The sequence below is a fragment of the Telluria sp. RT2P19 genome, assembly GCF_059685725.1.
Genome location: NZ_JCASIL010000007.1, coordinates 165,044 through 218,915, shown reverse-complemented (window position 1 = coordinate 218,915; position 53,872 = coordinate 165,044). Strand labels below are relative to the sequence as shown.

The window sequence follows — 53,872 nt, the reverse complement described above, 5'->3', positions numbered from 1 at the left end:
CCCACGTCCACAGCACGCCGGGCGTGCTGGCGATCGCCTTCGGCGTCGGCGTCTGGCTGTACCGGCGCCGGCAGCGCTACTGGATCATCGCCCTGGTTTCGAGCGTGCCGGGGGGAATGCTGCTCAACGTCGCGCTCAAACATGCCTTCGAGCGCGCACGGCCCCATTTCGAGGAGCCGATCCTGACGCTCACCACCTACAGCTTCCCGAGCGGGCACACGATGGCGGCCACCGTGCTGTATGGCCTGCTGGCCTGCCATGTCGCGCGCTACGCCGGGTCCTGGCCCGGCCGTGTGCTGCCCTTCGTGCTGGCGGGCGCGATGATCGGCCTGATCGCGTTTTCGCGCATGTACCTGGGCGCCCACTACCTCACCGACATCCTGGCCGCGCTGGCCGAGGGCTGCGGCTGGCTGGCGATCTGCATCGGCGGCGCGGCGACCCTCAACCGGCGTCATGCCCGCGCCGCGCGCGAACGCGGCAAGCGGGGCGGGGCGCCGCCGCAAGAAATATAAACCACACCCAAGGAGACCCGATGCGCACCCTCGTTCACCTGTCCGACCTGCATTTCGGCCGCGTCGACCAGGCGCTGCTCGACCCCTTGCGCGAACTGGTCGAGCGCATCGCGGCCGACGTGGTCGTGATCTCGGGCGACCTGACCCAGCGCGCCAAGGTCGAGGAATTCGAGCAGGCGCGCGCCTTCCTCGACACGCTGCCGGGGCCGCAGATCATCGTGCCGGGCAACCACGATATCTCGCTCTATAACGTGCTGCGCCGTTTCGTGCGGCCGCTGGCGCGCTACAAGCGCTACATCACCGACAATCTGGAGCCGGTATTCATCGACGACGAGATCGCCGTGGTGGGCCTCAACACGGCGCGCTCGCTGACGATCAAGGACGGCCGCGTCAGCCACGAACAGGTGGCGGCGCTGCGCGAGCGCCTGGCGGGCCTGGGGCCGCAGGTCACACGCATCGTCGTCACCCACCATCCCTTCGATCTGCCCGAGCATTACGAAAAGCGCGACCTGGTGGTGCGCGCGCCGCTGGCGATGGAAGTGTTCGCCGAGACCGGCGTCGATATCCTGATGGCCGGCCATATGCACGCCAGCCACGCCGGCAGCACGGCGGCGCGCTACCAGATCGCCGAGTACGCGGCGCTGGTGATCCAGGCCGGCACCGCGACCTCCACGCGCGGGCGCGGCGAGGTCAATTCATTCAATGTGGTGCGGGTCGAGCAGCAGCGGGTCGAGATCGACCGCTACGGTTGGGATGTGGTGGGGGGCAGGTTTGAACTGGTCACGACCGAAAAGTTCGTGCAGGCGGGAAGTATCTGGTCGCCGCATAGCGACGGCATGCTGGCGGCGGGGCTGTAACCCGTTGAATGGACGGCATAGCCGCCCACCCGACGGGAACCGCAGGCGTCAGATCCAGTATTCCGTCAAGCGCGACATCATCTCGCGCAAGCGATCGCTCCATGGCCGCCGCTTCCATTCGGCGAGCTTGATCTCCTTCGAGTGCCGCAAATCTTCCCTGAAGGCCGCCTCCATGTCGCGCCCGAACTGCGGGTCGAGCACCACCACATTGACTTCGTAGTTGTGGATGAAGCTCCTGCGGTCGATATTGGCCGAACCGATCGACGACCACATGCCGTCGATCACGGTGGTCTTGGCGTGCAGCACCGCCACCTGCAGCTGGAAGATGCGCACGCCGCCTTCGAGCAGCTCGTGATAGAACGATTCGCCCGCATACTTGATGAAGTCGTGGTCGGATACGCCCGGCAGCACCAGCTGTACATCGACGCCGCGCTTCGACGCGGCGACCAGGCTGTCGACGATCTGCTGGTCGGGCACGAAGTAGGCGGCCGTCATGTGGATCGACTTCTTCGCTTCGCCGATCGCCAGCACCAGCGATTTGTAGATTTCCGAATCGCGGTCGGGCGAGGTGGCCAGCACCCGCACCACTTTTTCGCCCACGGGCGCGAGTTTCGGGAAGTACTCGATTTCGGGCAACTCGCCCGCGTCCTGGTGAACCCAGTTGTCGATGAAGGCCCATTGCAGCGCACCGACGGCCGGTCCCTCGATCTTGATGTGGGTGTCGCGCCAGCCGACGTCTTCCTCCTTGACCTTGCCGGGCCGCTTGTTGGAGCGGAACAGCGAGCTGTTGGCATAGGTGCTGCTGATATTGATGCCGCCGGTGAAGGCCACCTTGCCGTCGACGATCATGATCTTGCGGTGGTCGCGGTTGTTCAGCGCCCATTTGCCGGGCCGCTTGGTCGGGTTTACCGGATTGAACACCAGCACGTTGATCCCGGCGTGCTGCAAGCGCTCGAAGAATTCCTTGGGCGTGGCCAGGGTGCCGACGCCATCGACGATGATGTTGACGGTCACGCCCTCGGCGCGCTTTTGCATCAGGATCTCGGCGAACTGCGTGCCGATCTCGTCATGGTCGAAGATATAGGTCTCGAGGTTGATCGAGGTCTTGGCGTTCTTCGCCGCCTCCATCATGGCGCGCATGGTGGCCGGGCCGTCGAACAGGAGCGACACCTGGTTGCCGGCGATGAGCGGCACGCCGGTCGCTTGTTCTTCGAGCACCGCCAGCTGCTTGAGGTCGGGCGAGGCGCGCGCCCAGCGCCGCTTGAGCAGCGCAGCCGCCTGGCCATCCTTCATTTCGCCGCGCTGGGTGGCGACGGTCGGCACGGCCTTCTCGGGCGCTCCGGCGATGGTGCTGCGGTCGGGAAGGGCCTTGCACGAGGCCACCACGCAGACGAAACCGATGAGGCCGAACCAGGCGGCGAAGCGCTTCTTGTTCATTTTGTTCCCCTCGAGGACAGGGTATCGGGCGGCGGCAGCTGGCGGTGCCGCGGACCCAGGAAGAATTCGACCGGCGAATAGGCGAAGCGCCGGCCCAGCGCCTGCACCAGCAGGATCCAGCGCTTGAAGACGATCTTGCGTGCGCGCAGCGCGACCCACAGCGCCAGCCCGAAGCTCACCAGGAGGTTGATGGTGCCGATCAGGAGCACGCCGGAGGCAGCGTTGGCGATCTGGGCCCAGGTCATGCCGTAGTCCAGCGCCACCAGCGCGGTGGCGAAGTTCGCGGCCGAGAAGGTGATGTGGCGGATGTCGATCGGCAGGCCGAGCAGGAAGCCGACCGTGCCGGTGGTCCCGAGCAGGATGCCGAAGAAGAAGTTACCCATCAGGCCGCCGAGATTGTCCTCGATATAGCCGCCCAGGCGCGCCAGGCGCTCGGCGCCGAGCAGGCGGCGCAGGCCGCGGATCTGCTGCACGCGCTGGCCCATGCGGGTGTACAGCGCCTTGTTGTCGTAATAGCCCGAGATCAGGCCGGCCACGAACAGCCAGACGCCGGCCACGGCGGCGTAGAACAGGGCCGGGCTGTGCAATGGGTCGATATCGTTGAGGATGTGCAGCGCCTTGATCGGGTCGACCAGGTGGCGTCCGGTGTACCAGCGCACGCCTTCGGCGATGGCCCAGGCCACCGGGAACGCCAGCAGCACGTTGCCGAGCACGGCCACCATCTGGGTGCGGAACACCTTGTTGACCAGTTCGGCCAGCCTGTCGACGTCGATCCCGCGCCCGCTGGCGGAGCGGTGCAGCGAGGCGGCGATGCGCTGGGCCGTCATGGCCGGCTGCTTGGTCGCGACGGTGAAGTGCAGCATGTGGATCAGCACGAAGCCGAGCGAATAGTTCATGCTGAACAGGAAGGCCTCGACCAGTGGCGGCGTCCGCAGATAACCCAGCAGGATCTTGAACAGCGCCATGAAGCCGACGATGACGCCGGCGCCCGAGGACGACCACAGCATCTTGCGCAAGTCCTTGCGGTCTTCGGCGATATAGTGCTCGCCGGTGCGGCTGGCGTTCTCGGTGACGTTGCGCGCCAGCAGATGGACGTTGTCGCGCACCAGGCCGCTGACCTGGTATTTGGTGTTGTGGGCCTCGATCAGTTCTTCGGCCAGAGAAATCGCGGCGCGCTGGCGTGGCGTGAGCAGCGGCGCGTCGAGCGGCGCCAGCTGGCCCGGCTTGTCGGGCTGCGGCACGACGGGCGGCAGGGTTTCGCCGTCGATCACCAGCTCGTCCATCACCTCCAGCGCGGGCGCCGGCGTGGAACCTTTTTCGTCGGTGACGTCGACCAAAAACAGCAGTTTTTGCAGGCGGTCGATACTTTGCTGGATTGCCACCAGCAGGTAGGTCAGGGCGACGCTGGTGCCGGTTGACAGCGCCAGGCGCCGGATCTTGAGCACCACGTCCTCGCATTGGTCGAGCATCACCAGCAGGTGGCGCGCGTCGTCCGGGCGTTCGCGCTCGCCGGCGAGGTAGTGCGCGTATTCGTCGAGGTAGCGGTTGGCCTCGATGTTCTGCATCAGGAACGGCGAATCGAAGTTCTCGATCTGGCTGTAGCTGTGCACCAGGCGCGGCTCGAGGCCGAGCGCGCAGATGCGGCAGGACAGGGTGCGGATCGCGTCCAGCAGGCCCTTGAGCGTGACCACGCGCGCGCGGCCGGGCGCGCTGTCGTCTGGCGACGGAGCGTTGGCGATCACGTCGAACAACTGCATCCAGTCGGCGTCGGGCACCGCGCGGATCCACTCGTAGTCGTCTTCGCGGTACAGCACCTGGTCGAGCGCGTCCGACAGGTACAGGTCGTCGAGCGCCGGCGGCAGGAAGCGGTAGGTGACGCGGCTCTTGAGTTCCGTGACGAAGCCGTCGTTCGACAGGATGCCGATATCGCTGTAGAGACTGGTGTGCCGCCGCTTCTCGAGCAGGGTCGTGATGTAGCGGCGCAGCGCCCAGGCCTGGGATGGATTGCCCTTCAGGAGCTGGGTCAGCGTACGTACCGACTGGGCCGGATCGTCGACCGTCTGCCACACCCAGCGCTGGCGCGGGCGCAAATGGCAGACCAACTCGACCAGAAGGTCGATGTTGTCGCTGTACGGATCGATCCGTTCGAGAGTAGCAAGCATGAAAACAATTTTTACTGGAAAGCCGTAGTGTACGCGAGGCGGGCAGTAAATATGGTGTGGCAACGAACAGTAAGCCGCCGGTCGCGGCCGCCAGGGCAACTGGACGGGAAGGGGCGGTCGCCGCTACACTGGTCCGGTTTATGTTCGAGAAGGCAACCATGTACCTCACCTTTTACAACGGCCAGTGGGCCGAAGGAAACACCCCGCTGTACGGCGCGATGGACCACAGCCTGTGGCTCGGTTCGTCCGTCTTCGACGGCGCGCGCGCGATCCGCGGCAAGCTGCCCGACCTGCGTCCGCACCTCGAGCGCGTCATCGCATCGGCCGAAAAACTGGGCCTGCGCTGCCCCTTGAGCGTGGACGAGATGGAAGCGCTGGTGCGCGAAGGGGTGGCCAGGTTCCCGGCCGACGCCGAGCTGTATATCCGCCCGCTGGTATTTGGTTCGGAGGGTTTCCTGATCCCGGTGGCCGAGAAAAGCCAGTTCGCGCTGACGCTGTTCGATGCGCCGCTGCCGCCGTTCACGGGTTTTTCGAGCTGCCTGTCGACCATGCGCCGCCCGCAGCCGAACATGGCGCCGACCGACGCCAAGGCCTCGGCGCTGTACGCCAACTCGACCCGTGCCATGCGCGAGGCGAAGGAGCGCGGCTTCGACCAGGCGATCATGCTTGACGCCGAAGGCCATGTGGCGGAGTTCGCGGCGTCGAACCTGTTCCTGGTGACCGAGGACGGCAAGGTGGTGACGCCGGCGCTGAATGGCACCTTCCTGGCCGGGATTACCCGTGCGCGCGTGATGGCGCTGCTGGGCGAGGCCGGCGTGCAGGTGGAGGAACGTACCGTCAGGGCGACCGAGCTCAATACCGCGCGCGAGATCTTCAGTACCGGTAACTACGGCAAGGTCACGCCGTGCACGCGCTACGAAGACCGCACGCTCGACGCCGGCCCGATAGCGCGCCAGGCACGTGAGCTGTATCTGGCGTTCACCGAGGCTGGTTGATCACCCGCCATCGTCGTCCCCTTGGGGGCGGGTAGCCAGGTTTGCCAGCGCGGCGGCGACGTCGAACGTGGTGGCTGCGCACCAGTCCTGGGTTCACGCCGGCCCGGTAGCGACGTCGTCGGGTCAACAAAAAAGGCCGGCATCGCCGGCCTTCGTCATGTCACATCGAGATCAGCCGCGTGCTGGTTCTGCGACGTAGATCTCGACGCGGCGGTTGCGCGCCTTGCCCGCATTGTCGTTGTTCGACGCGATCGGTTCGCGCGAGCCGCGGCCTTCGATGGTGATGCGGTTCGGGTTCACGCCGCGTCCGGCCAGGTAGTCGCGGGTGCGCGAGGCGCGGTCGACCGACAGCGGCTGGTTGATCGAATCGCTGCCGGTGCTGTCGGTGTGGCCGATGATGACCACGTTGGTGTTCGGGTTCTCTTGCAGGGTCTGCGCGAAGCGCTGCAGGATCGGCTGGAAGTTGCCCTTGATGTCAGAGCGGCCCGTGTCGAACGAGATGTCGCTCGGGATTTCCAGCTTCAGGCGGTTATCCTGGGTCTGCGTCACTTGCACGCCGGTGCCCTGGGTAGCCTGTTCCATCTGCTGCTTCTGCGCTTCCATGCGCTTGGACCAGATATTGCCGATCACGGCGCCCGCTGCCGCGCCGATGGCTGCGCCACCGGCGACGCGGCCACCGCCGCCGCCGCTGGTCGTGCCGCCGATCAGGCCGCCCAGGCCGGCGCCGATGCCGGCGCCGGTCGCGGTGCCGCGCTGGGTAGCGGACATGTCGGCGCAACCGGAAGCGGTCATGGCGACGATGGCGATGGCGGCGGTCGTTTTGATGAAGTTTTTATGCATGGTGGAACTCCTTAAAGTAAAAATCCGTTTCGTCGTCACACCCGGTACAGGCGCGACCGCGAAACGGATTGGGTGGTGCGACAAGTATGACTTGTCATTTTACCGCGCATCTTGGTGAGCGCAGCTTACTGCTATATACCGCGTCCGCTGATCAGGCGAACCAGGATCATGATGACGGCGACGACGAGCAGGATATGGATGAAGCCGCCGATGGTGTACGAGGTCACCAGGCCGAGCAGCCACAGGATTACGAGAACGACAGCGATGGTATATAACATAATGGTTTCTCCTCTACTGTTTGCGCCGGTTGCGCTGTGAATCCAGTATGTACTTGCTTACTGTTGACTACCGTTCGATGGCGTACATTAAGCACACCTTTTTTGCTTATGCAGGCCAGGGATCCATCCCATCATGCCGACCAGGCCGGTGAAACCGATCAGGCAGGTCAGCAGGCCGCCCGCGATCAGGAACACGATGTCCTGCGGCTGCAGGTGAGCGTTCCCGTCGGGCGCCGGACCGGCCGACAGCAAGCCGAACAGAGTCAGTACGATTCCCCAGACAATGATACCGATCCAAGCCATGCTGTTCATGCGCTTCTCCCACGGTTGATGGTGTGCCGCCATTCGTTTCAGCGTGAATCGATTGTCGGGTCAGCTCATCCATAATTCCGTGCGTTGGCGCACATTGCGTTCAGGAAAAACTTTGGCCGGGACGCTTGCGCGTTCCCGGCCATCCTGCAGTCATGCGTGCTGCGTAATCAGGCGACCGAACGCAGGCGTCCCTTGACGATGCGCACACGGTCGCCGCTGCGCCATTGCGGCTGGCTGTTCTGGCGGAAAGTGCGCAGCGTGCCGTCGTCCAGGCGCACGCGGATCTCGTAGCTGGTGGTGGCCTTCATATTGCCTTCGACCTGGTTGCCGACCACGGCACCGCCGATGGCGCCGGCCGCGGTGGCCAGGGTGCGCCCGGTGCCGCCGCCGACCTGGTTGCCCAGCAGGCCACCGATGACGGCGCCGCCGGCCGCGCCCAGCCCGCTGCCTTCGGCGCGCTGGGTGATGGTGCGGACCGATTCGACATTGCCACAGTTCGAGCACCAATCGCGCTCGTTGGCGGCGAGCTGGGTGGGCTTGGTTTCCTTCGCCGGGGCGGCGACCGGCGCCACTTGCTGCACCGGGGCCGCGGCTGGTAAGGCGGCGGGTGCCGGCGCATAAGCTTGTTGCGCGGCTGGCGCCAGCGGCGCGCCAGGGTAGGCCGTGCCAGGCGCCACGGCATGGCCGGGCGCCGTTGGCGGCACGTCCTGCGGCAGGGTCGAGGCCAGGGCCAGGCGGTCGGCCTCGGTCAGCTGGCGGTTGGCGGTGCCCCCGACCGACGAGGGCAGCCAGCCCATGATGGCGGCGGTGCCGACCATGCAGAACAGCACAACGGCGGCGGCCGCCAGCAGCAGCAAGGGATGCGTGCGGTTCTTGGCGGGATTGATTGGTGGCGTATTCATCGTGATTCCTTTCGTATGGCGGTGACGCCCTAGGTTCAACAATTGTCCCTAGGAACAACCTAAGGTTCCGTGCGTCACCGTACATACTCGCTCAAGGGCGCCGGTTACGCTGGCTGAAATTGTTTGCAAATGTATCTGCAACACGGCGACTCCGGCTTGCGCCATGTGCTGTCTCATGAGGAAAAGAATGAACTCTGCGGTCCCCCCGCCCGTCGCCGAGCACAACAGCAACCAGCTATTGGCCGCGCTACCACCGCAAGACCTGGCGCGGGTCCTGCCGTTGTTGGAGATGGTCAAGGTAGAGGCTGGACAAGTGCTTAGCGAGGCCGGTGACCCAATCGAGCACATTTATTTTCCACATGACTGCCTGGTGTCGCTGCTGGGCGTGGTCGACGGACGCATGACGCTCGAGGTCGGCCAGGTCGGACGCGAAGGCATGCTGGGCGCGACTACCGCGCTCGGTCACGACACCACCCAGGTGCGGGCCGTGGTTCAGCGCGCCGGCAGCGCCAGCCGCATGGAAGGAGCGCGTTTTCGTACCGAGGTCGAGCGCAATCCGGCGCTGCAGCGCTTACTGTACCGCTACACCGATGCGCTGCTGGCACAGGCGATCCAGATCGCCGTCTGCAGCCGCTTCCATGTGCTCGAGGCAAGACTGGCGCGCTCGCTGCTGGTCACGCGCGACCGGCTGCAATCGGACCGGTTTCATCTGACCCATGAATTCCTTGCACATGCACTGGGAGTGCGGCGCGTCGGTGTCACCAAGGCAGCTAGTGCACTGCAGCAACAAGGATTGATTAACTACAGCCGCGGCAATATCGAGATCCTCGACCCGGAGCGGTTGGTGGCGGCGTCGTGTACCTGCTACCAGATTGTCAGGGAGGCCGGATCGCTGGCGGTGGCGCAGGCGAGCTGAGTCACTCCAGCGCTGGTCGAGTGCGTCGGCGCCGCGGCAGTCAGTCCTGCCGGCTTCTTCTGGCGCATTCGACAACAACAAGAGATAAAACAACAACGCCCGGACGAGCCGGGCGCTGTTGTTGGCGGACTACCTGGATCAGTTGGTGGTCTTGACCTGGTTGCCGATCACGCCGCCGACGGCTGCGCCGCCCACGGTGCCGATCGCGCTGCCGCCGGTCACGGCGCCGCCCAGCACGGCGCCGGCGCCGGCGCCGATCGCGGTGTTACGGTCCTGCTTCGACATGTTCGAGCAGCCGGTCATGCCGAGCGCTGCGGTTGCCAGGGTTGCGGTCACTACCAGGGTTTTGATGGTTTTCATGATGATCTCCTTTGATGGGGGTTACTTCAGGCGCAGGTCATTCCTGACCGATTTGACGCCCTTGACGGTTCGCGCGACCGAGGCCGCCGCGGCTACGCTGTCCGCCGAGCTTACGAAGCCGCTAAGCCGGACAATTCCTTGATACGTGTTGACATCGAGATCCGAGACCGTCAGTTCCGGATCGAGCCGGAGCGCGCTGCGCACACTGGCGCTGATGGCGTCGTCGTCGACGGCTTCGACGGCGCCGAAACCAGGGATGCCGGACGTACAGCCTGCCAGTGGTCCACCGGCCAGCAAGGCCAGCAGGACCGGGATGCGTGCGTAATGCTTGATGCTCGATCGGTTCATTCAGGTGATTCTTTTCTCGGTGACTTGGCCTCAAGCGTAGAGACCGTTGCTAATTTGATCTGTTCGGCAACACACAATCGGCATGCAGTGTTGTTACAGGTTGTTTCAGCCAAGCACTTGGCTGAACAATGTGCGTCAACGTACCGAGGCCAGTCGATAACAGGTTTATAACGTTCTCTACAACACTTCCCCAGGAGAATATGAGATGAATAAACATCAAACGATGACCGGGTTTGCCCGCCTTGGCTGCGTCACCGCCGTGCTGGCACTGACCGCTTGCGCAAGCCCTGACCAGGCCCCGGCCACGGCCGACGTGGCGGTCTCGCGCCATGCGGTTGAAAACGCCGTGTCGGCGGGCGCCGCTGAACTGGCGCCGGCCGAGATCACCGCCGCGCGCGACAAGATGGTCCGCGCCAACCAGGCCCTGGCCGCGCGCGACTACAAGCTGGCGCGCGAACTGGCGGTGCAGGCCCAGGCCGACGCCAAGCTGGCACAGAGCAAGGCTGTCTCGGCCAAGGCCACCGCCGCCTCGACCCAGCTGAACGAAGACCTGCGCGTGCTGCGTGAGGAAGTCGATCGCGCCAACACCCAGTGATATTGCACCAGCGACGCCCGCACTGAACGCATGAGTCCGCGCCGTCGAACGGCGCTCCAACAAGAAGAGGAAAAAGAACATGAAAAACCGTAAATCAGCCGTCTCGATACTGGCCGCCGCCGTGCTGGCCGCCGCCTGCGCCAGCGCACCGGTAACCACCCCGACCCTGGACCAGGCGCGCGCCGACTTTGTCAGCGCCAATAACAATCCACAGGTCTCGACCTATGCCCCGATGGAATTCAAGCAGGCCAGCGAAGCGCTCGACCAGGCCAACCAGGCCGCGGCGCGCCGCGAAAGCCTGAATGATGTCGATCGTCTGGCCTACGTCGCCAAGCAGCGCATCGCCACCGCCCAGGAAGTCGCCAAGGCCAAGGCCGCCGAGGCCGACATCGCCGACGCCTCGCGCCAGCGCGACCAGGTTCGCCTTGAGGCGCGTACGGCGGAAGCCGACCGCGCCAAGCGCGACGCCGAAGCCGCCCAGGCCGCGGCCCAGCAAGCCCAGGCGCAGGCGCAGGCCGCCCAGCAGCAGAACGCCGTGCTGGCCGAGCGCGCCGCCCAGCTGGAAGGCCTGCTGAACGATATCCAGGCCGTCAAGACCGAGCGCGGTTATGTGGTGACGATCGGCGACGTGCTGTTCGCCACCGACCAGGCAACCCTGAATCCGAACGGAACCTCGACCTTGCGCAAACTGGCCGACGTGATGACGCAGAACCCTAACCGCACCGTGCTGGTCGAAGGGTTTACCGACAGTACCGGCAGCGCGAGCTATAACCAGGACCTGTCGCAGCGTCGCGCCAATGCGGTGGCCACGGCGCTGACCCAAATGGGTGTCGCGCGCGACCGCATCGCGATGAAAGCCTATGGCCAGGCCTTCCCGGTGGCGTCGAACGACAACGCCTCGGGCCGCCAGCAGAACCGCCGCGTCGAAATCGTCCTGTCGAATGAAGGTGCGGCAATTCCCCCGCGCGCAGCAATGCGTTGAACCAGATAGCAAACGAAATAAGGAACCACCATGGAACAGACCAACAACCTGGCGCACGGCTTCGACATCTCGGCGATCCGCCGCGCGGCGGCCAACCTCGATGACGGCGCCGTCACCGAGGGTTACCAGGCCGACCGCGAAGCGGTCATCGCGATGCTCAACGATGCCCTGGCCACCGAGCTGCTGTGCGTGATGCGCTACAAGCGGCACTACTACACGGTGGCCGGTCCCAACACCGGCCACATCAAGGCCGAGTTCCTCGAGCATGCCCAGCAAGAGCAAGACCATGCCGACCGCATCGCCGAACGCATCGTACAGCTCAACGGCTCGCCCAACTTCAATCCGGCCACCTTCACCGCGCGCAGCCATGCCGAGTACGACGAATCCGACGACGTGCAGGCGATGGTGCGGGCCGACCTGATCGCCGAGCGGGTCGCGATCGAGTCCTACCGGCAAATGATCGCGGCGATCGGCGACAAGGATCCGACCACGCGCGCGCTGCTGGTCGATATCATGGCCGTCGAAGAAGAGCACGCCGACGACTTGCGCGACCTGATGGCCTGAGCCAGGTTGTTCGTCAGACTGACCGATTCACCAAAGTGACAGGAGTAGAACATGCTAGAACCTTCCCGCAACACCAACGGCAGCATGCACCCGATCAGCGGCAGCACCTACGCCACCCAGTCCGATCTGACGGCGCTGGTGCGCGACGCGCAATCGATGCTGACGGCGGCCGCCTCGCTCACCGGCGAGAAGGCCGAGGAGCTACGCGCACGCGGCATGGAGCTGCTCGACAAGGCCCTGGGCGGCGCTAGCCTGCTGCCGACCCAGGCCGTCGTCAAGGGCAAGGAACTGGCCCATACGGCCGATGTGTATGTCAAGGATCACCCTTGGCGCACGATGGCGATCGCGGGCGGCGTCGGGGTGCTGATCGGCCTGCTGCTAAGCCGTAAACATTGACGCCGGGGGCCAACGTGGATAAGAAAGAAGCGATCATACAGAACCCGGGTGTCATCAACGGCATTTCGAGCCTGTTCAAGAGCCTGTTCGGGCTGGCGGTCTCACGGGTCGAACTCGCGGCGCTCGAGCTGACCGAAGTACGCAACCACATCATCGAGCTGCTGGCCCTGTTCGCCGCAGCGGTACTGGCGGTCTGGTTCGCCATCGCCTTCGGCGCCATGACGGTGGTCGCGCTGGCGTGGGATTCGATGGGCTGGACCATCCTGCTGATCATGTTCGCGGTATTTGCGCTGATCACGGCCGTGCTGGTGACCAAGGGACTTTCCCTGCTCAAGCAGAACAAGCTGGCCTTCCCGGCGACGATGAAAGAACTCAAGAACGACCGCGAGATGTTGTTGTAAACGGCTGCTACTGGTGATCGCTGTCAGCGGCTGCCGCAGGGGCTGCCGTGGGTGGCGATGACGAGCGGAATGCACGCACGCCGCCATACGCGGTGCCAACAAGGGAGAAAGTATGCAGAATCGAAACGGAACGACTGGCCTGGCCGGTCATCAGCACAGCCTCGATCCGGCGGTGCGCAAGGCAGAATTACTGCGTGAAGGCGAATTCTTCCGCGCAGGCGTGGCGCACGCCAAGGCCAATATTCAGCACAGCATCAAGCCTGAAGTCATGCTGCACTCGGCGATGGATCACGCCACCTGGGCCTTGCGCGCCCGAGCCGATGCGATGCTCAAGCCGACCGGTACCAATGTGTCGGTGCTGCTGCCGTATGCGCTGGGGGTCGTCAATTTCGTGCGTCAGCGCCGCCTGGGCAAGCAAGCAGCGGGCGCCGCCCTGGTGCTCGGCGCACTTGGCTGGTACGCAAATCGCAAACGGGCGCAGCAAATACCAGATTAAGGGTAAGCTGTGTTTCATCGGTCGCCGCAACAGGTTTGCGGCGCCGAACAGGCAGGAGCGAGCGATCGCCGACATCAACAACGATAGGCGAATCGCGCAGTACGGAACGTAGTACAGCACGCAGTACAGCACGCAGTACGGAACGCAGTACAGAATATGGTGGGGCTTGAGCGGCGTCGCAATCGGGGATTGGACGCCGTCTTTTTTTGTCTGCCATTATTGTCCGCCGTGATGCGCGGCTGCCGCCCGGGCTGGCATATCCTCGGGCAGCTGTTTGGGTATATAACGCCTGGCGTGGCAAGCGGTTGACACGCGGTTGCGCGATTGTTCAAGAAGGTGTGGCGGGCACGGCAGGAACGTGCTCATGCGGTATGCTGGCGTCCAACCCGAACCGCGAGGCGCCGCATGCATCCGTCCAATATCGTCCTGCTCGAATTCCATCCCGAACGCGATGACCTCAGCCCCGACAAGGAGCTGCGCAACGGTCTCTCGGTCGCCTTGCGCATGGGCGACATCCTGTGGCTGGCCAATGACGAGTCGCTCAGCATCGAGCGTCTGACCCTCGAAGCCGAGGACAGCCGCGGCAAGACCAGTTTCGCCCGCGCGCACCGCCAGTACGCGCTGCACGATTTCCTGCAGTTGCCCTTGCCGCCGTACGAGGCGGAAGGCAAGCGCATCAACGAGGCCGATATCGAGGGCCTGGCCAGCGACGGCGACTACCTGTGGCTGACCGGCTCGCACAGCCTGCGCCGCAAGCAGCCCGACGAGGGCGACGGCGTGCGCCGCTCGCACAAACGCCTGGCCAGCGTCAGTGCGGACGGCAACCGCTACCTGCTGGCGCGTATTCCACTGCTCCAGCAGGACGGCAGGCCCACCCTCGTGAAGCAAGCAGGTCAGAAGGGCAAGCGGCGCAGCGCGGCGCTGCTGCGCGGTGACGAGCACGGCAACGAGCTGACCGCATTGCTCAGGAACGATGAGCATTTCGGTCCGTTCCTGGCAATCCCCGGCAAGGATAATGGTTTCGATATCGAAGGGATCGCCCTGGCCGGCAAGAACGTGCTGCTGGGCCTGCGCGGGCCGGCGCTGCGCGGCTGGGCCGCGATCGTCGAGGTGGCTCCCGTCGACGATGCCGAAGAAGGCTGGTTGCGGCTGGCGCCGCTCGACGGGGAAGGCACGATGTATCGCAAGCACTTTCTCGACCTGAACGGATTGGGCATCCGCGACCTGTGCGTGCAGGGCAAGGATGTGCTGATCCTGGCGGGGCCGACGATGGATCTGGATGGGCCCGTCATGCTATACCGCTGGCCCGGCGGCGCGCGGCCCGGCAAGGCGTCGGCGGTGACCCGCGACATGCTCGAGCAGGTGCTGGCGCTGCCGTTCGGGCAGGGCGTCGACCATCCGGAAGGGATTTCGCTGTTTTCGAGCCAGGACGGCAAGGAAGAAGGGCTGCTGGTGGTACACGATTCGGCCTCGCCCAGCCGCCAGATCGGCGACAGCACCCTGGTGGCGGACGTGTATCCGTTGCCGCCGCGGCGCAGCAAGAAGTAATCCAGGAGAGGCGTCAAAGCACTGCGACCTGCAGCAGCTGGCGGTTCAACGCCGGGCCCTACCTCACGAAGGCCGGGGCCAGGTTTTGCGAGCGCAGTCCAACCGCCGCCAACCTGGCCCCGTCTTCGGGCGGGCGACCTGCTCAGGAACTGATTTCTTGCGCTGCGGCTGGCGGGTGGCCGGATGCTCACTGCCGCGGCATTGGCTTGCCCAACTGCGCAGTCTCGCGCTGCCAGGTCGCGCGCGCCTCGTTCATGCACGATGTGCGCTCGGCCGCCGGCACCTTGCGGCAGGCGTTCTGCGCTTCCTGCAGCGCGGCGCCGAGTTCCTTGCGCAAGGTCTGCTGCTCCGGATCGTTGCGGTACCAGCGCGCCGGGTCTCCCTTGGCGATTTCGTGGGCTTGCTGGCGGGCGGCGATCGGGTTGACGGTCGCGTCAGTCCCGGCCACGGCCACGGCGGACTCCTGGGCCGCCACCGAGAATGTGGCGCCAACCAGCGCGCAGGCGCAAGCGCCGCGCAGAATACGGATCAATATTGCCATGCTTGCCTCCAGCTGTTCGAGGGCCGGCGGGGCGGCCGGGAATGCATGAGGGCGGGCAGAGCGAGCTCGTCCCCACCCACCATCTTGCCTGGGGATCAGTAGCGATAGACGCGGCCGTCGACGATGCGCACGCGGTTGCCCACGCGCAGGTCATAGGCGCTGTCCTGGGTCACGGCGCGGTATTCGCCGTTATCCATGCGCATATTGATCTGGTACATCTCCGGACCTGCGGCATTGCGATTCTTCTCGACGTTGTTGCCAACGACCGCGCCGGCCAGGCCACCGGCCACGGTGGCGGCGGTGCGGCCGCTGCCGCTGCCGATCTGGCTGCCGGCCAGTGCGCCGACCACGCCGCCCAGCACACCGCCAGCGCCGCTGGTGCGGTTTTCGCCCTGGACCACCTGGATTGATTCGATCACGCCATATCCCGCCGAGGCGGTGCTGCTGCCCGAGCCATAACCATTGTTATAACCATACGGCTGGGAGCTGTTGCTGGCGCAGCCAGTGAGCAGTGCACCGGTGGCGAGCAGGGCAACGACAAATTTACGGTTTGCATTCATGTTGTTCTCCTGACAAAAGTATGAATCCAGAATAGTCAGGTGCCAGAGCAGGGTCTGTGCGTTGCCGCACCCACCTTGCCGCGAGGGTAGAACCCGTCACTGTTGCCGCACTGCATCCTTCGCGATGCAGGTGTTTCGTTTCCGGTACAGGGATGCGTCGCGTATTTCGCAAGATAAGGATGAGTACCAACACTCTGTTAGTTGTGTTCGGCATCGAACAGAAGGCGCGTGCGTGGCATGTAAAGATGTGTCCAGTGTTGACAAATGGAGAACAAAAAAAATGAAGACTTCGCATGCGCTCGTCCTGATCGGTGTAGCCCTCGGCTTTACCGGCCACGCTGCCGCCATGCAGCCGGCGCTCGACGCGAAGACCATTCATCAACAGGCGATGGATGCCGCCGAAATCACCTATGACGCCGCCAAGCTGCGGTGCGACGCGCTGGCCGGCATCCCGCACGAGATCTGCGTCGCCGATGCGCGCGCTGCCCGGGTGCGGGTCGAAGAAGAGGCGGGCGCCGCCTACAAGAACACGCTGGCGGCCTATACCCAGGCGCGCATGCGCATCGCCTCGGCCTATTACGAGCGTGACAAGACGCGCTGCGGCGCGGCGGTCGGCAACGACCGCGAAGTCTGCCTGCGCCAGGCCAAGGCCACCCTGGTGGCCACCCAGGCCGATGCGCGCGCCGACCGCAAGGCGATCGAGGCGCGCCTTGATGCGCAGGACGCCAAGATCGATGCCGAATTCAGGGTCGCACTGCAGAAGTGCGATGCCTACGCCGGAGACGTCAAGGAAGGGTGTGTCAGCACCGCCCGGACGGCCTATGGCAAATAAAGAACCCGCGGGCCGGATTGCCGGCACCGCCCAACCCGCCCGCAAGGGTATTGCTGCACCATGATTATCAACAAGGAGCCATCATGAAAATCGCTAAAAACCTCATCTCCGCCGCCTTCGTCGCCACCGTCGCCATCACCGCCGTCGGCTGCTCCTCGACCAACCAGCAAGCCAGCACCGGCGAGTACATCGACGACGCCGTGATCACCACCAAGGTCAAGGCCGCCCTGGTCAACGATCCGAACGTGAAGGCACGCGAAGTCAACGTCGAGACCTTCAAGGGCGACGTCCAGCTGTCGGGCTTCGTGGCCGATGCGCGCGACGCGCAGCGCGCCGTCGAGATCGCCCGTGGCGTCAAGGGCGTGACTTCGGTCAAGAATGACATCCGTGTGAAATAATAGGCAGTACAACCGGGGCGGCCCGGTATCTCGTTCAGGCACACCATGCAGCTAGCACACACCGATCCGGCCACGCCGGCAGCATCCAACCCATTGCCTGAATCTACCGCCGCCCCCGGCGGCGACGCCCGCGCCGATCCACGCGCGGGCGACGACATCACCTTGCAGATCGGTGGCATGCGCGTGCCGCTGCATGTCAATGCGCGCGGGCTCTCGCTCGGCATCCTTGCCACGATCGCCTTCGTGTTCGCGCTGCAGTGGGCGCAAAAATTCTTCGTCCCGTTGCTGCTGGGCATCCTGATTGCCTATACCCTCAATCCCGTCGTGCGCTGGCTAGAACGCTGGCACATCCGCCGCATCATCGGCGCGACCCTGGTCACGGCCGTGATCGTCGGTGCGATGGCGGGCACGCTGTACCGGCTGCAGGGAGAGTTCTTCAATATCCTTGACGAGTTGCCGACCTTGACCCACAAGGTCACGCGCATCCTCACCAATACCAGCGGGCAGCGCTCGACCCTGCAGCAGATGCAGGCGGCGGCGGCCGAGATCGAGCGCGCGGCCAGCAATGTCGGCGCCGACGCCAAGCGCCTGGCGCAGCAGCGGCGCCAGAACCCGCCGACGGCCGCGGCGAGTTCGCCGATCCGCGTGATGGACTGGGTGCTGGCCGGCTCGATGAGCCTGGCCGCCTTCATGTCGCAAGCGACCATGGTCGTGTTTCTGGTGTTCTTCCTGCTGTTGGCGGGGGATACCTTCAAGCGCAAGCTGGTCAAGCTCACCGGGCCTTCGCTCACGCGCAAGAAAGTCACGGTCCACATCCTCGACGATATCAATACCTCGATCCAGAGCTATATGTTCATGCTGCTGGTGACCAATATCCTGCTGGCCTTGCTGATGTGGGGCGCGCTGCGCCTGATCGGCCTCGAGAACGCCGGCGCCTGGGCCGCCTTCGCCGGTGTGGCCCACCTGATGCCGTATTTCGGTCCGCTCGTGATCACGGTCGCGACCGGCATGGCGGCCTTCCTGCAGTTCGAGACCCTGAGCATGGTGATGCTGGTGGCGGGCGCCTCGCTGGTGATCGCGACCCTCGTTGGCATGGTCGTCGCTACCTGGATGACTGGAAAGATCGCGCGCATGAACCCGGCCGCGGTCTTTGTCAGCCTGTTGTTCTGGGGCTGGTTGTGGGGCGTGTGGGGCTTGCTGCTCGGGGTGCCGGTAGTGATGGTCCTGAAGGTGGTGGCCGAGCGGGTCGAGGGGATGGAAGTGGTGTCCGAGCTGTTGGGCGAATAATCTCCTTACCTTTACCGGAAGCAGGGTGGAAAGGAGCCTTCCACCCTGCATGCCTTACGCGGCGCTGGTCTTCGGCTCAACCCCGGTAATTTCTTTCGGCTTGTTGTGCAAGCTTCCCATCTGCAGCGCATACTGGCGCGCGAATTCGGCGCCCAGGAAAAAGATCTGTGCCGAGTAATATACCCACAGCAGCAGCGCGATCAGGGAGCCGGCGGCGCCGAAGCTGTCGGTGGTGCCGCTATTGCCGATATACAGGCCGATCCCGAACTTGCCGAGCGTGAACATCGCGGCCGTGCCGAGCGCGCCGATGGTGACGTCCTTCCACGACAGCCGCACGCGCGGCAGCAGCTTGTAGATCACGCCGAACAGAGTGGCGATGACCAGGAAGCCAATGCCCGAGGCGACCCAGCCCATGACGATGGCGGCGTCCTGCCACACACCGGTGATGAACTTCTCGGCCACCGTGGTGGCGGCGCTCACGACCAGCGACACCATCAGCAGGAAACCCAGCACCAGCACCATGCCGAACGACAGCAAACGGGTACGGATCGTGTTCCAGATGCCGGCATCGGCCGGCGCCGGCAAGCCCCAGATCTCGTCCAGGCTATCCTTGAGTTCGGAAAACACGGTAGTGGCGCCGACGATCAGCAGCACGGTGGCGACGATCGTGGCGAAGCGGCCCGTTTCCTTGTTCTGGGCGCCGGCCAGGATGGCCTGGATCGTGTCCGCGCCTTGCGCACCCAGCAATCCACGCAGCTCGGCCAGCAACTGGCCTTGTGCCGCTTCTTCGCCATAGAAGAAACCGGCGACGGCAATCACCAGCACCAGGATCGGCGCCAGCGAAAACAGCGTATAGAAGGCCAGTGCGGCGCCCTTGCTGGAGGCACGGTGGTCCAGCCATTCCATCACGGCGCAGCGCAAGACCTTCAAAATCTGGTTCGTATAAGGGAACCATTTCTTAACTGCCATATACCATCCTCCAAATGAAAAGGGGGCCGAAGCCCCCTGAATAAGCGTTGCCACGACTAATCCACTGTCCCGGCCACCGTACGGGACGGCGGCCGGGAAGACGTGTGCGTCGGGGCGATGTCGCCTAAGGTATTACTGCTGGACTGGCACTTCGACCGTGATCTGGTCGACTTCGACGCGACGGTTAGGTTCCAGGCAGGCGATCAGCTGAGCGCGGTTCTTCTGGTTGCACTCGACCAGAGGATTGGCTTCGCCCTTGCCGACGGCGCGCAGGCGGTTGCCGTCGATGCCCTTGCCGACCAGGTATTCACGCACGGCGTTGGCGCGGCGTTCCGACAGTTTCTGGTTGTACGATTCCGAACCCAGGCGGTCGGTGTAGCCGGTGATTTCGACGTTGGTGACCGAGGTGTCGGCTTGCAGGGCAGTGGCGATCTCGTCCAGCTTCGGCGCCGGGGTGATCACTTCAGCCTTGTCGAAGGCGAACAGCTTGGTGGCTTCCAGGGTCACTTTCTGGAAGCGTGGTGCTGGCGGTGGTGGCGGTTCGACTGGCGCCGGTGCTGGAGGCGGCGCCTCGACCACTGGTGCCGGAGCCGGTGCCGGCGGTGCTGGCGGCGGGTTGAACGCGTAGTTCAGGCCGACGGTCAGCATCTTGTTGTTGCTGCGCTTGAAGCCGAATTCTTCGTCATCACGCAGGAAGCCGCGCACGGTGCGCAGGTCGGCTTGCAGCGACCATTGCGGGGTCAGGCTAGCCTGGAAACCGATACCGACGGTTGCATACGGCGAGTTTTTCTCGACGTTGCGGATTGGGTTGTTAACCTTGTCACGCTCGGCGCCCAGGCCGAACAGGACGAACGGACGGAAGCGATCGCGGCTCAGCATCAGCAGGGCGTCGACGCCCAGCAGGGTCTGGCGGTATTCGTTGCGACCCTGCTCGAAGCGGGTCTGGCTGGCACCGATCTGGATATCCCAGTTCTGGTGCACCGCCTTACCGAATTTCAGGCCACCACCGGTGTCGCGGTCGTCCACGCCGAAGTCGGCATCCGGCTTCACGTGGTTAACGCTTGGCTGGATGTACCACGACGGGTTGAGCTCTTGGGCGAGGGTGGCGCCGGATGCGCACAGCAGTGCAGCAGCCAGGGCGATCTTCTTGGTATTGTTCACAGGTAACTCCCGTAGGTTAAAGTTGATGACAACGCATACGTCAGCAGCGATGTTGGATAAAGAATAACAGTGCAAGTTCCGTAAGCTCGGTGCGGTAGCGCACCCAACGCAGAATGGCGATGTAATTTTACAACAGTGGTAAATATTCCACATTTCCAAGATGAAACGAACTGTAACCACCTTGTCATTTGGTGCATGGGTGCGGACGTGACGGTCGTCACGCGATTTTCATAGAAAATTGATATTGGCGCCGGTGACGTGACATCCCGCCATGCGCATATCCAGCGCGGCGCCACGTCGTGATGGCGCTTCGCAATAAAGCGATCCATCATTTCGTAGGGCATTCGACAATTAGTGCCTGCAGGAATCTTGTCGAATGTTGGATGGCGCACAGACCATGATGTCTGATGCAGGCAATCTTGAGCCCAGTTAAGCGGAACCGAGATGTTGTCAGGGTGTCATACGACACACAGCGACCCGGACCACACAGTCTCACTCTCTATAATGGAGCTCATCGATATGCATGCAACGACTCAGCACAACGCGGTATCTGGCGAAACCGGCGCAGTGCACACTTCCGGCAATTCGGCGTTGATCGAGCGCGTCCCGCCACAACCGACCGAACGCGCGCCGATTTCCCTGGCCCCGATCGAGCGTGTGCGTTCGACCTCGGCTACCCAGCGTCGCATCGAAAACATGCAAAAGCTGATCAACGAGCTGTCGAGCCACGAAATGCTGGCCGACGAAATTGCCTGGTTCCTCAAATTCTCGCCATCGGGCGCCCGCAAGTACATCCGCGACCTGCGCGAAGCCGGCGTGATCGAACTGGCGCGCTATATCGAAGGCACCGCGACCTACCTGGGCAAGGCTGTGTACCAGATTTCGCCAGATCCCGATCGCGTCAAGGCGTTCCTGGCCGCGATCTGCCAGCCGAAGCGCGAGGGCGCCGCCCCGCGCAAGGAGCGTCCGGGCCTGCGCGAACAGAATATGGCCGGCAGCGGTCGCCACTTCCATATCCTGGCCGATGACACCCATTATGCGATCCGCGTGAACCGTAGTCCGGTCGCCCGTGACCCGCTGGTGGCTGCCCTGTTCGGCCCGGCTCCCGGCCAGAACGCCGCCGTCGCCAAGGAACGCGCCTGAGTGTGCGCCCGGGGCTGGCGCGGTAGAGACCCGCAATAGCCCTGGTTCGACGATCGCTGTCGTCATTTCGCCGCGCTTCATGCGCGGTTTTTGTTTTTTGTGCGGCTGGCACGCGGCGCGCTTGTTGCGAATACGCCGTCACGGTTCTTTGTGTTGACCGACAATTTGCAGCTCCTGTGTTGAAAACCGGTCAATAATCCTCACTTGTCTGCCATGTCGCCGCTCAGCCGGCGTTAAACCAGATAGGAGTGACGATGTTACCGAGTGCCGAATCGCTGGAAGGCAAAGCAGTCCCGAACGTGATCTTCAAGGCCAGGCCCGATGACCAGTGGCGTGATCTGAGCTCGGACGAGCTGTTCAAGGGCCGCACGGTGGTCGTGTTTTCCCTGCCGGGTGCCTTCACGCCCACCTGTTCCTCGACCCATCTGCCGCGCTATAACGAGCTGGCGCCGGTGCTGCGTTCGCACGGCGTGGACGACATCCTGTGCATCTCGGTCAATGATGCCTTCGTCATGAACCAGTGGAAGGCGGGCCAGGACGCCGGCTATATCACTGTCATTCCAGACGGTAATGGCGACTTCGCCGAAGGCATGGGCATGCTGGTCGACAAGCGCGAGCTCGGTTTCGGCCGCCGTTCCTGGCGCTATTCGATGCTGGTGCGCGATGGCGTGATCGAGAAAATCTTCATCGAACCGGAGCGCGAGGGCGACCCGTTCGAGGTATCCGATGCCGATACCATGCTGGCCTACCTGGCGCCGGACGCCGAAGTGCCGGAACCTGTCGTGATGTTTTCGCGTCCTGGCTGCCCGCATTGCGCGCGCGCCAAGCAGGCACTGCGTGACAACGATATCCATTACACCGACATCTCTGAAGATCAAAAGATCAACACCATCGTCCTGCGCGGCGTGACGGGCCGCATGACCTGGCCGCAAGTCTTCGTTGGCGGCGAGCTGATCGGTGGCGCCGACGAGGTGCAAGCCTGGCTGGCCGCCAGGGCTTGAGCATGGAAGGGATCATGATCGGTGCGCTGGGCCTGGCCGGACTGGCGGTATGGCTATGGCCAAAGTGGCGCCTGCGTCGTGCGCTGGCCCAGCCATTGCCGGCCGCGCAGGCCGCCATCCTGGCGCGCAATGTGGTCCAGTATGCCGGAATGGACGAGAACCAGCGCCGCTGCCTGCAGCGGATGGTCCAGCAATTCCTGCACGAGAAGAAATTTGTCGGGTGTGCCGGTCTGGACGTGACCGACGAGATGCGGGTGACGATCGCGGGCCAGGCCTGCCTGCTACTGCTGGGGCGGGTAGGCGACAGCGGCAAACCCGCTATCTATCCCACACTCGATCTGATCCTGGTCTATCCCGGCGCCTTCCTGGTACCGCGCAAGCAGGTTGACCTTTCCGGCGTGGTGACCGAGGAACGCCAGGATCTGTTGGGCGAATCCTGGGGCGACGGCCGCGTGATCCTGTCCTGGGACCACGTGCGGCGCGCTGGTCACGCCGAGTCGGCCGGACACAATGTGGTGCTGCACGAGTTCGCCCACCAGCTCGACAGCGAGTCGGGCAATACGAATGGCGCGCCTTACCTGGGCAGCAGCGAGCGCTATCGCAGCTGGTCCGAAGTGCTGTCGCGCGACTATGCGAATCTGCGCCAGGAGGCGATGTGGGGCATGCAGGGCGTGCTGGATCACTACGGCGCGACCAATCCTGCCGAATTCTTCGCGGTGGCGACGGAAAGTTTCTTCGAGCAGCCGCATCAGCTTGCGGCGCGTCATCCAGCTCTGTACGGCGAATTCCTCAAGTATTACCGGATTGATCCACGTCAATGGCAGATCGCTCCACCAGCGCCGGTCATCGAACCGTCGAGCTATGGCGTGGTCTATGGGCAGTGGCGGTAGACAGCGTGCGATTGCGTACAGATGGGCCGGCGCGACAGGCGCATGCTTGAGCTACCCATCCAGGAGGAATCGCCTATGTCCACCATTATTGCAGGACGTTTCCAGCTTCAGGAAGATGTCGACCGAGCGCGCGGCGCCTTGATCGACGCCGGCTTCGCTGCCGACCGTATCAGCGGCTTTTACTTGTCCCAGCCGGGCCAGCACGACATGACGCCCATAGGCGGCGACCACATTCAGTCGCCCGGCGCCAAGGAGGCGCCCGAGGGCGTGGTGAAAGGCGTGGCCACGGGTGGCGCCGTCGGGGCTGCCGTGGGCGCCGCGACCTCGCCGGTAACCGGGCCGCTGGGACCCATTGTCGGCGGGCTGGTGGGCGGCCATGTCGGCTCGCTGTTCAGCTTCAGCAAGATGAAAGAGCGGGGCGAGCCCGAAGAGGGAGGCGAGAACGCCGTCCCGCCGCGTACTGCCGGCATGCTGGTGGCGGTCGCTTTCGACGATCCCGAACAGCAAGCGCGCGCGGTCGACCTGCTGCGCCAGCTCGGCGCCCACCATATCGAGCGCGCCCAGGGCAATATCGTGGACGGCGACTGGGCCGATTTCGACCCCGGCAGCCGGCCGGACGTCATTGCCTGACGACCTCGGGCGCCGCCCGCGGCGCTCACGTCTGCACGCGAACTGCCTAATTCACACTTGATCCTAATCAACAGCCCTCTGTTGTCTTTTCCCTACACTCGACGTTCCATCGCGCCACTGGCTTGGGCCATGGCGCTAACGAGAACAGGAGCGAGACAATGGCAGGACAAGACAAGCGGGTGGCACTGGTGACGGGTGCGATGGGTGGGCTGGGCACTGCGCTGTGCCGCCGCCTGCACGCAGAGGGATTTCTGGTGGCGGCGACGCATTCGCCGCAGAATGCGCGGCGCGACGCCTGGCTGGCCGGCCAGCAGGCCGAGGGCATCGAAGTACGCGCTTACGAGCTCGACGTCTCCAATGGCAGTGCCTGCGACAACGCCGTGCGCCAGGTGCTGGCCGACCTGGGACGCATCGACGTCCTGGTCAATAACGCCGGCATCGCGCGCGACCGCAGCATGCGCAAGATGAGCCAGGACGACTGGCATGGCGTGATGGGTACCAACCTCGACAGCGTTTTCAACATGACCCGGCCAGTGCTCGAATCGATGGTGGCGCGGCGCTGGGGGCGCATCATCAATATCTCATCGGTCAATGGCCAGCAAGGCGCCTTCGGTCAGGCCAACTACGCCGCCGCGAAGGCCGGCATGCACGGCTTTACCAAATCGCTGGCGCTCGAAGTCGCACGCCATGGCGTCACCGTCAACACGGTGTCGCCCGGCTACCTGGACACGGCCATGGTGAGCCAGGTGCCGCAGGAGGTGCTGCGCGAGCGCATCCTGCCGCAAATACCGGTCGGACGCCTGGGCCAGCCGGCGGAGGTGGCGGGGCTGGTGGCGTATCTGGTGTCGGACATGGCGGGCTATCTGACCGGCGCGAATATCGCGATCAATGGCGGCCAGCATATGTGCTGAGGGTTAGCCAGTGGGCGCCCTGGGCGGTTGCTGGCGGGTCCTGGCTCGGGCCGTGGCGGTCGGCGGCGTGAGGGTATCGAGCACCGCGCTGTGAGAGTGAATCTTTTCGAGGGCCAGCACGATCGGCGTCGGCTGGCCGGTGGCGACGGCGCCGGCGAGGGACAGCAGGCCGCTGACCAGGCTGGTAACTTCACCGATCACGCCGATGCGGCGGATTTTTTCCGCGGCATGGGCGGTCAGCGCCACCAGCCGGCTTTGCGGCTGGTCCAGGTCCTGGATGACGAAGGCGGCGGCGTCGGTGTACAGGGCGTTGGCGCGCTGGCGCAAGACCATTTCATCGTCCAGCAAACGGCGCATGGCGTCCTGCACCTGATACGGCACGCTGCCACCGTCATGGCTGCGGATCTCGCGCAGGATGCGTTCGTGCAGGCGGTCGGCGATGGTCGACAGGCCATCTGCCAGTTCGACCACGTGCTGCACGCTGGACAAGCCGCGGCCCGGGCCGGCTTTGGCGAGCGCTGCAGGCTGGCGGGAGGCGTTCAGCTCGTCGCTAACTGCGAACGCGGCCTCGGGCGCCTTGCCCGCATTCGATGCCGCCGGCTTGCCGTCTGATGACTCTTGCATGACACCCCCTTCAATCGCCATTGAGTCCATCGCGGATCGCCCGCAGATCGCGACCATAATTCGCGAGCATGCGCCGGGTCTCGTCGCTGGTCAGCTTGTTCATGTTCTCGCGCATCTTCTGGTGACCGAGCGCGACCTTGGTGAGTCCCTGCAGCGCCAGTTCGTAACGGCGGTCAATCAGCTTGTACTCGGTCGACTTGTTGAGGTAATGGACCTTGGCCAAGGTCAGGAGCATGCGATCCGCATGACGGTTGGAAAACGGCATCTCGACATCAAATATGCCAAGCACGGTCTTCTTCTCATTCTCGTTGGTCTTGTTATAGAGGCGTGTGAGCGAGATCATGGCATCGAGCAGCACCTGCACATCCGCATCGCCATCGTGCACCATGGTCTCGACGCTACGATTCTGGTACCCCGACGCGATGACGCGGGTCAGCAGCCTGGTCATCCCCGTATACGCGGCCACATGCCGCTGCTGCAAGCCCGACTCCGCATTCGCCTTCAGTCCATTGCCCAGGTCATCGATCCGCGCCGACAAGTCATACCGTCCATCCCCAGCGAGCAGGCTGAGCGTCTGCATATACAGCACGAGCGTCTTCTGGATCGCCACGAAATCGTCGTACACCGCCCGCCGCCGCGCGTCGTTCGCGCGCGCGATGCGCTCGGCCTGCGGCGACAAATAAGGCTGCTCCCGCTCAAACGTATCCCGATACCGCCGCGACAATTCCGCGTATCCACCCAGCTTTGCAGACGCATCCGCAAACTCGCGCACTTCCTGCAAGCTGACCGACCCGGGCGACGCGCACCCGCCGAGCAGCATGCCCAGCCCTAACAGCCATCCGACCGCAACCCGACGCAGCATGGTGGACCCTCCCGGCCACCCAGCGGTAGCCCGAACGCCCATTCTTCCAAACCCCCGTCACATCACCTTGCCAATTCTCAATTCCCCCTCACTCCACCTCACTCCCCCCACCATGAGGGTCAGAGTCGATTTAAATGACAACTTTCAAAGTTGTCAAACAATTCGACTCTGACCCTGATTATTTAATAGGCTAAAAATGGCCACTAAAAATGGATTTCAGCAAAAGTGGAAAATAAATAGACGAGCGGCATCAATCAGCGCGCGAGAATGACGAATTAATGGATAGGAGGTAAGAAAATAATGAGGGTCAGAGTAAAATTAAATGACAACATTCGAATGTTGTCATTTAATTCTACTCTGACCCTCATTGTTGGGTAATAACCCAATTGAAACAAGACGAGGATTACGTCGAAAAATTGGGTGCTGTGAATCTTTCCCAATAATTCGACGCTGATCCCTACTGCGGGTGGTTAGCGATCGCGGCGGGCGGAGGCGGCGGGGCGGGGGCCGCTGTTGCGCTTGGCGGCGGCTGCCGGGGCGCCCGCGCCTGGGGTGCGCGGCTTATTGCCGCCGTTGCCGCCACCATGGCCACGGCCGCCACCGCCACTTGGACGGCCGCCGCGGTTCGCGTGACCCGGGGCGCCGCTGCGCAGCTGGATCGGCTGCGGCTTCGCGTTCAGGTCAGGCTCGAAGCCGGGGATCACGTCGCGCGGCAGCGTCTGCTTGATCAGCTTCTCGATGTCTTTCAGCATCTGGTGCTCGTCGACGCAGACCAGCGATACCGCCTCGCCCGTCGCGCCGGCGCGGCCGGTGCGGCCGATGCGGTGCACATAGTCTTCCGGTACGTTCGGCAGGTCGTAGTTCACCACGTGCGGGAGCTGGTCGATGTCGATGCCGCGCGCCGCGATGTCGGTCGCCACCAGCACTTGCAGGCTGCCATCCTTGAACTCCGACAGCGCCTTGGTGCGCGCCGACTGGCTCTTGTTGCCGTGGATCGCCATCGCGCCGATGCCGTCCTTGCCCAGCTGTTCCACCAGCTTATTGGCGCCGTGCTTGGTGCGCGTGAACACCAGCACCTGCTGCCAGTTGTTCGACTTGATCAGGTGCGCCAGCATCGGGTGTTTCTTGTCGCGGTCCACCGGATGGATCTTTTGCGCGATCACTTCCACGGTCGAATTGCGGCGCGCCACTTCGATCGATTGTGGATTGTCCAGCAGGCGGTCGGCCAGGGCCTTGATGTCGTCCGAGAAGGTGGCCGAGAACAGCAGGTTCTGGCGCTTCGGCGGCAGCAGGGCCAGCACTTTGCGGATGTCGTGGATGAAGCCCATGTCCAGCATGCGGTCCGCTTCGTCCAGGATCAGGATTTCGATCTTCGACAGGTCAACGGTACCCTGGCCGGCGTGGTCCAGCAGGCGGCCCGGCGTGGCGACCAGGATGTCGACGCCATGCTTGAGCAGCTTGATTTGCGGATTGATGCCGACGCCGCCGAAGATCACGGCCGAATTCAGGTTCGTGTACTTGCCGTACAGGCGCACGCTTTCCTCGACCTGGGCCGCCAGTTCGCGGGTCGGGGTCAGCACCAGTGCGCGGATGACGCGCGCTGTGCTCTTGTTACGCTGGGCCGCGCCCACGGCGTCGCTCGAGAGGCGGTGCAGGATCGGCAGGGTGAAACCCGCGGTCTTGCCGGTGCCGGTCTGGGCGCCGGCCAGCAGGTCGCCGCCGTTCAGCACCGCGGGAATGGCCTGGCTCTGGATCGGGGTCGGTGCGGTGTAACCTTGTTCGGTCACGGCGCGCACGATCGCGTCAGAGAGACCAAGTGAAGAAAATGACATAGATTTTTCAGTAAAAAACGGCCCGTCGCCACAGTGGCGGCAAGTCCTGGAATCGGGTTGGTGCGGGCGCGCAATGGCGCACAGGCCCGGACACTGCCGCGCAAGGCGGCCAGCAAGGATTATAGTGAAGTCAGTTTCACTATAGAAAGTTTTTGCGCTATTACTATGTAATGCTTTGTAAGGCGCCTGGTCAAAAGCAATCGGGCCACTGGCAAGCGCAGCGTGCTAGTGGCCCGACCAACCAGTAATGCGGCTATTTTACGCGAAAGGCGACAGCAGCGGGATCAGCGCGCCGAAAACCTTCGGGCCAGCCGCGATCACGTCGCCTTTGTTTAGGTATTCGGACTCGCCGTTGAATTCACCGACGATGCCGCCGGCTTCGGTCACGAGCAGGGCGCCGGCCGCGATATCCCATACTTTCAGGCCTTTTTCGAAATAGCCGTCGATGCGGCCGGCCGCGACGTTCGCCAGTTCCAGCGCCGCCGAGCCGCCGCTGCGCACGCCGTGGCTGCGCGAGGCGACCACTTCGTACATGCGCAGGTATTCGGCCAGCGCGCGCGGATCAGGACCATGGCCGGCCGACAGCAGGGCGCGGCCGATGCGCTCGGTGCCGCGCACGCGGATGCGCTTGTCGTTCAGGTAGGCGCCGGCGCCCTTGGTGGCGGTGAACAGGTCGTTGCGGACCGGATCGTAGACCAGGCCGTTGGTGATCACGCCGCGCTGCTTGAGCGCGATCGAGATGCAGTAGTTGGGATAGCCGTGCAGGAAGTTGGTGGTGCCATCGATCGGGTCGATGATCCACACGAATTCACTCTCGTCGTTCAGGTTGCCGGATGCGCCGCTTTCTTCCGCCAGGATGGCGTGGGTCGGATAGGCCTTGAGCAGCGTTTCGACGATCGCTGCTTCGGCCGCCTGGTCGACGTCGGTGACGAAATCGTTGTGCTGCTTCTCGGAGACGACGATACGATCGATATCGAAGGACGCGCGGTTGATGACGGTGGCGGCGCGGCGGGCGGCCTTGATGGCCGTGTTGAGCATTGGGTGCATGGAGGCTTTTCCGTGAAAAATGCGAACGCCCACTCACGCACCTTGGGGCGTCGTGAACGATCAGCTATTGAAGAGTGATTAAAGAGCAGGGCAGTGCCGAACCGGCTACAATCGCGGGCTTGTTCCCGTTATCACAAAAAACCGTCCGCACTGCGCGATGGTCGCTATTGTAAATGAACCCGACCCAAACCGACACTTCTCTTTTCAACCGCTTCCGCTTCGTCCTGGTCGAGACCAGCCGCGCCGGCAACGTCGGCTCGGTGGCGCGGGCCATGAAGACGATGGGCTTCAGCGACCTGGTACTGGTCGACCCCAAGTGCCAGGACCCGCTGACCGACCCGGAAGCGGTGGCCTTCGCCAGCGGCGCGATCGACGTGCTGCAACAGGCCCGCATCGTCGCCGACATCGGGCAGGCGCTGGATGGCTGCAATTTCGCCGCCGCCGTCTCGGCCCGCCTGCGCGAATTCTCGCCGCCGGTCTGGACCCCGCGCGCCTTTGCCGCGCATGCCGGCAGCCAGCCGGAGCTGCGCCCGGCCATCGTGTTCGGCAACGAGCGGGTCGGCCTGCCGAACGGGATCGTCGAGGGCTGCAATGTCCTGATCAACATCCCGGCCAACCCCGACTACTCGTCGCTCAACCTGTCGCAGGCCGCCCAGGTACTCGCCTATGAAGCGCGGCTGGCCGCCGTGGGCGACGGCGTCGAGGCGCGCGGCGTGGGCTTCCAGGGCGAGACCGCCAGCTTGACCCAGGTCGAGGGCATGTACGCGCACCTCGAACAGGCCCTGGTGGCCATCGATTTCCTCGACGCCGACAACCCGAAAAAGCTGATGCCGCGCCTGAAGCGCCTGTTTGCGCGCACCGGCCTCGAGACCGAGGAAGTCAATATCCTGCGCGGCATCGCCAGCGCGATCCTGAAGGCGAGGGCGCCACGCTGAGCCGCGTCGCACCCGTCCGTGCCCGCGCATGGCGTACACTGAGGACATGGCGAATCTCCCCCGTACCTCTCGCAGGACCTTCCTGGCCGTCGGCGGCCTGGCCGCGCTGGCGCTTGGCGCCGGGGGCGCCTGGTACCGCGCCACGCACAAAGACGCGGCACGCCGCTTCGCGCTCGACGGCGAGGCGCGCGCTGCCCTGCACGCGATCGCGCCGGCCATCCTCGACGGCGCATTGGCCCACGATCCCGGCCGCCGCGCGCAGCAGCTGACGAGCGCCATCGACGCCGTCGAAACCGCGATCCGCGGCCTCCCGCTGGCCACGCAAGAAGAAATACAAGACCTGTTTGGCCTGCTGGCCCTGCGGCCGGCGCGGCGCCTGCTCACCGGCGTACCGACCGGCTGGGACAGTGCCGATATCGCCCACGTCAACACCTTCCTGCAAGAGTGGCGCGTGCACCGCTTCGCCATGATGAGGAGCGCCTACGGCGCCTTGCACGACCTGGTGCTGGGCGCCTGGTACGCCCAGCCGGCCAGCTGGGACGCGATCGGCTATCCCGGCCCGCCGCGGGGGCTGGCATGACGGTGCGCATTCCCGACCCGATCGAGGCAGGCTTGAAACGCGGCTGGCGCGTGATCGACGCCTCGCTGCTGGAGCAGGACCGCACGTTGGACGCCGATGTCGTCATCGTCGGCAGTGGCGCCGGCGGCGGCATCAGCGCCGAGATCCTGGCCAGGTCAGGCTTGTCGGTGATCGTGGTCGAAGAGGGCCCGCTGAAATCCTCGCGCGACTTCAAGATGCGCGAAGCCGACGCCTATCCCGACCTGTACCAGGAATCAGCCGCGCGCAAGACCAGCGACAAGGCCATCAACATCCTGCAGGGCCGCGCGGTTGGCGGCTCGACCACGGTCAACTGGACCTCGAGCTTCCGCACGCCCGAGTCGACCCTGGCCTGGTGGCGCCGCCACTACGCCCTGGCCCAGGCCACGCCAGACGAGCTGGCGCCGTGGTTCGCCATGGCCGAGCGCCGCACCGGCGTGGTCGACTGGCTGGTTGGCCCCAACCAGAACAACGACGTGCTGCGCCAGGGCGCCGCCACGCTCGGCATCGCCACCTCGGCCATCCGCCGCAATGTGCAGGGCTGCTGGAACCTCGGCTATTGCGGCATGGGTTGCCCGACCAATGCCAAGCAGTCGATGCTGGTGACGACCATCCCGGCGGCGCTCGACCACGGCGCCACGCTCGTCACGCGCGCCCGCGCCGAGCGTCTGCAGCTGCGTGGCCAGAAGGTCGAAGAACTCGTCTGCACCGCGCTGGAGGCGGGCGGCGTACTGCCGAGTGGACGCGAGTTGCGCCTGCGCGCGCGGCACTACGTGGTCGCCGGCGGCGCCATCAACACGCCGGCGCTGCTGCTGCGTTCAAAAGCGCCCGATCCCAGCGGCCAGTTGGGCAAGCGCACCTTCCTGCATCCGACCGTGATCTCGGCCGCTTTCTACGAAAAGCGCATCGAGGGCTGGTCCGGTGCGCCGCAGAGCATCTATTCCGACCATTTCCTCAGCACGGACGCGATCGACGGCCCAATGGGCTACAAGCTCGAGACGCCGCCGCTGCATCCACTGCTGCTGGCGACCACGATGAGCGGCTTCGGCGAGCAGCACGCGGCGGCGATGCGCGATTTCGCCCACCTCGGTGGCATGCTGGCGCTGCTGCGCGACGGCTTCCATGAAGATTCACCCGGCGGCGTCGTGCGCCTGCGCGGCGACGGCGCGGGCGAACTCGATTATGCGCTGAACGACTACCTGTGGGACGGTGCACGCCGCGCCATGCTGTCCATGGCCGAGATCCAGTTCGCGGCCGGCGCCCGTACCGTCCAGCCGGCGCACGAGAAGGCCCAGCGCTACCGTTCCTGGGCCGAGGCGCGGCGCGAGATCGCGGCGCTGCCGCAGCGCGCCCACGTCACGCGCGTGGCCTCGGCCCACGTGATGGGCGGGTGCGCGATGAGCGGTGACGAGCGCCTTGGCGCGGTCGATCCCGCCGGCCGCTACCGGGGGCTTGCCAACCTGTCGGTGCACGACGGCTCGCTGTTCCCGACCTCGCTCGGCGCCAATCCGCAACTGACGATCTATGCCATCACGGCGCGCCTGGCCAGCGGCCTCGCGTCCAGCCTGACGGGCCGCCCGGCGGCGGTGCTGGCATGAGCTCGCGCAGTCTGCTGCGGCTGATCCTGCTGGTGCAGGCGCTGGCGGCGCTCGGCATCGGCGTCGCCGGTGTGGTGTGGCGCGACCTGGCGTGGTGGCAGGCCACGGCGCTGGGGCTCGGCAGCGTCGTGTTGGTGCGCCTGCTCATCAACGTCAACAACTTCCTGATGGCGGCGCGCAGCACCAGCCCGACGCCGCCCGCGTTCCGGATCGGGCCGGGTGCGGCCCTGCGCATGTACTGGGAAGAGTTCAGCACCAGCATGCTCACGACGTCCTGGCACATGCCGCGCGCGCGCGCGCTCACCCGCATCTACCCCGGCACCGCGCATCCGCCGGTGCTGCTGTTGCACGGCTACGGCTGCAACAGCGGCTACTGGGCCAGCCTGGCGCCCATGCTGGCCGGGGCCCGCATCAGCCACGCCACGCTCGACCTGGAGCCGCTGACCGGCGACATCGATGGCTATGCCGAGCGCATCGAGGAAGCCGCCGCGCGGCTGCAGGCGCAGGCCGGCGCGCGGCAACTGGTCGTCGTCGCCCACAGCATGGGCGGGCTGGCGGCGCGCGCCTGGATGCGCAGCGGCGGCGCCGACCAGGTAACGCGCCTGGTCACGCTCGGCACCCCGCACCACGGCACCTGCCTGGCCGCCTTCGGGATCGGCATCAACGCCGGACAGATGCGGCGCATGGGCGTGGCCGGCCCGGAGTGCGCGTGGTTGACGGCCCTGGCGGCCGGCGAGCCGGCCGAGCTGCGCGCGCGCATCACCTCGATCTACAGCCACCACGACAACATCATCGCGCCGCAGACCTCGAGCGAACTGCAGGGTGCGCGCAACCTCGCGTTCGCGGGCGTGGGCCACGTGGCGCTCGGCCACAACCCGCGCGTGCTGGCCGCCGTGCTGCGCGAACTGGATGCACTGCGCGATGCTCCGCGCGATGCGACCGGCGTCGATCGTGGCTGGGCTGGCGCAATGCAGCATCATTAAGCAGCACCGCCGACTCACGAGCGTGCGCGCGCATGGTACAGTGATGTCAACATCGCATTCCCGGAGCAGTATCGTGGCCCGTATCCTCATCATCGAAGACAACCCAGCGAACATCGAGCTGATGTCGTTCCTGCTCGGCGCCTATGGCCACACGCCGCTGTCCGCCGCCGACGGGCCGCGCGGCGTGGCGACCGCGCGCAGCGAGCGGCCCGACCTGATCGCCTGCGACGTCAACCTGCCCGGCATGGATGGCTTCGCGGTGCTGGCCGCGCTCAAGACCGAGCCATCCCTGCGCGGCGTGCCGATCCTGGCCGTGACGGCGCTGGCGATGGCGGGCGACCGCGAAAAAGTGCTGGCGGCCGGCTTCGACGGCTATATCAGCAAGCCCATCGAACCAGAGAGCTTCGTGGCCGAGCTCGAAGCCTTCCTGGCGGCGCCGCCTGGCGCAGCCGCCGCAAGCGCCGCGCCGGCGTCGATCCCCGCCGCCCAGCCGAGTCCGGTTTCAGCCGGGGTGCAGGCTCCCGCACCGGCAACGGCGGCGCGCACGCTGCTGCTGGTCGATGACGACCGCTTCATGCTGGGGGTGCTCAACGACATGCTGGTCGGCCAGCCCTACCGCGTCCTGAGCGCCTGCTCGGGCGAAGAGGCGCTCGATGTGCTCGACCATGAAGCCGTCGAGGTGATCCTGTGTGACCAGGCGATGCCCGGCATGCGTGGCACCGAGGTGCTGGCGCGCGCCGCCGAACGCTATCCCAAGACCGTGCGCCTGATGCTGTCGGGCCAGCCCGACTTCTCCGAGATCGAGGCGGCGATCGCCAGCGGCGTGGCCGACGACCACTACATCAAGCCGCTCGGCGCACGCTCCCTGCGCGAGCGGATCGACGAGGCCTTCCGCCTGCAGAGCCAGCGCGCCGCCGCCTAGGCGCGGGCCACCCGGGGCGTGCAGCCAGTGCGTGGCCGGGCGCCACGGCCGATCGAAAGATTCATCGAACGACCGTTCGATGTTATCCTTGCGGGAATGCACTATTAACTTCGGCCTACATGCAACAAAAAGCCCCGCGCCGCACCCGCGAACGTATACTCGAGCTCTCGCTCAGGCTGTTCAACGAGTTCGGTGAGCCCAATATCACGACGACCGTCATTGCCGAGGAGATGAATATCTCGCCCGGCAATCTGTACTACCATTTCCGCAACAAGGACGACATCGTCAATTCGATCTTCGTCCAGTTCGAGGCCGAGATCGAACGCGTGCTGGCGGTGCCCGCCGGGCGCCGCTCGAACATGGAAGACGTGTGGCTGTACCTGCACCATATGTTCAAGCTGATCTGGCGCTACCGCTTCTTCTACCGCGACCTGAACGACCTGCTGTCGCGCAACCGCAAGCTCGAACTGCACTTCAAGGCCATCCACGCCCACAAGATCAAGGTCGCCCGCCAGCTGTGCGAAGACTTGCGCAGCGAAGGCTCGCTCGACGCATCCGACCAGCAGATCGGCGCCATGGCGACGAATATGGTGGTGGTGGCGACCTACTGGCTGTCGTTCGAATACGTGCGCAATCCGCGCAAATACAGCGAGCAGCAGGCCATCGCCGACGCGCTGGCGCGCGGCTGCTACCAGGTGCTATCGATGGTCGGGCCCTACCTGCGTGGCGAGACCCGGGTGCTGTTCGAGAAGCTGTCCGACGACTATCTCCAAAAACTGTCGGCCGACGCCAAGCCGGGCGCCGACTTCTTCTGAGGTTCACACGATGAAATCCCTGGCCGTCTACTGCGGCGCCGCGCACGGCGCCAACCCGATCTACGCCGACGCCGCGCGCGGCCTCGCGCGCGCCATGGTCGACCACAATATCGCCCTGGTCTACGGCGGCGGCAAGGTCGGCCTGATGGGCGTGATCGCCGACGAGGTGCTGCGCCTGGGTGGCGAAGCGACCGGCGTCATCCCACGCGCGTTGGTCGAGCGCGAGGTCGGCCATGCTGGCCTGACCCGCCTGTTCGTGGTCAAGGACATGCATGAACGCAAGGCGATGATGTCGGACCTGTCGGAAGGCTTCATCGCCATGCCGGGCGGGATGGGCACGCTGGAAGAGCTGTTCGAGATGGTGACCTGGGCCCAGCTGGGCATCCACGCCAAGCCGATCGGGCTGTTGAACGTGAACGGTTTCTACGATGGCCTGCGCGCCTTCGTGCACCACCAGGTAAAGGAAGGTTTCGTGCGGCCCGAGCACGAGGGCCTGATGCTGGCCGACAGCGATCCCGAGGCCTTGATCCGGCGCCTGCGCGCAGCGGCGCCGGCGCCCGCGGTTCAGGCGGCGCTCGAGGCCGACGCCGACGCGAGGGGATTGCGCGGGTAGGCGCCGTAGCCGGCCAGTTCGCTGATGAAGCCGCGTTCGACATAGCCGGGGATCTTGTCGTACTCGGCCAGCACGCGCGCGCGAAACTCAGCGTGCTCGTGCCAGCGGTCCTTCGCGACGCCGAAGTAGTTGACCGGGCAAGCCGACAACGACAGGCCCGGCCAGTGGCGTTCGAGCGTCATCAGGTAGCGCCGCATGGCGCAGGCCTTGCCGATCGCCAGCACGCTGCGCACCGAAGCCAATTCCATCTGCGCCGCCAGCGCGGCGCGGCCCAGGATCACGTTCTCGCCGGTGTTGGTGGCCGCCGTTTCCAGCACCAGCGCCGCTGGCGGCATCCCCAGCGCCAGCAGGCGCTGCGCGATCACCTCGCTCTCGGCGCGCGGGTCGCCGCGCGTGACGCCGCCCGACACCAGCAGCACGCGGAACATGCCGCGCTCATACAGCGCATGCGCGGCCACGCAGAATTCTTCCACGCCGTGGCGGGTGCCGAACAGGAAGCCTACGTCGGACGCCACCAGTGGCACCTCGGGCATGACGTAGGCGGCGATGGCGGACAGGTCGGCGTGCATGGGGTGGCAGAAAGATGCGGTTCCTGGATTCTAGCGCAGTTGGATTCGTGGAGCGTAAGCCGCCCACCGCGCCGCCCTCAGGCCACCTCGATCCGGTCCCGCCCCGACGCCTTGGCCCGGTACAGCGCCTTGTCGGCGCGGCTGATCGCCTCGGTGAACGGCTCGCCGATGCGCCGCTCGGCCAGGCCGGCCGAGAAGCTGATGCGGCGCTCCCGGTCGAGCCCCTCGACCCGCAAGCCGTGCACGCTGTCGGCCATGCGCTCGAGCACCTGGCGCGCGTCGTGCGACGCGGCGTCGGGCAAGAGCAGCAGGAATTCCTCGCCGCCCCAGCGCGCCAGCGTGTCATTGGCGCGCAGCGCGCCGCGCGCGGCGACGGCGAACTCGCGCAGTACCGCGTCGCCCAGCGCGTGGCCGTGGCGGTCGTTGACCTGCTTGAAGAAGTCGATGTCGAGCAGGGCCACGCAACTGCCCCCGCCGCCGGGCTGGCGCCGTTCTTCGGCGCTCAGGAGCTCGTTCATGTGGCGGCGGTTGGCCAGTGCGGTCAGGTCGTCGACCGTGGCCAGGGTGCGGATGGTCTCGAGGGCCTGCTCCAGTTCGCGTTTCTTGTGCTTCATGCGCAGGCGCAGGCGCAGCTTGGTCATCTCGCTCGACAGCAGGGCCGTGGACAGCAGCGCTGCCGACAGGTAGCCGAAGTTCATGGCCTCGACCTCGGGCGGATGGCGCAGTGGATCCATCGCCTGCAGCCACCACATCACGCCGCCCAGCCCAGCCAGCACCGCGGCCGAGACGAACAGCGTCTGGCGCGGGCGCAGGGCCACGGCGCAGAAGGCGATGATCATCACCGTCATGCACAGCAGCGCGGCGCGCACCGGCCCGGCGATCGCATACGACGCCATGCCGCAGCCGATCGCGAACAGCGACTGCAGCATGACCAGCATGCCGGGGGCCAGGCCGAGGGCGGCGCTGAAGCGGATCAGGACATAGGAGGCGAGGGTGCCGGCGACCGCCGCGCCGCCCAGTACCAGGGCCGGTCCGCGCGGGGCATGGCCCCAGCGCACCTGGCAGGCCAGCAGCAGGATGCCGGCCAAATACAGCAGCGAGGTGGCGATCCAGTAACTGAGCATGCGCCGCAGGGCGGGTTCTGCGCCGAGCAGGGCGCGGGTCGTGACGCGCACCGGCTTCACGCGACGACTCCGTGGCTGTCGGCCAGCAGGAGCGCGAGGCTGTGCGCCGGCAGCGGACGGCTGAACAGATAGCCTTGCATCTCGTCGCAGTCGTGGGCGCGCAGGAAATCGCGCTGCTGCTCGGTCTCTACGCCTTCGGCGACCACGCGCAGGTGGAGCTTATGGCCGAGCGAGATCACGGCCAGCGCGATCGCCTGGTCATCGGCGCTGTCGGCCAGGTCGGCCACGAACGACTTGTCGAGCTTCAGGCGGCTGATCGGGAACGACTTCAGCGCCGACAGGCTGGAGTAGCCGGTGCCGAAGTCGTCGATCGAGAGCGACACTCCCATCGCCTTCAACTCGCGCATCTTGTCGATCGAGCGGCCCAGGTCGCGCATGATCAGGCTCTCGGTCACCTCGAGCTCGAGCCTGTCCGGCGGCAGGCCGCTCGCGCGCAGGGCGTCGGTAATGCGCTCGACCAGCCGCCGGTCCTCGAACTGGCGCGCCGAAACATTGACCGACATGCTGACCGGCGGCAGACCGGCGGCGCGCCAGGAGGCCGCCTGGATGCAGGCGCTACGCAGCACCCACTCGCCGATCGGGACAATCAGGCCGCTCTCCTCGGCCAGGCCGATGAAGCGCAGGGGCGAGATGAGCCCCTGCTCCGGATGGTGCCAGCGGATCAGCGCCTCGACCCCGAACAGGCTGCCGGAACGCAGGTCGACCTTGGGCTGGTACAGCAGCTCGAACTGACAGGGCCCCGGATAACCTTCGGCGCAGCTGTCCAGAGCGGCGCGCAGGCCCTCCAGCAGCACCAGCTTCTCGTCGACGCTGGCGTTCATCTCGCTATCGTAGAACTGGACATTGTTGTTGCCCAGTTCCTTGGCGCGGTACATGGCGACGTCGGCATGCATCATGAGGGCATTGGCGTCGACCCCATCGCGCGGATAGAAGGCCACGCCCATGCTGCAGCTGACCTGTACTTCCTGGTCCGCGACCAGCACCGGCTCGGTGACCGCCTCGCGCACCCGTTCAAGGAGCGGCGCGATCATTCCCGGCTCGTCCGGCAGGCCCGGCAGCAGGATCACGAACTCGTCGCCGCCGAAGCGCGCCAGGGTGTCGCTCGCGCGCAGGCAGCGCGCCATGCGCGTGCCGACCACTTTCAGCAATTCGTCGCCGGCATTGTGGCCGAGCGAGTCGTTGACCAGCTTGAAGCCGTCGAGGTCGATGAAGGCCAGGCCGACCGCGCCGCCATCGGCGGCAGCGGCCTTGATCGCCCGCTCCAGGCGCTCGCGCAGCAGGCTGCGGTTGGGCAGGCCGGTCAGGTCGTCATGGTGGGCCAGGTGGCGGATGCGCTCCTCGGCCAGCCTGCGCTCGGTGATGTCGCGGACGATCGCCACCACGCCGCCCTCGACCGCCACCGCCTGGCGGTGCAGCCAGCGCTCGCCCAGTGGCAGCGCCTGCGCCAGCCATTCGGCTTCGCGCGCAGAGCCGTCCAGCGCCACCGCCGCCAGGTCGTCGAAGATGCCGCGGCCGAAGGCCGCAGGCAGCATTCGCGACAGGCGCTGCCCCGCGAGCTGCTCCTTGCGCAGGCCGGTGAGCTGCTCGGCGCGGCTGTTGGTGGTGACGATGGTGAAGTCGGCCAGGGCGCCGTGCTTGTCGAAGATGCTCTGCAGGACGAAGAAGGCGTCCGGGCTGGCCTCGGAGGCGGCGGCATAGGTTTCCTGGGCCAGCCGTTCGCGCCGGCGCGCCTTGGCCAGTTGCCACGACCAGGCGCTGACCAGGATCACCACGGCCACCAGCAGCGCGCTGCCGGCGCTGGCGCCGAGCAGCCAAGCGCGCTGCCGCTGGCGAAACTGGGCCATTTGCTCGGCCTCGGACAGGCCGGTCACCACCAGCAGCGGGAAACCGCCCAGCGGCCGGCTGCTGGTGTAGCGCATCTCGCCATCGATACGGCAGGCGCGCAGCGCGATCATGTCGGTCGCGCCGGGCGTGTACGCCTGGCCCCAGGACACCTGTTCGCCGATGCGCAGCGCGCGCACCACGCCATCGAGACCGACCAGGCCGAGCAGGCCCCGCTCGCCCTGGCGCGAGCGTTCGTAGGAGCTGGTGAAGTAGGCCGGGTCGACCGCGACCACGGCCACGCCGGCGAACTGGCCGGCGGCGTCGTCGATGCGGCGCGTGAAATGCAGGTGGGGCTCGGATGATCCGGGATGGACGATGGCCTGGCTGACGTAAGGCAGGTCGTGACGGAGCCGGCGGTGGAATTCGAAATAGCTGGCGCCCGACAAATCGCGCGCGCTGGTGCCAGGATTGCCGGCCACCACCCGGCCATGGCGGTCGGTGATCTCGACCTGGAACACCAGGCCGGGGGGCAGCAGGCCCTTGGCGGCCAGCGCGGGAATGGCGCCGGTCGCGCCGTTCTGCTCGGCCGCGTATTTCAGCACGCGCAGGCTCTGGTCGATATTGCTCAGGCTGCGGGCCATCTGCGCCTCGTAGGTCTCGAGCAGTTCGCGGGTGGCGTCGCGCGCGGCGGCGCTCGCGGTGCGGCGCTCGGCCTCGATCGCGTGCAGCGTCCCGAACCAGATGGCGCCGAGCAGGAGCAGGGCAAACAGCGGCAGCGAGATATGGGTCTCAAGCGCCAGCGCGAGCCAGCGCGCGCCCGCGCGGCGCGCCGGCAGCCGGGCCGACGCCGGAAAGGCTGTCGTGATGGCAGGGGCGAGGGAGTTCATGGCATCCTCATGGCAGCGCCAGCACCGCGCGTACCGAGGCGTCGAGCGCACTGCGGTCGATGTAGCCGATCATTGACGGATTCTCGGCCACCAGGCGGCGCACGCCGGCATCGCCGCCGGCTTCGCGTGGCGGCTGGCCGCGACCGGTGAACACCATCTTCGACCAGTGCGCCTTGAGCAGGGCCGGGCTCTTGCCGGTCAGCTCGCGATAGAAATCGTCGCGCTGGGGCGTGCCGAGCGGCTGGTCGACGGCGACCGCCGGCGTGCCGTCCGGGAAGCGGCTGGCGTGGCCGAGGAAGATCGCAGCCACCTGGCCGGCGCCGATCGCCGCGACCTGGCTGCGGCTCGAGACCACCACCACCAGCTCGGCACGAGCGTTGGCGGCGGCGATGCTCAGGATGGCGGCGACGACGAGGCAGCGCAGAGCAGAACGAGAGGGCAAAAGGGCGCGCATCAGAACACGAAGTCCAGGGCGACGCTACCGACATGCAGCGCATGGTCGGGGCGGAAATCGGGCTGCGTGTTGATCAGGGCGCCGCGCGTGCCGTTACGCGGACGAACCCGCTCGAGCTGCAGCTTGAGCGCGACATTGGTCGCCGCGTCCCAACGCAGGCCGGCGCTCCAGGTCGACTGCGCCGGGATCGTGGCCAGGATGTCGTTGATGCCGGCATTGACCTGGGCGGCGGCGTAGGCCAGCGGCGGCGGCAAGCCATCCAGCGGCAGGCCGGGATCGCGGGTCGGGACGTCGGCGCGTACCTGGGCGTAACCGATGTAGGGCGTGAGTGCGCCATGGCGCAGGCCGGCGCCGATGTACACCGAGGTGCCGCCGCCCAGCAGGGAGTCGGTGCGGGTGCGGCCGCCCTCGGCGGTCACGAACCAGGCGCCGGGGTCATAGCTCATGCCGGCGCTGACCATCGAGACGTGCTTGTCGCGGATGGCGTAGCGTGCGACCAGTGCATCCCCGGCCGGGCCGAAGGCGGGCAAGACCGCGAACAGCTCGCTGCCGATGGCGGTGTTCAGGCGTCCACCGGCGGCCGACAGGCGCACGCCGAGGGCGCCGTGCTCGATACTGTGCGACAGGCCGACGATGTTGTCGGCCTTGATGCGCAGTCCGTTGTGCAGGTCCTGGTCGGTGCGGCCGGTGAACACCTGGGTGGCGTGCAGCACCTGGCCCGTGGTCCAGCGCCAGGTGGCGTCCAGGCCGTCGCTGCTGGAAATCGGCAGCGAGCCGTAGACCTCGACCGGCGTGCGCACCCAGGGAATGGTATAGCCGACCTTGCGCGATTCGGCGCCCAGGAATACCGGCAGCGCGATGCGTCCGGCGCGTACGGCGAGATCTGGCGTGAGCTGGTAGTTGAGGTTAGCCCATTCGAATTGCGGTCGGTAGCTGCCGTCGAGCCGCTGCTCGCTGATCACTTGCAGCACGCCTGACCAGGCGCCGAGATTGACGTCGAGCTGGGCGCCGAGGCGGGTGTCGACGGCGGGACTCCAGGCGCGCGTGTGGCCGGCGCCATTGGCGCGCAGCACCGATGCAGTGAAGTCGGCGCTGCGCGTATTCGCATGCACCGCGCCCAGCGTACCGAAGCCGGACAGCTTCCACGCGGGCGGGGGCGGGGGCGGTGCGTCCGGCGCTTCGGCGCCGCTGGCGCGAAAGGGCAGGAAAACGAGGACGCACGTAGCGAACGCGACAGGCAAGCGCCTGGGAATGTATTGCTGAACCATGTAATGTGGGATTGTGGCTGCGAGGCCAGGGGAGCGTCGGGATGACGGCAATTCCGAGTGTCCAGACTGTATCGGAACAGGTTCGCGAAGTCGAGTGACTGGTGGTCAGAAATTATCCAAAACGAAACGTTCGTTGTTAATGGGCAACATCGGGGTGGTGCAGCCGTGAGCGTCGTACCTGAAACAGGCAATCTGGATTCAGGTAGGATGGCAGGATGGCATTGCCGTCGCATGCCGCGATGATGTCTCGAAGGAGCAATATGAAAGGTCCTGTCCTGGCGATCCTCCTCGCCATCCTGGTTGCAGCCCATCCCGCGCTGGCCGCCGATCCGGCGTTTTGCAGCGCGATGTGCGCCTCTGAACAACGCGCATGCCGGGCCGGCGCCCAGGCGCAGCCGCTGGCAGAGCGGCTGGCGGCGGCTGCGCCTGAATCCCGCAATCGGCTGGCCCGCACCGCCCAGGGAGAGGTACCGCGCCAGGCAAACCGCGCGCTGGACGCCGCCGGCGATAACGGACGCCGGATGGCGCGCCTTCATGCCTGCGACAGCGCGCTGCAGCGTTGCACGCGCAGCTGCGCCGTGCGGTCGGACGCCGAGGGAGGCACAGGGCTGCGCCAGCCGCCGGCGCCGGCCGTGCCGGCGAACCAGCGCTAGTCGCCGCTCCAGAGGCGCTCGCCCGCCAGGTCGAGCCAGGTCAGGTACAGGCGCACGTCGAACTCGAGCTGGTGATATTGCGGCTCCATCCAGCAGCACAATTTGTAGAAGGCCTTGTCGTGTTCCTTCTCTTTCAGGTGCGCCAGTTCGTGCACGGCGATCATGCGCAGGAACGGCAGCGGCGCGTCGCGGAACAGGCTGGCGATGCGGATCTCGTGCTTGGCTTTCAGGCGTGAACCCTGCACCCGCGATATGGCCGTGTGCAGGCCCAGTGCGTGCTGGATCACCTGGATCTTGCTGTCGAAGGCGACCTTGGACACCGGCGCGGCCTGGCGCAGGTAGTCGTCCTTGAGGTCTTGCACATAGTCATACAGCGCGCGGTCGGTACGGATGCCGTGCGGCTCTTGATAGCGCCGCCGCAGGGTGTCGCCGAGGCGGTTTTGTTCGATCAGGCCGCTGACCTGGGCTTGCAGGGGCTCCGGGTAGGCGGTCAGGTATTTCAGGGTAGGCATAAGCCCGGCAATGTACCACAGGGCGGACCCGCCGCGCGAGTGCGGCGCAGGCATGGCGCACCCGCCCGCGTGCGGCGCATCAGCCTTCGGTCTCTCCCTGGCGGTTGCCCTTCTGCGCCGCTGCAGCTGCCGCCGCGCGCTGGGCCGACTGGCGGCTCTCGCCACCCTTGCGGCCGATGTCGGCCATGTGGGCCCGGTTGCGGCTCACGGCTTCGCCGCCTTTCTGGCCGGCGCGGCGCGCTTCTTCGGAATCGAATTCATGCGCCGTGCCTTTCTGGTGGGCCGCCTGCCCACCCTTGCTGGCGATTTCACGCTGCTGGTTCTGGTCCATCGCCGCGAAGCCGCGCTTGGTGGGTGGCCCGCTCTTCTGGGCACTATCCTGACTGCTCTTTCCTCCGTTCTCCTTGCTGGTTGCCATGTCGATCTCCTTGTGCCCGTGGGCTATTGGTTGTAGAAGCCGTACGCTATGCATGAACGCACTTGGAGTCATCTCAGGCTGCGCTCGTGCGTTTAGAGAAACGTGGTGAGCGTTAGTTCCGCCCTGTTTGCAGGCCGTGCCCCGGCGTTGTCAGTCGGGACGTTTCAGGGTCGGCGGCGCCGGTGCGGCGGCGTGGCCGAGGCCGGTCTGTGCTTCGGCCACCACGCCCATCAAACCTTGCTGGTAGACGCGCAGGTGTTCGCCCAACGGCTGCCAGCCGTGGATGATGGTGGGAGCCAGTTGCAGGGGCTCGGTGCAGGCGCCGAGCTGGCGGCCGGTATCGAGCGCGGTCTCGACGAAGTGGCGCGTCATCTGCAGGTTCAGTTCGCTCAAGCGCGCCAGCAGTGCATGGCTGCGCTGCGACAGCGTCGCCAGCAGGCTGATCTGCGCATCGAGCTGGGTCGCCAGCCCGTTATCGAACTGGCCTGCAGCGCCGGGTGGTGAAACAGGTGGTCGAAGGGGGACAGCATGGCCGGCTCCATGTCGGGCAGGGCGGGCGCCCCGGCCCTATACGACCATGTCGCCAAGGTTAAGTTCTAGGCATCGGCCACTTTCAGCACCAGCTTGCCCAGGTTGCGGCCTTCGAACAGCATCAGGAGCGCCTGCGGGAACTGCTCGAAGCCCTCCACGACATGTTCATGGCTCTGGATCGCGCCGGCACCGAGCCACTCTCCGAGCTGGGCCACGGCCTCGGGATAGCGCGCCGCATAGTCGAACACGATCATGCCTTCCATGCGCGCGCGGTTCACCAGCAGCGCCAGGTAGTTGGCCGGCCCCTTGACCGGTTCCGTCACGTTGTACTGCGAGATCGCGCCGCAGATCACGATCCGGGCCTTCATGTTGATGCGGGTGAGGACCGTGTCGAGGATCTCGCCGCCGACATTGTCGAAATAGACGTCCACGCCCTGTGGGCAGTGCTGTTTGAGGGCGGCGCCGACATTGCCGGCCTTGTAGTCGATGCAGGCGTCGAAGCCGAGGCGCTCGACCACGAAAGCGCATTTTTCCGCCCCGCCGGCGATGCCCACCACGCGGCAGCCCATTTGCCTGGCCACCTGGCCCACCGTCATCCCGACCGCGCCGGCGGCGCCCGACACCACCACCGTCTCGCCGGCCCTGGCCTGGCCCACCTCGCGCAGACCGAAGTAAGCCGTCATGCCGGGCATGCCCAGCAGGTTCAGCCAGGTGCTCAGGGGCCCGACCCGCGGGTCGATCTTGACCAGGTTGGCGGTCTGGTCGTCGGCCGGGCCGGACCAGTAGCGCTGGATCCCGGTGCCGCCCATGACGTGGTCACCCACGGCGAAGCGCGCCGAGCGCGAGGCCACCACCACGCCCACGCCGCCGGCGCGCATGACTTCGCCGATCGCCACCGGGCGGATATACGATTTGCCCTCGTTCATCCAGCCGCGCATGGCCGGGTCGAGCGACAGGTACAGGACCTTGACCACGACCTCGCCATCGCCCGGTTCAAGTACGGCCTGTTCGTGGAACTGCCAGTCCTCGCGCCTGGGCAGCCCGACCGGGCGGGCGGCGAGCAAGAATTGCTGGTTCGGCGGGAAAGCATTGGTCATCGCGGTCTCCATGTTCGGGTTGATCGGCAAGTCTATACCGGCCGGCAGCCCGGCAGTCGCCCCGCATGCGACAATAGCGGGTTTTCATCCAACAGCAACCTCTAAGCGCACGCAATAATGGCTCTCAAAGCGACCATCTACAAGGCCGAACTGTCGATCGCCGACATGGACCGAAACTATTACCAGGAACACAGCCTGACCATCGCCCGGCATCCGTCCGAGACCGACGAACGCGTGATGATCCGCCTGCTGGCCTTCGCCCTGCACGCCGACCCCGCGCTCGCCTACGGCAAGGACTTGTTCGACGTCGAGGAGCCGGCGCTGTGGCTGAAAGACCTGACGGGGGCGATTGACACGTGGATCGAGGTTGGCCAGCCGGACGAGAAACGCCTGCTGAAGGCCGCCGGCCGCGCTGGGAAGGTGGTGGTGTACAGCTATAGCGCGACCAGCAGCATCTGGTTCAAGGGGCTGGCCAACAAGATCGAGCGCGCGAAGAACGTCAGCGTGATCAACATCCCGGCCGAGATCAGCGCGCAGCTGCAAAAGATGGCGCAGCGCTCGATGCAGCTGCAGTGCACCATCCAGGACGGCCAGGTGTGGCTGACCGACGGCGCCGACACGGTGCAGGTCGAGCGCGAAGCGGTGCGCGGCGCCCTGTAGCAGACGCCGCGCCTTCACCCATCAGTTCGGGGCGCTGCCCAGCCGGCGCGCCTCGCCCGAACCGGCCACCGAGCGGCGCAGCTGTGGGTCGCCATAGTAGTTGACGTCGCCCGAACCAGCGACTGACATGCTCAGCTCGTTCCTGGCCCACACCGTCACGTCGCCCGAACCGGCCACGCTGACGCTGGCGCTGTCGGCCGCGACCTTGCCCAGGTCGACATTGCCGGAACCCCCGATCGACACCGACACGTCGCGCGCCTTGCCGCCGTTGGCGCGCAAGTCGCCGCTGCCGCCGACGCTGACCGAGACGCGCTCGGCGTCCAGGCTCGCGATCCGGATCTTGCCCGAGCCGCCCAGGTTGATGCGCAAGGTGGAGGCGCGCAAGGCGTCGGCGTCGATGCTGCCCGAGCCGCCCAGCGACAGGCGCTCGATCTGGCGCGCATTGACGACGATCTTCATGGTGCGCGCGCGCAGGTTCAGATTGCGCTTGCTGGGACGGATGCGCAGCACGCCATCATCGACCTCGGTCTCGATCAGGCGCTGCAGGTTGTCGTCGGTCTCGATCGTGATGCCTTCGGTATTGCCCATGCGCAGCTCGAGCTGGGCCGGCAGGTCGAGCGCGATGCCGGTGAAGCGCTCGACCTGGCGTGTCTGGCGCGTCACGCTGCCGCTGCCTTCGACCTGCTCGCCGCCGAAGGGCCAGGCCATGGCCGGCGTCGGCGCGGCGACGGCGGCAAGGATGGCGGCCAGCAGCAGGCCGCGGGCGACGGCGGACGGCTTGAAAGCGTGGGTATTCATGGATGGTCTCCTGGGTAGCCTTTGATGCCTCCATCGTAGCCGTGGCCGTGCGCCCGCTCACGGCGTTTGCGACGGACTGCAGGCTGCCGGGAATGAAGTGCATGAGCATGCGACTGGCCTGACCGACGCGTTGGCGCACAATGCACTAGAATCGTGCGTTTTTTGGTAAGGGCAGGCATATGAACCTGATTTTATTGGCGGCGGCGTTCTGCATCGGCATCGCGATGTCGGCGCAGGCCGCGGTGAACAGCCAGCTGGCCCATTCGATCGGCGCCAATTCCGTGATGGCCGCGCTGATCTCGTTCAGTTGCGGTACGGTGGCGCTGCTGGTGATGGCGCTGGCCAAGGGCGGCGTATCCGGCCTGGGGACGACCCTGACCGCGCTGCCATCCCAGCCGGCGTGGAAATTCCTGGGCGGCTTCATGGGCGCCGCCTTCGTGCTCGGCACCGTGTTCCTGGCGCCGCGCATCGGCCTGCTGACCCTGGTGGTGCTGGTCATCCTTGGTCAGCTGCTCAGTTCGATGGCGATCGACCATTTCGGGCTGATCAATATGGCGAAACGTGAAGTCTCGCCGGTGCGCCTGGTCGGCGCGCTGGTGGTGGCGCTGGGCGTGACGATCACGGTGTTTGGCGACCGCATTGTTGCGAGTTTGACACGCTGATTATATTTTTACTTTGGTGCAATATTTCAGTTTTATAATGACTGGAACGCGTTCTTTCGATTGCACCAGATGGAATTCCACCAGTCCTCGCAGATCCCGACCCTTTCGTACATCGAAAACGAAGACCACCCGGTGTTCGAGACCCTGGTGCAGCAGATCCTGCACCTGCTCAATTCGAAACTGGTGTTCTCGGACATCATCATCCACCAGAACAGCCCGCTGATGCTGCGCCAGCCGAAAGGCCTGGTGGCGGTGACCGATTCGCCGATCACGAAGGAAGAGCTGGAAGAATTCTTCGACGTGATCGAACCCAACTGGCCGCAGCGCATCGCCTCGCGCGCCTTCGACCGCTCGATCGACCTGCACACGGCGCGCATCCGTGCCAACTGCTTCCGCTTCCAGGGCGGCAAGCGCATCGGCTGCGTGATCCGACGGTTTCCGAAGGAGCCGATCGCCATGTCCGAACTGGGCCTGTGGGACGACGAGCGCGAGTTCGCGCTGCTCACCAGCGGCCTGGTGCTGATCATCGGCGACACCTGCCAGGGCAAGTCGACCACCATCGCCTCGATCCTCGATGAGATCAACCGCCGGCGCTCCGGCCACATCATCACCATCGAGGATCCGGTCGAGACCCTGATCCCGCAGCGCAGGTGCATCATCACCCAGCGCGAAGTGGGCGAGGACGGCGACGTCGAGAGTTACTACCTTGGCGCGCTGGACGCGCTGCGCGAACGGCCGGATGTGATCGTGATCGGGGAGATCCGCGACGCGCAGACGGCGCAGGAAGCGCTGGCCCTGGCCGAGTCGGGACCGCTGGTGCTGGCAACGCTGCATGCGCGCTCGACCGAGCTGGGGCTGCAAAAGATGCTGCGCCTGCTCGGGAATTCGGATGCGCAGGCGCAGGCGCTCGCGCATGCCTTGCGCGGCGTCCTGTGCCAGGCCCTGCTGCCGTCGGTCGAGGGCAACCGCTATTACCTGGCGACCGAATGCCTGACGCCGGGTCCCGCGGTCGTGCGCATGCTCGAAAGCGGCGACCTGGGCGGCATTCGCGCGCACATGAACAAAGGGCTCGATGCCGGTTGCCATACGATGAATGCCTCGCTCGAGGCGCTGCTGGCAGCGCACAAGGTGCGGGTCGAGGATGCGCGCAATGCAACCACCGATCGCGTGGCTTTTGCGGATATGGTGTGAGCGGCCAGGTCTCGCCGGCCCGCTTCTGAGCACGGCGTCGTTCCCGGACTTGTTTTCGAGAGTGTAGTCAGTGCTCAGGATCGACGTACCTTCCCTGTTCATCGCCATGACGCTCAACCTGGCGATCATGGCGTTCGCCCTGCCGTATTTCATGGGGCGGGTAAACCACGCTGCGCGCTGCGCGCAAACCGGGATCATGCTGCAGACGGCGGGGTGGATCTGCCTGCTGTCGTCGAGTGCCTTCGAGCGGGGTGGCTGGGCCGACCACCTGCTGTCGACCCTCTCGATGGGCTGCGTGTCGAGCGGCATGGCGTTCAACGCATTCGCTTTCCAGCTGTGGTGCGGCCAGAAGGCATCCGTGCGCGTGCCGAGCGCCATCGCCGCGGTGATGACCGCCGGCTATGGCATCGGTTATTCCGACTACGCGTTCCGGGTGGGCTGGGCCAACGGCCTGCTGGCCTTGCAGATCGCCACCGTGGTGTTGACGCTATGCCGGCCGCTCCAGGTGCCGGTCGGACGCTGGCGATGGCTGCTGGTCATCTGCCTGTCGATCCAGATGCTGGTGCTCGCCTGCCGCGCGGTGCTCGGTGCGTTCTACACCGACGAGTTCCCGAGTTTCTTCGGTCCCTACCTGGTCAACCAGGTGTTTGCCCTGTCGTCAAACGCCATGATGGTGCTGTCGGTGGTGGCGATCCTCCTGGCGCACCGCGACGAGGCGGCGCGCGAGCTGGAACGGCTGGCCATGCTGGACGGTCTTACGGGAGCCTTGAATCGCCGCGCCTGGATGCAGCAGGCCAGCGTCGACCTGGCGAGCAGCGTACGCTACAGGCAGCCGCTGGGCCTGTTGTTGCTCGATCTCGACCATTTCAAGCAGATCAACGATACGCACGGCCACGCCGTCGGCGACCGCGCGCTGCAGCTGTTCGTCAGCGCCCTGCGCTCCGTCAGCCGGGCCGGCGACGTATTCTGCCGTTATGGTGGCGAGGAATTCTGCGTGCTGCTCAACGCCGCCGACCCGGCCTCGGTGATGGCGTACGACGAACGCCTGCGTCACTGGCTGGCGCGGCACTCGCCCCCGGCGCTCGGATTCGCGCTGTCGTACAGCGCCGGCGTCGATATGCGCTCATACGACACGGACACCATCGACATCATGCTCCAGCGCGCGGACGTTGCGCTGTACGAGGCGAAGTCGCAGGGACGCGGCCGCACCCTGGCCAGCGCCGTGCTGCGCAGCGCATAGTACCGCGCCTGGCAGCCGTCCACGCCAGCCGGCGGTCCTGTTTGACCTGCGCATCGATATGTTGTGTAATCACAATACTTTGGGGTGGATGGGATAAGCGAGTGACGCTACACAACAGGATTGCCGTGTTTCGAACCGAGCGTGGCATATCGCGGCGCGACCTGGCCGACGCGGTCGGCGTCAATGACCAGACCATTGGCTGCCTGGAGCGGGGGGACTACAAACCCAGCCTGGAACTGGCGATGAAGATCGCGCAGCACCTTGGCACCAGTATCGAGATGCTGTTTTCGTTCCGGCGTTTCGAATCGATCGCCATGACATTGAAGCGTGCAGGAGAGGATCGATGAGTACCAGGCACAAGACGGCGCTGCAGAAAATGGATGCCTTGGTCTGGTGGACCAGGGCGTCCGAACAGGTGCGACACGATATGTCCGCCGATGCCGGCGATCGGCGGCACCGGCCATTGCGCTGGCTGCCGCTGCTGCCGATGGCGTCCGGCGCTGGCCTCGTCATGGCCGCGATCGCGTTTTCCCTGCCTGGTACGGTGTACGGCGTTGCCGCTGCCATGATGGCGGCGGCCACCGCCATCGCGCTCAACGGCCCCCTGGGCAAGTCGGCCATCCATGACGACGAACGCGAGGCCGCGCTGCGCAAGAACGCACTCTTCTTCAGCCTGGCGCTTCTGGCCATCGCCAATATCATCACCGGTCCCGTCCTGCTGGTGGCCGCAGTGTGGCAAGGATGGCCGGTCGAGCGTACCGCGGGTGTCGCCTTTGCCCTTTTCATGGGCAATATGACGTGGTTTGTCAGCCTTCCCACGCTCCACGCGAGCTGGAAGTCACCCATGCTCTTCGACGGCGAAGCGTGACTCAGTCGGCCGTGATCGCGCGGTAGCGGTTGACCTCGGCGGCGCTGACAGGCGGTGCCGCGTTGCCCCAGCTGGTGCGGATCCAGCTCAGCACCGCGGCCACCTGGGCGTCGTCCAGTTCATGGCCGAAAGGCGGCATCCCGTACGGCCGCGGATTGCCCTTGGTGCCGGGCGGGAAGCCGCCGTTGGCGGTCATGCGGACCGCATTCACGGCCGGCGTCAGGGTCACCGCGCGGTTGCCCGCCAGCGGCGGATAGGCGGGCAGCTTGCCGCGGCCATCGTCGCCATGGCATTGCGCGCACCGGGCCTCGTAGATGCGACGGCCCTCGGCCAGCACCTGTTCCTGCGCCGGCGGCGAGCGCTCCGGCGTTGGCGCCGGTGTCGCCGGGAGCGACTTCAGGTAGCTCGCCATGGCCCCCAGGTCGTCCTGCGTCAGGTGCTGCAGGCTGCGCGCCACCACCTCGGCCATCGGCCCGGTGGCCGAGCCGCGCGGCGAGATGCCGGTACCGAGCAGCGCCACGATGTGTTCCTTGTCCCACTCGCCCAGGCCGGCCTCGCTGCCGGACGTGAGCGACGGCGCATACCAGCCCAGCGTGGCAATCAGGCCGCCATCGAGCCCGTCCTGGTTCGCGCCAAACCGGTTGCGTGTGCTATGACAGGCGCTGCAATGCCCCAGGCCCTCGACCAGATAGGCGCCACGATTCCATTCTGCGCCGCGCGCCGGCTGCGTCTCGTGCACGCCGGGCTTGAAGTACAGCAGGCGCCAGCCGGCCAGCAGCGCTTGACTGTCATACGGGAAGCCCAGTTCGTGCGCCCGGTTCGGCTGGCGCTGCGGCGCCAGGCTGCGAAAATAGGCGAACAGCGCGTCGGAATCGTCGCGCGTGACCTTGGTGTAGTTCGTGTAGGGAAAGGCCGGATACAGCAGGCGGCCATCCCTGGCGATGCCGTTATGCAGGGCGTTCCAGAAGTCATCCGCGCTCCAGTCGCCGATGCCGGTCTCCTTGTCGGGCGTGAGGTTTGGCCCGTAGAAACGCCCGAAAGGCGTCTCGAGCGCGCGGCCGCCGGCATAGGCGACCCCGCCGCGCGCCGTGTGGCAGGCGATGCAGTCGCCGGCGCGCGCCAGGTAGGCGCCGCGTTCGATATTGGCGCTCGTTCCCGCATAGGCCTGCGGCGAGCGGGAAGGAATATGCTCGGCGCGCGGCCAGGCCAGGACCACGGCGGCCAGCACCATGACAAGGATGGCGAGTAAGGCGATGTGCAGCGTTTTCATCGCGCCTCCGGATCGCTGCCGCAGGCCAGCGGCAAGGGCCGCACGATGGCGTCGGCCGGCCGCGGATCGGCCGGCATCGGTTGGGCCGCCAGCCAGCCGGAGACGGCCGCCACGTCTTCCAGCGACAGGCGTGCGGTGACGTCGGCCATGCAGTCCGGCGCATGCGCGCGCCGCACCTTGTTGCGCCAGGCGCCGAACTGCGCATTGACATAGTCGCGCGGCAGGCCGAGCAGGCCCGGGATGTTCGGCTGCACGCCGGTCAGGCGCGCGCCGTGGCAAGCGATGCAGGCCGGGATCTTGCGCGCTGCGTCGCCGTCATGCACCAGTTGGCGACCTCGCTCGAGGGTCGCGCCCGGCAAGCCGGAGGGCTGCGCCGGCAGCAGCGTCGGCGCCTTGGCCGCGAAGTGCTGCGCGATCTCGCGCAGGTAATCGTCGGGAAGGTGGTCGACCAGGTAGGTCATCAGGGGATACTGGCGCCGGCCGTCGCGGAAGTTGAGCAGCTGGTGGTACAGGTAGCCGGCCGGCTTGCCCTGCAGTCGCGGATAGAAGCTGTCGTTGACCGGCTTGCCGCGCGCATCGACCCGCGCATGGCAGCTGGCGCAGGCCAGCAGGCGCTGGTCGAGCGTGTCGGGAACGGTCTGCGGCGCCGCCATGGCCGTGCAGGAGAGCAGGCCGGCGAGCGCAGCGAGGGACAGGCGAAGGCTAGGCAATCTCATGGGCTCCCACCGACATCGACGATGCTGGCATGATATCGCGGATTGCTGAGCTGGAACTCCCTCTTTTAGTGCGAGCCTGCCCGGCGCGGGTCAGGCTGGCGGATTCGCCTTCCAGTAGCGGTAGATCTTCAAGGCCGCATGCGCGTCATCGGCCGCATACTGCAGCTGCTTGTCCGACAGCCGGGGCAGGGCCCAATTGGTGGTGGTGATGCGCTTGGATTTTTGCAGGCGCTGGCCCAAAAAGCGCTCGACGGCGCTCTTCGCGCCGAGCGGATTGCGCTCGCCGCGCCGGCGCAGGGCGGTCGACAGGTCGAGCACATTGCGCAGCTCGATGCCGAACTTCGATTTCAGGCGCCGCACGTCGTCGCCCAGGCCAAAGCCGACCTTCAGCACGCGCTCATCCTCGAGCACGGGCTTCAGCACGGTGATGGCCAGCGCATTGGCGGCCGGGGTCGCGGTCTGGAACAGCCAGGCGGTGCCGATGGTCGCGAGCTGCACCAGGTGCGGCCCGGTCGAGACCTCGCCCTTGGCGAAGGTCGGCTTGGACTCGGTGTCAAAGCCGATCGCGTCGGCTTTCATCAGGTCGGCCAGCGCCTCGCGCGCGTCCTGCTCGCTGCGCACCAGGCGCACATCGGCCAGGTCGATGCCGACGTAAGGCGGCAGATCGCCCTCGGCCACGTCCAGGGCTGTCTTCAATTCTTGGAAAACTTGGACGCCAGCGCCTGCAGTTTTTCCTGGCGCTTGCGGTTGTTTTCTTCTTCTGCGGCCGCTTCGCGTTCGGCCTTCTTGCGGTCGGCCTCCTTCTTGAAGCGCTGCTGCAGCTGTTCCTTGGCGTGCAGGCGGTGTGCTTCGGGCACTTCGGCGCCGGCGGTGCCGTCCAGGTCATGGCGCACCTTGGCTTTTTCCATCGCGCGCAGGTAGCGCATCGAGCCGGTGTGGATGCCGAGGGCGGCGCGCATCACCTTCTTGTCCAGGCCCGGCATGCGCGCGAGCAGCTGCTTGTCGATGCCGATCGAC

Annotated in this window: 63 protein-coding genes (2 of these 63 cut by a window edge); 33 read left to right on the top strand and 30 right to left on the bottom strand. The window is 65.8% G+C overall.

Features of this window, described 5'->3' with window-relative positions:
* Positions 1-512: the 3' portion of a phosphatase PAP2 family protein gene (locus AC56KW_RS11665; protein WP_497170897.1), read on the top strand. 253 nt of this gene lie to the left of the window's left edge; 512 of the gene's 765 nt are visible here — the last part of the coding sequence; its start codon lies beyond the left edge, outside the window; it ends in the stop codon at positions 510-512.
* Between the two features lie 20 nt (positions 513-532).
* Positions 533-1,369: a metallophosphoesterase family protein gene (locus tag AC56KW_RS11660; protein WP_497170896.1), complete on the top strand. Its 837-nt coding sequence runs from the start codon at positions 533-535 to the stop codon at positions 1,367-1,369.
* Between the two features lie 48 nt (positions 1,370-1,417).
* Here AC56KW_RS11660 and cls read toward each other — a convergent pair whose 3' ends face one another.
* Both cls and AC56KW_RS11650 read right to left on the bottom strand, forming a co-directional pair.
* On the bottom strand, positions 1,418-2,806 hold the full coding sequence (gene cls / locus AC56KW_RS11655; RefSeq protein WP_497170895.1) for a cardiolipin synthase: 1,389 nt from the start codon (positions 2,804-2,806) through the stop codon (positions 1,418-1,420).
* Positions 2,803-4,968, bottom strand: coding sequence for a site-specific recombinase (locus AC56KW_RS11650; RefSeq protein ID WP_497170894.1), 2,166 nt, complete (start codon positions 4,966-4,968; stop codon positions 2,803-2,805). Before AC56KW_RS11650 ends, cls begins: the two co-directional genes overlap by 4 nt.
* Before the next feature lie 158 nt (positions 4,969-5,126).
* Here AC56KW_RS11650 and AC56KW_RS11645 point away from each other — a divergent pair, with 158 nt between their 5' ends.
* The gene (locus tag AC56KW_RS11645) at positions 5,127-5,963 is read left to right on the top strand and encodes a branched-chain amino acid aminotransferase (RefSeq protein WP_497170893.1); all 837 of its coding nucleotides are present in this window, start codon (positions 5,127-5,129) and stop codon (positions 5,961-5,963) included.
* A gap of 171 nt (positions 5,964-6,134) precedes the next feature.
* Here the strand turns inward: AC56KW_RS11645 and AC56KW_RS11640 are convergent, their stop codons facing one another.
* The 4 genes from AC56KW_RS11640 to AC56KW_RS11625 form a co-directional block, all read right to left on the bottom strand.
* Complete coding sequence (locus tag AC56KW_RS11640) at positions 6,135-6,803, bottom strand: YiaD family glycine zipper/OmpA-like lipoprotein (protein WP_497170892.1); 669 nt, start codon at positions 6,801-6,803, stop codon at positions 6,135-6,137.
* 131 nt (positions 6,804-6,934) lie between these two features.
* Complete coding sequence (locus tag AC56KW_RS11635) at positions 6,935-7,081, bottom strand: lmo0937 family membrane protein (protein WP_005671362.1); 147 nt, start codon at positions 7,079-7,081, stop codon at positions 6,935-6,937.
* 87 nt (positions 7,082-7,168) lie between these two features.
* Positions 7,169-7,393, bottom strand: a complete 225-nt coding sequence (locus tag AC56KW_RS11630; protein WP_497170891.1) for a hypothetical protein — start codon at positions 7,391-7,393, stop codon at positions 7,169-7,171.
* Positions 7,394-7,560: 167 nt separating this feature from the next.
* Positions 7,561-8,295 carry an outer membrane lipoprotein gene (locus AC56KW_RS11625; RefSeq protein ID WP_497170890.1) on the bottom strand — a complete coding sequence of 245 codons (735 nt, stop codon included), beginning with the start codon at positions 8,293-8,295 and terminating at the stop codon, positions 7,561-7,563.
* Positions 8,296-8,482: 187 nt separating this feature from the next.
* On the opposite strand from AC56KW_RS11625, the gene AC56KW_RS11620 reads away from it, so the two are divergent.
* The gene (locus tag AC56KW_RS11620; RefSeq protein WP_497170889.1) at positions 8,483-9,211 is read left to right on the top strand and encodes a Crp/Fnr family transcriptional regulator; all 729 of its coding nucleotides are present in this window, start codon (positions 8,483-8,485) and stop codon (positions 9,209-9,211) included.
* A gap of 138 nt (positions 9,212-9,349) precedes the next feature.
* On the opposite strand, the gene AC56KW_RS11615 is transcribed toward AC56KW_RS11620, so the two are convergent.
* Together AC56KW_RS11615 and AC56KW_RS11610 are read right to left on the bottom strand one after the other, a co-directional pair.
* Positions 9,350-9,571 carry a YMGG-like glycine zipper-containing protein gene (locus AC56KW_RS11615; protein ID WP_497170888.1) on the bottom strand — a complete coding sequence of 74 codons (222 nt, stop codon included), beginning with the start codon at positions 9,569-9,571 and terminating at the stop codon, positions 9,350-9,352.
* 21 nt (positions 9,572-9,592) lie between these two features.
* Positions 9,593-9,919 (bottom strand): BON domain-containing protein, encoded by a 327-nt coding sequence (locus tag AC56KW_RS11610; protein WP_497170887.1) that lies wholly within the window; start codon positions 9,917-9,919, stop codon positions 9,593-9,595.
* A gap of 205 nt (positions 9,920-10,124) precedes the next feature.
* Between AC56KW_RS11610 and AC56KW_RS11605 the strand changes: the two genes are divergently transcribed.
* The 7 genes from AC56KW_RS11605 to AC56KW_RS11575 all read left to right on the top strand — a co-directional run bounded on the left by AC56KW_RS11605 (position 10,125) and on the right by AC56KW_RS11575 (position 14,901).
* The gene (locus AC56KW_RS11605) at positions 10,125-10,514 is read left to right on the top strand and encodes a DUF4398 domain-containing protein (protein WP_497170886.1); all 390 of its coding nucleotides are present in this window, start codon (positions 10,125-10,127) and stop codon (positions 10,512-10,514) included.
* 79 nt (positions 10,515-10,593) lie between these two features.
* A complete protein-coding gene (locus AC56KW_RS11600) occupies positions 10,594-11,496 on the top strand; it encodes an OmpA family protein (RefSeq protein ID WP_497170885.1) in 903 nt (300 codons plus the stop codon).
* Positions 11,497-11,526: 30 nt separating this feature from the next.
* The gene (locus tag AC56KW_RS11595) at positions 11,527-12,060 is read left to right on the top strand and encodes a ferritin-like domain-containing protein (protein WP_497170884.1); all 534 of its coding nucleotides are present in this window, start codon (positions 11,527-11,529) and stop codon (positions 12,058-12,060) included.
* Between the two features lie 51 nt (positions 12,061-12,111).
* Positions 12,112-12,456 (top strand): ElaB/YgaM/YqjD family protein, encoded by a 345-nt coding sequence (locus AC56KW_RS11590; RefSeq protein WP_497170883.1) that lies wholly within the window; start codon positions 12,112-12,114, stop codon positions 12,454-12,456.
* 14 nt (positions 12,457-12,470) lie between these two features.
* The gene (locus AC56KW_RS11585; protein WP_497170882.1) at positions 12,471-12,857 is read left to right on the top strand and encodes a phage holin family protein; all 387 of its coding nucleotides are present in this window, start codon (positions 12,471-12,473) and stop codon (positions 12,855-12,857) included.
* 112 nt (positions 12,858-12,969) lie between these two features.
* Entirely contained in the window at positions 12,970-13,353 is a 384-nt protein-coding gene (locus tag AC56KW_RS11580) for a hypothetical protein (protein ID WP_497170881.1), read from the top strand.
* A 405-nt stretch (positions 13,354-13,758) separates the two neighbouring features.
* A complete protein-coding gene (locus AC56KW_RS11575; RefSeq protein ID WP_497170880.1) occupies positions 13,759-14,901 on the top strand; it encodes a DUF3616 domain-containing protein in 1,143 nt (380 codons plus the stop codon).
* Between the two features lie 187 nt (positions 14,902-15,088).
* Here AC56KW_RS11575 and AC56KW_RS11570 read toward each other — a convergent pair whose 3' ends face one another.
* Together AC56KW_RS11570 and AC56KW_RS11565 are read right to left on the bottom strand one after the other, a co-directional pair.
* Complete coding sequence (locus AC56KW_RS11570; RefSeq protein ID WP_497170879.1) at positions 15,089-15,442, bottom strand: hypothetical protein; 354 nt, start codon at positions 15,440-15,442, stop codon at positions 15,089-15,091.
* A gap of 95 nt (positions 15,443-15,537) precedes the next feature.
* Entirely contained in the window at positions 15,538-16,002 is a 465-nt protein-coding gene (locus AC56KW_RS11565; RefSeq protein ID WP_497170878.1) for an outer membrane lipoprotein, read from the bottom strand.
* Positions 16,003-16,282: 280 nt separating this feature from the next.
* On the opposite strand from AC56KW_RS11565, the gene AC56KW_RS11560 reads away from it, so the two are divergent.
* The 3 genes from AC56KW_RS11560 (at position 16,283) to AC56KW_RS11550 (ending at position 18,519) form a co-directional block, all read left to right on the top strand.
* Positions 16,283-16,834, top strand: coding sequence for a hypothetical protein (locus AC56KW_RS11560; protein ID WP_497170877.1), 552 nt, complete (start codon positions 16,283-16,285; stop codon positions 16,832-16,834).
* An 83-nt stretch (positions 16,835-16,917) separates the two neighbouring features.
* Positions 16,918-17,232: a BON domain-containing protein gene (locus AC56KW_RS11555; RefSeq protein ID WP_429206305.1), complete on the top strand. Its 315-nt coding sequence runs from the start codon at positions 16,918-16,920 to the stop codon at positions 17,230-17,232.
* Between the two features lie 45 nt (positions 17,233-17,277).
* Positions 17,278-18,519: an AI-2E family transporter gene (locus tag AC56KW_RS11550; RefSeq protein WP_497170876.1), complete on the top strand. Its 1,242-nt coding sequence runs from the start codon at positions 17,278-17,280 to the stop codon at positions 18,517-18,519.
* 54 nt (positions 18,520-18,573) lie between these two features.
* On the opposite strand, the gene AC56KW_RS11545 is transcribed toward AC56KW_RS11550, so the two are convergent.
* Positions 18,574-19,488 carry a YihY/virulence factor BrkB family protein gene (locus AC56KW_RS11545; RefSeq protein ID WP_497170875.1) on the bottom strand — a complete coding sequence of 305 codons (915 nt, stop codon included), beginning with the start codon at positions 19,486-19,488 and terminating at the stop codon, positions 18,574-18,576.
* Between the two features lie 132 nt (positions 19,489-19,620).
* A complete protein-coding gene (locus tag AC56KW_RS11540; protein WP_497170874.1) occupies positions 19,621-20,649 on the bottom strand; it encodes an OmpA family protein in 1,029 nt (342 codons plus the stop codon).
* 519 nt (positions 20,650-21,168) lie between these two features.
* Here AC56KW_RS11540 and AC56KW_RS11535 point away from each other — a divergent pair.
* From AC56KW_RS11535 to phbB, 5 genes are all read left to right on the top strand, one after another.
* Positions 21,169-21,792 (top strand): winged helix-turn-helix domain-containing protein, encoded by a 624-nt coding sequence (locus tag AC56KW_RS11535; RefSeq protein WP_497170873.1) that lies wholly within the window; start codon positions 21,169-21,171, stop codon positions 21,790-21,792.
* Between the two features lie 254 nt (positions 21,793-22,046).
* The gene (locus AC56KW_RS11530) at positions 22,047-22,793 is read left to right on the top strand and encodes a glutathione peroxidase (RefSeq protein ID WP_497170872.1); all 747 of its coding nucleotides are present in this window, start codon (positions 22,047-22,049) and stop codon (positions 22,791-22,793) included.
* A gap of 2 nt (positions 22,794-22,795) precedes the next feature.
* Positions 22,796-23,683, top strand: coding sequence for a M90 family metallopeptidase (locus tag AC56KW_RS11525; protein ID WP_497170871.1), 888 nt, complete (start codon positions 22,796-22,798; stop codon positions 23,681-23,683).
* A 75-nt stretch (positions 23,684-23,758) separates the two neighbouring features.
* Positions 23,759-24,313: a hypothetical protein gene (locus tag AC56KW_RS11520; protein ID WP_497170870.1), complete on the top strand. Its 555-nt coding sequence runs from the start codon at positions 23,759-23,761 to the stop codon at positions 24,311-24,313.
* Between the two features lie 200 nt (positions 24,314-24,513).
* Positions 24,514-25,224: an acetoacetyl-CoA reductase gene (phbB, locus tag AC56KW_RS11515; RefSeq protein WP_497170910.1), complete on the top strand. Its 711-nt coding sequence runs from the start codon at positions 24,514-24,516 to the stop codon at positions 25,222-25,224.
* Positions 25,225-25,227: 3 nt separating this feature from the next.
* Here the strand turns inward: phbB and AC56KW_RS11510 are convergent, their stop codons facing one another.
* From AC56KW_RS11510 to AC56KW_RS11495, 4 genes are all read right to left on the bottom strand, one after another.
* A complete protein-coding gene (locus AC56KW_RS11510; protein ID WP_497170869.1) occupies positions 25,228-25,848 on the bottom strand; it encodes a hypothetical protein in 621 nt (206 codons plus the stop codon).
* A 10-nt stretch (positions 25,849-25,858) separates the two neighbouring features.
* Complete coding sequence (locus AC56KW_RS11505) at positions 25,859-26,710, bottom strand: hypothetical protein (protein WP_497170868.1); 852 nt, start codon at positions 26,708-26,710, stop codon at positions 25,859-25,861.
* Positions 26,711-27,180: 470 nt separating this feature from the next.
* Positions 27,181-28,542, bottom strand: coding sequence for a DEAD/DEAH box helicase (locus AC56KW_RS11500; protein WP_497170867.1), 1,362 nt, complete (start codon positions 28,540-28,542; stop codon positions 27,181-27,183).
* Between the two features lie 258 nt (positions 28,543-28,800).
* The gene (locus AC56KW_RS11495; RefSeq protein ID WP_497170909.1) at positions 28,801-29,580 is read right to left on the bottom strand and encodes an inositol monophosphatase family protein; all 780 of its coding nucleotides are present in this window, start codon (positions 29,578-29,580) and stop codon (positions 28,801-28,803) included.
* Between the two features lie 182 nt (positions 29,581-29,762).
* Here AC56KW_RS11495 and AC56KW_RS11490 point away from each other — a divergent pair, with 182 nt between their 5' ends.
* From AC56KW_RS11490 to AC56KW_RS11460, 7 genes are all read left to right on the top strand, one after another.
* Entirely contained in the window at positions 29,763-30,524 is a 762-nt protein-coding gene (locus tag AC56KW_RS11490) for an RNA methyltransferase (protein WP_497170866.1), read from the top strand.
* 46 nt (positions 30,525-30,570) lie between these two features.
* Positions 30,571-31,104 carry a hypothetical protein gene (locus tag AC56KW_RS11485; RefSeq protein WP_497170865.1) on the top strand — a complete coding sequence of 178 codons (534 nt, stop codon included), beginning with the start codon at positions 30,571-30,573 and terminating at the stop codon, positions 31,102-31,104.
* On the top strand, positions 31,101-32,720 hold the full coding sequence (locus AC56KW_RS11480; RefSeq protein ID WP_497170864.1) for a GMC family oxidoreductase N-terminal domain-containing protein: 1,620 nt from the start codon (positions 31,101-31,103) through the stop codon (positions 32,718-32,720). The genes AC56KW_RS11485 and AC56KW_RS11480 overlap by 4 nt, the downstream gene beginning before the upstream one ends.
* Positions 32,717-33,703: an esterase/lipase family protein gene (locus AC56KW_RS11475; RefSeq protein ID WP_497170863.1), complete on the top strand. Its 987-nt coding sequence runs from the start codon at positions 32,717-32,719 to the stop codon at positions 33,701-33,703. The genes AC56KW_RS11480 and AC56KW_RS11475 overlap by 4 nt, the downstream gene beginning before the upstream one ends.
* Positions 33,704-33,776: 73 nt before the next feature.
* Positions 33,777-34,625, top strand: a complete 849-nt coding sequence (locus tag AC56KW_RS11470) for a response regulator (protein WP_497170862.1) — start codon at positions 33,777-33,779, stop codon at positions 34,623-34,625.
* Between the two features lie 119 nt (positions 34,626-34,744).
* Positions 34,745-35,440 carry a TetR/AcrR family transcriptional regulator gene (locus AC56KW_RS11465; protein WP_497170861.1) on the top strand — a complete coding sequence of 232 codons (696 nt, stop codon included), beginning with the start codon at positions 34,745-34,747 and terminating at the stop codon, positions 35,438-35,440.
* A gap of 10 nt (positions 35,441-35,450) precedes the next feature.
* On the top strand, positions 35,451-36,053 hold the full coding sequence (locus AC56KW_RS11460; protein ID WP_497170860.1) for an LOG family protein: 603 nt from the start codon (positions 35,451-35,453) through the stop codon (positions 36,051-36,053).
* On the opposite strand, the gene AC56KW_RS11455 is transcribed toward AC56KW_RS11460, so the two are convergent.
* The 5 genes from AC56KW_RS11455 to AC56KW_RS11435 form a co-directional block, all read right to left on the bottom strand.
* Entirely contained in the window at positions 36,005-36,622 is a 618-nt protein-coding gene (locus AC56KW_RS11455) for a YdcF family protein (protein WP_497170859.1), read from the bottom strand. The genes AC56KW_RS11460 and AC56KW_RS11455 overlap by 49 nt on opposite strands.
* Positions 36,623-36,699: 77 nt before the next feature.
* Positions 36,700-37,806, bottom strand: coding sequence for a diguanylate cyclase (locus AC56KW_RS11450; RefSeq protein ID WP_497170858.1), 1,107 nt, complete (start codon positions 37,804-37,806; stop codon positions 36,700-36,702).
* Complete coding sequence (locus AC56KW_RS11445; RefSeq protein ID WP_497170857.1) at positions 37,803-40,517, bottom strand: bifunctional diguanylate cyclase/phosphodiesterase; 2,715 nt, start codon at positions 40,515-40,517, stop codon at positions 37,803-37,805. The genes AC56KW_RS11450 and AC56KW_RS11445 overlap by 4 nt, the downstream gene beginning before the upstream one ends.
* Before the next feature lie 7 nt (positions 40,518-40,524).
* A complete protein-coding gene (locus tag AC56KW_RS11440; protein ID WP_497170856.1) occupies positions 40,525-40,971 on the bottom strand; it encodes a phosphate ABC transporter substrate-binding protein in 447 nt (148 codons plus the stop codon).
* A complete protein-coding gene (locus tag AC56KW_RS11435) occupies positions 40,971-42,239 on the bottom strand; it encodes a hypothetical protein (protein ID WP_497170855.1) in 1,269 nt (422 codons plus the stop codon). Before AC56KW_RS11435 ends, AC56KW_RS11440 begins: the two co-directional genes overlap by 1 nt.
* 260 nt (positions 42,240-42,499) lie before the next feature.
* Between AC56KW_RS11435 and AC56KW_RS11430 the strand changes: the two genes are divergently transcribed.
* Entirely contained in the window at positions 42,500-42,892 is a 393-nt protein-coding gene (locus AC56KW_RS11430) for a hypothetical protein (RefSeq protein ID WP_497170854.1), read from the top strand.
* Here AC56KW_RS11430 and AC56KW_RS11425 read toward each other — a convergent pair.
* The 4 genes from AC56KW_RS11425 to AC56KW_RS11410 form a co-directional block, all read right to left on the bottom strand.
* Positions 42,889-43,404, bottom strand: coding sequence for a YgjP-like metallopeptidase domain-containing protein (locus tag AC56KW_RS11425; protein ID WP_497170853.1), 516 nt, complete (start codon positions 43,402-43,404; stop codon positions 42,889-42,891). The two genes, AC56KW_RS11430 and AC56KW_RS11425, sit on opposite strands and share 4 nt — an antisense overlap.
* 79 nt (positions 43,405-43,483) lie before the next feature.
* Positions 43,484-43,822, bottom strand: coding sequence for a KGG domain-containing protein (locus AC56KW_RS11420; RefSeq protein WP_497170852.1), 339 nt, complete (start codon positions 43,820-43,822; stop codon positions 43,484-43,486).
* 150 nt (positions 43,823-43,972) lie between these two features.
* Complete coding sequence (locus AC56KW_RS11415) at positions 43,973-44,215, bottom strand: hypothetical protein (protein WP_497170851.1); 243 nt, start codon at positions 44,213-44,215, stop codon at positions 43,973-43,975.
* 203 nt (positions 44,216-44,418) lie between these two features.
* Positions 44,419-45,450 carry an NADP-dependent oxidoreductase gene (locus tag AC56KW_RS11410; RefSeq protein WP_497170850.1) on the bottom strand — a complete coding sequence of 344 codons (1,032 nt, stop codon included), beginning with the start codon at positions 45,448-45,450 and terminating at the stop codon, positions 44,419-44,421.
* Positions 45,451-45,567: 117 nt separating this feature from the next.
* Between AC56KW_RS11410 and AC56KW_RS11405 the strand changes: the two genes are divergently transcribed.
* Complete coding sequence (locus AC56KW_RS11405; RefSeq protein WP_497170849.1) at positions 45,568-46,110, top strand: YaeQ family protein; 543 nt, start codon at positions 45,568-45,570, stop codon at positions 46,108-46,110.
* Between the two features lie 21 nt (positions 46,111-46,131).
* Here the strand turns inward: AC56KW_RS11405 and AC56KW_RS11400 are convergent, their stop codons facing one another.
* Entirely contained in the window at positions 46,132-46,908 is a 777-nt protein-coding gene (locus tag AC56KW_RS11400; RefSeq protein ID WP_497170848.1) for a head GIN domain-containing protein, read from the bottom strand.
* 179 nt (positions 46,909-47,087) lie between these two features.
* Here AC56KW_RS11400 and AC56KW_RS11395 point away from each other — a divergent pair, with 179 nt between their 5' ends.
* From AC56KW_RS11395 to AC56KW_RS11375, 5 genes are all read left to right on the top strand, one after another.
* Positions 47,088-47,570 (top strand): DMT family transporter, encoded by a 483-nt coding sequence (locus AC56KW_RS11395; RefSeq protein ID WP_497170847.1) that lies wholly within the window; start codon positions 47,088-47,090, stop codon positions 47,568-47,570.
* A 69-nt stretch (positions 47,571-47,639) separates the two neighbouring features.
* Positions 47,640-48,761 (top strand): type IV pilus twitching motility protein PilT, encoded by a 1,122-nt coding sequence (locus tag AC56KW_RS11390; RefSeq protein WP_497170846.1) that lies wholly within the window; start codon positions 47,640-47,642, stop codon positions 48,759-48,761.
* A gap of 70 nt (positions 48,762-48,831) precedes the next feature.
* Positions 48,832-50,001: a GGDEF domain-containing protein gene (locus AC56KW_RS11385; protein ID WP_497170845.1), complete on the top strand. Its 1,170-nt coding sequence runs from the start codon at positions 48,832-48,834 to the stop codon at positions 49,999-50,001.
* A gap of 101 nt (positions 50,002-50,102) precedes the next feature.
* The gene (locus AC56KW_RS11380) at positions 50,103-50,348 is read left to right on the top strand and encodes a helix-turn-helix transcriptional regulator (protein ID WP_497170844.1); all 246 of its coding nucleotides are present in this window, start codon (positions 50,103-50,105) and stop codon (positions 50,346-50,348) included.
* Positions 50,345-50,869 carry a hypothetical protein gene (locus tag AC56KW_RS11375; protein WP_497170843.1) on the top strand — a complete coding sequence of 175 codons (525 nt, stop codon included), beginning with the start codon at positions 50,345-50,347 and terminating at the stop codon, positions 50,867-50,869. The genes AC56KW_RS11380 and AC56KW_RS11375 overlap by 4 nt, the downstream gene beginning before the upstream one ends.
* 1 nt (position 50,870) lies before the next feature.
* On the opposite strand, the gene AC56KW_RS11370 is transcribed toward AC56KW_RS11375, so the two are convergent.
* The 4 genes from AC56KW_RS11370 to AC56KW_RS11355 all read right to left on the bottom strand — a co-directional run.
* Complete coding sequence (locus tag AC56KW_RS11370; protein ID WP_497170842.1) at positions 50,871-52,139, bottom strand: c-type cytochrome; 1,269 nt, start codon at positions 52,137-52,139, stop codon at positions 50,871-50,873.
* Positions 52,136-52,855: a c-type cytochrome gene (locus AC56KW_RS11365; protein ID WP_497170841.1), complete on the bottom strand. Its 720-nt coding sequence runs from the start codon at positions 52,853-52,855 to the stop codon at positions 52,136-52,138. The genes AC56KW_RS11370 and AC56KW_RS11365 overlap by 4 nt, the downstream gene beginning before the upstream one ends.
* 90 nt (positions 52,856-52,945) lie before the next feature.
* Positions 52,946-53,551, bottom strand: a complete 606-nt coding sequence (locus AC56KW_RS11360) for a 3'-5' exonuclease (protein ID WP_497170840.1) — start codon at positions 53,549-53,551, stop codon at positions 52,946-52,948.
* Positions 53,548-53,872, bottom strand: the 3' portion of a protein-coding gene (locus AC56KW_RS11355; RefSeq protein ID WP_497170839.1) for a ProQ/FINO family protein. Its footprint extends 191 nt past the window's final position; only the last 325 of its 516 coding nucleotides appear in the window; its start codon lies beyond the right edge, outside the window; its stop codon occupies positions 53,548-53,550. Before AC56KW_RS11355 ends, AC56KW_RS11360 begins: the two co-directional genes overlap by 4 nt.

Bases quoted from the DNA above. Each gene is read 5' to 3' on its own strand.
- AC56KW_RS11660 (WP_497170896.1), top strand. From the start codon at position 533: ATGCGCACCCTCGTTCACCTGTCCGACCTGCATTTCGGCCGCGTCGAC.
- cls (WP_497170895.1), bottom strand. From the start codon at position 2,806: ATGAACAAGAAGCGCTTCGCCGCCTGGTTCGGCCTCATCGGTTTCGTC.
- AC56KW_RS11650 (WP_497170894.1), bottom strand. From the start codon at position 4,968: ATGCTTGCTACTCTCGAACGGATCGATCCGTACAGCGACAACATCGAC.
- AC56KW_RS11645 (WP_497170893.1), top strand. From the start codon at position 5,127: ATGTACCTCACCTTTTACAACGGCCAGTGGGCCGAAGGAAACACCCCG.
- AC56KW_RS11640 (WP_497170892.1), bottom strand. From the start codon at position 6,803: ATGCATAAAAACTTCATCAAAACGACCGCCGCCATCGCCATCGTCGCC.
- AC56KW_RS11635 (WP_005671362.1), bottom strand. From the start codon at position 7,081: ATGTTATATACCATCGCTGTCGTTCTCGTAATCCTGTGGCTGCTCGGC.
- AC56KW_RS11630 (WP_497170891.1), bottom strand. From the start codon at position 7,393: ATGAACAGCATGGCTTGGATCGGTATCATTGTCTGGGGAATCGTACTG.
- AC56KW_RS11625 (WP_497170890.1), bottom strand. From the start codon at position 8,295: ATGAATACGCCACCAATCAATCCCGCCAAGAACCGCACGCATCCCTTG.
- AC56KW_RS11620 (WP_497170889.1), top strand. From the start codon at position 8,483: ATGAACTCTGCGGTCCCCCCGCCCGTCGCCGAGCACAACAGCAACCAG.
- AC56KW_RS11615 (WP_497170888.1), bottom strand. From the start codon at position 9,571: ATGAAAACCATCAAAACCCTGGTAGTGACCGCAACCCTGGCAACCGCA.
- AC56KW_RS11610 (WP_497170887.1), bottom strand. From the start codon at position 9,919: ATGAACCGATCGAGCATCAAGCATTACGCACGCATCCCGGTCCTGCTG.
- AC56KW_RS11605 (WP_497170886.1), top strand. From the start codon at position 10,125: ATGAATAAACATCAAACGATGACCGGGTTTGCCCGCCTTGGCTGCGTC.
- AC56KW_RS11600 (WP_497170885.1), top strand. From the start codon at position 10,594: ATGAAAAACCGTAAATCAGCCGTCTCGATACTGGCCGCCGCCGTGCTG.
- AC56KW_RS11595 (WP_497170884.1), top strand. From the start codon at position 11,527: ATGGAACAGACCAACAACCTGGCGCACGGCTTCGACATCTCGGCGATC.
- AC56KW_RS11590 (WP_497170883.1), top strand. From the start codon at position 12,112: ATGCTAGAACCTTCCCGCAACACCAACGGCAGCATGCACCCGATCAGC.
- AC56KW_RS11580 (WP_497170881.1), top strand. From the start codon at position 12,970: ATGCAGAATCGAAACGGAACGACTGGCCTGGCCGGTCATCAGCACAGC.
- AC56KW_RS11575 (WP_497170880.1), top strand. From the start codon at position 13,759: ATGCATCCGTCCAATATCGTCCTGCTCGAATTCCATCCCGAACGCGAT.
- AC56KW_RS11570 (WP_497170879.1), bottom strand. From the start codon at position 15,442: ATGGCAATATTGATCCGTATTCTGCGCGGCGCTTGCGCCTGCGCGCTG.
- AC56KW_RS11565 (WP_497170878.1), bottom strand. From the start codon at position 16,002: ATGAATGCAAACCGTAAATTTGTCGTTGCCCTGCTCGCCACCGGTGCA.
- AC56KW_RS11560 (WP_497170877.1), top strand. From the start codon at position 16,283: ATGAAGACTTCGCATGCGCTCGTCCTGATCGGTGTAGCCCTCGGCTTT.
- AC56KW_RS11555 (WP_429206305.1), top strand. From the start codon at position 16,918: ATGAAAATCGCTAAAAACCTCATCTCCGCCGCCTTCGTCGCCACCGTC.
- AC56KW_RS11550 (WP_497170876.1), top strand. From the start codon at position 17,278: ATGCAGCTAGCACACACCGATCCGGCCACGCCGGCAGCATCCAACCCA.
- AC56KW_RS11545 (WP_497170875.1), bottom strand. From the start codon at position 19,488: ATGGCAGTTAAGAAATGGTTCCCTTATACGAACCAGATTTTGAAGGTC.
- AC56KW_RS11535 (WP_497170873.1), top strand. From the start codon at position 21,169: ATGCATGCAACGACTCAGCACAACGCGGTATCTGGCGAAACCGGCGCA.
- AC56KW_RS11530 (WP_497170872.1), top strand. From the start codon at position 22,047: ATGTTACCGAGTGCCGAATCGCTGGAAGGCAAAGCAGTCCCGAACGTG.
- AC56KW_RS11525 (WP_497170871.1), top strand. From the start codon at position 22,796: ATGGAAGGGATCATGATCGGTGCGCTGGGCCTGGCCGGACTGGCGGTA.
- AC56KW_RS11520 (WP_497170870.1), top strand. From the start codon at position 23,759: ATGTCCACCATTATTGCAGGACGTTTCCAGCTTCAGGAAGATGTCGAC.
- phbB (WP_497170910.1), top strand. From the start codon at position 24,514: ATGGGTGGGCTGGGCACTGCGCTGTGCCGCCGCCTGCACGCAGAGGGA.
- AC56KW_RS11510 (WP_497170869.1), bottom strand. From the start codon at position 25,848: ATGCAAGAGTCATCAGACGGCAAGCCGGCGGCATCGAATGCGGGCAAG.
- AC56KW_RS11505 (WP_497170868.1), bottom strand. From the start codon at position 26,710: ATGCTGCGTCGGGTTGCGGTCGGATGGCTGTTAGGGCTGGGCATGCTG.
- AC56KW_RS11500 (WP_497170867.1), bottom strand. From the start codon at position 28,542: ATGTCATTTTCTTCACTTGGTCTCTCTGACGCGATCGTGCGCGCCGTG.
- AC56KW_RS11495 (WP_497170909.1), bottom strand. From the start codon at position 29,580: ATGCTCAACACGGCCATCAAGGCCGCCCGCCGCGCCGCCACCGTCATC.
- AC56KW_RS11490 (WP_497170866.1), top strand. From the start codon at position 29,763: ATGAACCCGACCCAAACCGACACTTCTCTTTTCAACCGCTTCCGCTTC.
- AC56KW_RS11485 (WP_497170865.1), top strand. From the start codon at position 30,571: ATGGCGAATCTCCCCCGTACCTCTCGCAGGACCTTCCTGGCCGTCGGC.
- AC56KW_RS11480 (WP_497170864.1), top strand. From the start codon at position 31,101: ATGACGGTGCGCATTCCCGACCCGATCGAGGCAGGCTTGAAACGCGGC.
- AC56KW_RS11475 (WP_497170863.1), top strand. From the start codon at position 32,717: ATGAGCTCGCGCAGTCTGCTGCGGCTGATCCTGCTGGTGCAGGCGCTG.
- AC56KW_RS11465 (WP_497170861.1), top strand. From the start codon at position 34,745: ATGCAACAAAAAGCCCCGCGCCGCACCCGCGAACGTATACTCGAGCTC.
- AC56KW_RS11460 (WP_497170860.1), top strand. From the start codon at position 35,451: ATGAAATCCCTGGCCGTCTACTGCGGCGCCGCGCACGGCGCCAACCCG.
- AC56KW_RS11455 (WP_497170859.1), bottom strand. From the start codon at position 36,622: ATGCACGCCGACCTGTCCGCCATCGCCGCCTACGTCATGCCCGAGGTG.
- AC56KW_RS11445 (WP_497170857.1), bottom strand. From the start codon at position 40,517: ATGAACTCCCTCGCCCCTGCCATCACGACAGCCTTTCCGGCGTCGGCC.
- AC56KW_RS11440 (WP_497170856.1), bottom strand. From the start codon at position 40,971: ATGCGCGCCCTTTTGCCCTCTCGTTCTGCTCTGCGCTGCCTCGTCGTC.
- AC56KW_RS11435 (WP_497170855.1), bottom strand. From the start codon at position 42,239: ATGGTTCAGCAATACATTCCCAGGCGCTTGCCTGTCGCGTTCGCTACG.
- AC56KW_RS11430 (WP_497170854.1), top strand. From the start codon at position 42,500: ATGAAAGGTCCTGTCCTGGCGATCCTCCTCGCCATCCTGGTTGCAGCC.
- AC56KW_RS11425 (WP_497170853.1), bottom strand. From the start codon at position 43,404: ATGCCTACCCTGAAATACCTGACCGCCTACCCGGAGCCCCTGCAAGCC.
- AC56KW_RS11420 (WP_497170852.1), bottom strand. From the start codon at position 43,822: ATGGCAACCAGCAAGGAGAACGGAGGAAAGAGCAGTCAGGATAGTGCC.
- AC56KW_RS11410 (WP_497170850.1), bottom strand. From the start codon at position 45,450: ATGACCAATGCTTTCCCGCCGAACCAGCAATTCTTGCTCGCCGCCCGC.
- AC56KW_RS11405 (WP_497170849.1), top strand. From the start codon at position 45,568: ATGGCTCTCAAAGCGACCATCTACAAGGCCGAACTGTCGATCGCCGAC.
- AC56KW_RS11400 (WP_497170848.1), bottom strand. From the start codon at position 46,908: ATGAATACCCACGCTTTCAAGCCGTCCGCCGTCGCCCGCGGCCTGCTG.
- AC56KW_RS11395 (WP_497170847.1), top strand. From the start codon at position 47,088: ATGAACCTGATTTTATTGGCGGCGGCGTTCTGCATCGGCATCGCGATG.
- AC56KW_RS11390 (WP_497170846.1), top strand. From the start codon at position 47,640: ATGGAATTCCACCAGTCCTCGCAGATCCCGACCCTTTCGTACATCGAA.
- AC56KW_RS11375 (WP_497170843.1), top strand. From the start codon at position 50,345: ATGAGTACCAGGCACAAGACGGCGCTGCAGAAAATGGATGCCTTGGTC.
- AC56KW_RS11370 (WP_497170842.1), bottom strand. From the start codon at position 52,139: ATGAAAACGCTGCACATCGCCTTACTCGCCATCCTTGTCATGGTGCTG.
- AC56KW_RS11365 (WP_497170841.1), bottom strand. From the start codon at position 52,855: ATGAGATTGCCTAGCCTTCGCCTGTCCCTCGCTGCGCTCGCCGGCCTG.